The 57,671-nt window shown below is 49.7% G+C and carries 44 protein-coding genes and 1 pseudogene (2 of these 45 cut by a window edge); 16 read left to right on the forward strand and 29 right to left on the reverse strand.

The annotated features are described in order from the left end of the window. The 5 genes from AB1757_04340 to AB1757_04360 form a co-directional block, all read right to left on the reverse strand. Positions 1-3,140, reverse strand: the 5' portion of a protein-coding gene (locus tag AB1757_04340) for a carboxypeptidase regulatory-like domain-containing protein (GenBank protein ID MEW6126271.1). The gene continues 109 nt to the left of window position 1, outside the view; the window shows 3,140 of its 3,249 coding nt (coding positions 1-3,140); it begins with the start codon at positions 3,138-3,140; its stop codon lies off the left edge, out of view. 460 nt (positions 3,141-3,600) lie between these two features. Then, complete coding sequence (locus AB1757_04345) at positions 3,601-4,482, reverse strand: hypothetical protein (protein ID MEW6126272.1); 882 nt, start codon at positions 4,480-4,482, stop codon at positions 3,601-3,603. Between the two features lie 105 nt (positions 4,483-4,587). Next, positions 4,588-4,968 (reverse strand): DUF6335 family protein, encoded by a 381-nt coding sequence (locus tag AB1757_04350; protein ID MEW6126273.1) that lies wholly within the window; start codon positions 4,966-4,968, stop codon positions 4,588-4,590. Between the two features lie 205 nt (positions 4,969-5,173). After that, on the reverse strand, positions 5,174-5,377 hold the full coding sequence (locus AB1757_04355) for a cold shock domain-containing protein (GenBank protein MEW6126274.1): 204 nt from the start codon (positions 5,375-5,377) through the stop codon (positions 5,174-5,176). Positions 5,378-5,739: 362 nt separating this feature from the next. After that, on the reverse strand, positions 5,740-8,067 hold the full coding sequence (locus tag AB1757_04360) for a hypothetical protein (GenBank protein ID MEW6126275.1): 2,328 nt from the start codon (positions 8,065-8,067) through the stop codon (positions 5,740-5,742). Positions 8,068-8,246: 179 nt separating this feature from the next. Here AB1757_04360 and AB1757_04365 point away from each other — a divergent pair, with 179 nt between their 5' ends. From AB1757_04365 to AB1757_04375, 3 genes are all read left to right on the forward strand, one after another. Continuing rightward, entirely contained in the window at positions 8,247-8,831 is a 585-nt protein-coding gene (locus tag AB1757_04365; GenBank protein MEW6126276.1) for a sigma-70 family RNA polymerase sigma factor, read from the forward strand. Positions 8,832-8,833: 2 nt separating this feature from the next. Beyond that, positions 8,834-9,988, forward strand: coding sequence for a FecR domain-containing protein (locus AB1757_04370; GenBank protein MEW6126277.1), 1,155 nt, complete (start codon positions 8,834-8,836; stop codon positions 9,986-9,988). A 149-nt stretch (positions 9,989-10,137) separates the two neighbouring features. Further along, positions 10,138-10,626, forward strand: coding sequence for a heme-binding domain-containing protein (locus AB1757_04375; protein ID MEW6126278.1), 489 nt, complete (start codon positions 10,138-10,140; stop codon positions 10,624-10,626). 190 nt (positions 10,627-10,816) lie between these two features. On the opposite strand, the gene AB1757_04380 is transcribed toward AB1757_04375, so the two are convergent. Then, the gene (locus tag AB1757_04380) at positions 10,817-12,136 is read right to left on the reverse strand and encodes an alpha-L-fucosidase (GenBank protein MEW6126279.1); all 1,320 of its coding nucleotides are present in this window, start codon (positions 12,134-12,136) and stop codon (positions 10,817-10,819) included. Positions 12,137-12,226: 90 nt separating this feature from the next. On the opposite strand from AB1757_04380, the gene AB1757_04385 reads away from it, so the two are divergent. Beyond that, positions 12,227-13,429, forward strand: a complete 1,203-nt coding sequence (locus AB1757_04385; GenBank protein MEW6126280.1) for a DUF3298 and DUF4163 domain-containing protein — start codon at positions 12,227-12,229, stop codon at positions 13,427-13,429. Between the two features lie 322 nt (positions 13,430-13,751). On the opposite strand, the gene AB1757_04390 is transcribed toward AB1757_04385, so the two are convergent. The 12 genes from AB1757_04390 to AB1757_04445 form a co-directional block, all read right to left on the reverse strand. Continuing rightward, positions 13,752-17,054, reverse strand: coding sequence for a TonB-dependent receptor (locus tag AB1757_04390; GenBank protein MEW6126281.1), 3,303 nt, complete (start codon positions 17,052-17,054; stop codon positions 13,752-13,754). A 532-nt stretch (positions 17,055-17,586) separates the two neighbouring features. After that, on the reverse strand, positions 17,587-20,916 hold the full coding sequence (locus AB1757_04395; protein ID MEW6126282.1) for a TonB-dependent receptor: 3,330 nt from the start codon (positions 20,914-20,916) through the stop codon (positions 17,587-17,589). Between the two features lie 458 nt (positions 20,917-21,374). Next, positions 21,375-22,442 carry an aldolase/citrate lyase family protein gene (locus AB1757_04400; GenBank protein ID MEW6126283.1) on the reverse strand — a complete coding sequence of 356 codons (1,068 nt, stop codon included), beginning with the start codon at positions 22,440-22,442 and terminating at the stop codon, positions 21,375-21,377. A 222-nt stretch (positions 22,443-22,664) separates the two neighbouring features. Next, positions 22,665-25,943, reverse strand: coding sequence for a PDZ domain-containing protein (locus AB1757_04405; protein ID MEW6126284.1), 3,279 nt, complete (start codon positions 25,941-25,943; stop codon positions 22,665-22,667). Positions 25,944-26,167: 224 nt separating this feature from the next. Further along, positions 26,168-29,560 (reverse strand): PDZ domain-containing protein, encoded by a 3,393-nt coding sequence (locus AB1757_04410; protein ID MEW6126285.1) that lies wholly within the window; start codon positions 29,558-29,560, stop codon positions 26,168-26,170. Positions 29,561-29,970: 410 nt separating this feature from the next. Next, a complete protein-coding gene (locus AB1757_04415) occupies positions 29,971-30,732 on the reverse strand; it encodes an ABC transporter permease (GenBank protein ID MEW6126286.1) in 762 nt (253 codons plus the stop codon). Positions 30,733-30,756: 24 nt separating this feature from the next. Next, on the reverse strand, positions 30,757-31,662 hold the full coding sequence (locus AB1757_04420; GenBank protein ID MEW6126287.1) for an ATP-binding cassette domain-containing protein: 906 nt from the start codon (positions 31,660-31,662) through the stop codon (positions 30,757-30,759). 301 nt (positions 31,663-31,963) lie between these two features. Continuing rightward, positions 31,964-34,039, reverse strand: coding sequence for a S46 family peptidase (locus tag AB1757_04425; protein ID MEW6126288.1), 2,076 nt, complete (start codon positions 34,037-34,039; stop codon positions 31,964-31,966). Positions 34,040-34,055: 16 nt separating this feature from the next. Beyond that, on the reverse strand, positions 34,056-34,223 hold the full coding sequence (locus AB1757_04430) for a hypothetical protein (GenBank protein MEW6126289.1): 168 nt from the start codon (positions 34,221-34,223) through the stop codon (positions 34,056-34,058). After that, entirely contained in the window at positions 34,207-34,476 is a 270-nt protein-coding gene (locus AB1757_04435; protein ID MEW6126290.1) for a hypothetical protein, read from the reverse strand. Before AB1757_04435 ends, AB1757_04430 begins: the two co-directional genes overlap by 17 nt. 55 nt (positions 34,477-34,531) lie before the next feature. After that, a complete protein-coding gene (locus tag AB1757_04440; GenBank protein MEW6126291.1) occupies positions 34,532-35,929 on the reverse strand; it encodes a pitrilysin family protein in 1,398 nt (465 codons plus the stop codon). Between the two features lie 41 nt (positions 35,930-35,970). After that, positions 35,971-37,407 (reverse strand): pitrilysin family protein, encoded by a 1,437-nt coding sequence (locus tag AB1757_04445; protein MEW6126292.1) that lies wholly within the window; start codon positions 37,405-37,407, stop codon positions 35,971-35,973. Between the two features lie 113 nt (positions 37,408-37,520). Between AB1757_04445 and AB1757_04450 the strand changes: the two genes are divergently transcribed. Both AB1757_04450 and AB1757_04455 read left to right on the forward strand, forming a co-directional pair. Further along, positions 37,521-38,543, forward strand: coding sequence for an NAD-dependent epimerase/dehydratase family protein (locus tag AB1757_04450; GenBank protein ID MEW6126293.1), 1,023 nt, complete (start codon positions 37,521-37,523; stop codon positions 38,541-38,543). Continuing rightward, positions 38,534-39,604, forward strand: coding sequence for a phosphatase PAP2 family protein (locus AB1757_04455; protein ID MEW6126294.1), 1,071 nt, complete (start codon positions 38,534-38,536; stop codon positions 39,602-39,604). The genes AB1757_04450 and AB1757_04455 overlap by 10 nt, the downstream gene beginning before the upstream one ends. Here AB1757_04455 and AB1757_04460 read toward each other — a convergent pair. Together AB1757_04460 and AB1757_04465 are read right to left on the reverse strand one after the other, a co-directional pair. Beyond that, positions 39,601-39,990 (reverse strand): hypothetical protein, encoded by a 390-nt coding sequence (locus AB1757_04460; protein MEW6126295.1) that lies wholly within the window; start codon positions 39,988-39,990, stop codon positions 39,601-39,603. The two genes, AB1757_04455 and AB1757_04460, sit on opposite strands and share 4 nt — an antisense overlap. 36 nt (positions 39,991-40,026) lie before the next feature. Further along, positions 40,027-40,338 carry a hypothetical protein gene (locus AB1757_04465; GenBank protein MEW6126296.1) on the reverse strand — a complete coding sequence of 104 codons (312 nt, stop codon included), beginning with the start codon at positions 40,336-40,338 and terminating at the stop codon, positions 40,027-40,029. A 195-nt stretch (positions 40,339-40,533) separates the two neighbouring features. Between AB1757_04465 and AB1757_04470 the strand changes: the two genes are divergently transcribed. The 3 genes from AB1757_04470 (at position 40,534) to AB1757_04480 (ending at position 43,707) form a co-directional block, all read left to right on the forward strand. Next, the gene (locus tag AB1757_04470; protein ID MEW6126297.1) at positions 40,534-42,951 is read left to right on the forward strand and encodes a winged helix-turn-helix domain-containing protein; all 2,418 of its coding nucleotides are present in this window, start codon (positions 40,534-40,536) and stop codon (positions 42,949-42,951) included. Then, positions 42,952-43,335, forward strand: a complete 384-nt coding sequence (locus AB1757_04475) for a hypothetical protein (protein MEW6126298.1) — start codon at positions 42,952-42,954, stop codon at positions 43,333-43,335. It begins immediately after the preceding gene. 171 nt (positions 43,336-43,506) lie between these two features. Beyond that, positions 43,507-43,707, forward strand: coding sequence for a Dickkopf N-terminal cysteine-rich domain-containing protein (locus AB1757_04480; protein MEW6126299.1), 201 nt, complete (start codon positions 43,507-43,509; stop codon positions 43,705-43,707). Between the two features lie 112 nt (positions 43,708-43,819). Here AB1757_04480 and AB1757_04485 read toward each other — a convergent pair whose 3' ends face one another. The 4 genes from AB1757_04485 to AB1757_04500 form a co-directional block, all read right to left on the reverse strand. After that, positions 43,820-44,200, reverse strand: coding sequence for a YkgJ family cysteine cluster protein (locus AB1757_04485; protein MEW6126300.1), 381 nt, complete (start codon positions 44,198-44,200; stop codon positions 43,820-43,822). 175 nt (positions 44,201-44,375) lie between these two features. Then, on the reverse strand, positions 44,376-44,552 hold the full coding sequence (locus AB1757_04490; protein ID MEW6126301.1) for a lysine biosynthesis protein LysW: 177 nt from the start codon (positions 44,550-44,552) through the stop codon (positions 44,376-44,378). Positions 44,553-44,669: 117 nt separating this feature from the next. Then, on the reverse strand, positions 44,670-45,383 hold the full coding sequence (locus AB1757_04495; protein MEW6126302.1) for a hypothetical protein: 714 nt from the start codon (positions 45,381-45,383) through the stop codon (positions 44,670-44,672). Between the two features lie 321 nt (positions 45,384-45,704). Further along, positions 45,705-47,066 (reverse strand): cystathionine beta-synthase, encoded by a 1,362-nt coding sequence (locus AB1757_04500; GenBank protein MEW6126303.1) that lies wholly within the window; start codon positions 47,064-47,066, stop codon positions 45,705-45,707. A gap of 294 nt (positions 47,067-47,360) precedes the next feature. On the opposite strand from AB1757_04500, the gene AB1757_04505 reads away from it, so the two are divergent. Further along, positions 47,361-49,736, forward strand: coding sequence for a penicillin acylase family protein (locus AB1757_04505; protein MEW6126304.1), 2,376 nt, complete (start codon positions 47,361-47,363; stop codon positions 49,734-49,736). A gap of 196 nt (positions 49,737-49,932) precedes the next feature. Here the strand turns inward: AB1757_04505 and AB1757_04510 are convergent, their stop codons facing one another. The 5 genes and pseudogenes from AB1757_04510 to AB1757_04530 all read right to left on the reverse strand — a co-directional run bounded on the left by AB1757_04510 (position 49,933) and on the right by AB1757_04530 (position 52,083). Then, the gene (locus tag AB1757_04510; GenBank protein ID MEW6126305.1) at positions 49,933-50,121 is read right to left on the reverse strand and encodes a hypothetical protein; all 189 of its coding nucleotides are present in this window, start codon (positions 50,119-50,121) and stop codon (positions 49,933-49,935) included. Then, positions 50,069-50,293, reverse strand: a complete 225-nt coding sequence (locus AB1757_04515) for a hypothetical protein (protein ID MEW6126306.1) — start codon at positions 50,291-50,293, stop codon at positions 50,069-50,071. The genes AB1757_04510 and AB1757_04515 overlap by 53 nt, the downstream gene beginning before the upstream one ends. Before the next feature lie 13 nt (positions 50,294-50,306). Beyond that, the gene (locus AB1757_04520) at positions 50,307-50,921 is read right to left on the reverse strand and encodes a gluconate 2-dehydrogenase subunit 3 family protein (protein MEW6126307.1); all 615 of its coding nucleotides are present in this window, start codon (positions 50,919-50,921) and stop codon (positions 50,307-50,309) included. A gap of 28 nt (positions 50,922-50,949) precedes the next feature. Continuing rightward, complete coding sequence (locus AB1757_04525; protein ID MEW6126308.1) at positions 50,950-51,207, reverse strand: hypothetical protein; 258 nt, start codon at positions 51,205-51,207, stop codon at positions 50,950-50,952. A 387-nt stretch (positions 51,208-51,594) separates the two neighbouring features. Continuing rightward, positions 51,595-52,083, reverse strand: a pseudogene (locus AB1757_04530) (NYN domain-containing protein). Between the two features lie 196 nt (positions 52,084-52,279). Here AB1757_04530 and AB1757_04535 point away from each other — a divergent pair. The 6 genes from AB1757_04535 to gyrB form a co-directional block, all read left to right on the forward strand. Then, the gene (locus tag AB1757_04535; GenBank protein ID MEW6126309.1) at positions 52,280-52,702 is read left to right on the forward strand and encodes a hypothetical protein; all 423 of its coding nucleotides are present in this window, start codon (positions 52,280-52,282) and stop codon (positions 52,700-52,702) included. A gap of 180 nt (positions 52,703-52,882) precedes the next feature. After that, positions 52,883-53,293 (forward strand): YHS domain-containing protein, encoded by a 411-nt coding sequence (locus tag AB1757_04540; GenBank protein MEW6126310.1) that lies wholly within the window; start codon positions 52,883-52,885, stop codon positions 53,291-53,293. A gap of 128 nt (positions 53,294-53,421) precedes the next feature. After that, the gene (locus AB1757_04545; GenBank protein ID MEW6126311.1) at positions 53,422-54,063 is read left to right on the forward strand and encodes a peptidylprolyl isomerase; all 642 of its coding nucleotides are present in this window, start codon (positions 53,422-53,424) and stop codon (positions 54,061-54,063) included. A 225-nt stretch (positions 54,064-54,288) separates the two neighbouring features. Continuing rightward, on the forward strand, positions 54,289-55,674 hold the full coding sequence (locus AB1757_04550) for an MFS transporter (GenBank protein MEW6126312.1): 1,386 nt from the start codon (positions 54,289-54,291) through the stop codon (positions 55,672-55,674). An 81-nt stretch (positions 55,675-55,755) separates the two neighbouring features. Next, complete coding sequence (gene recF, locus AB1757_04555) at positions 55,756-56,976, forward strand: DNA replication and repair protein RecF (protein ID MEW6126313.1); 1,221 nt, start codon at positions 55,756-55,758, stop codon at positions 56,974-56,976. Positions 56,977-57,219: 243 nt separating this feature from the next. Continuing rightward, on the forward strand, positions 57,220-57,671 hold the beginning of the coding sequence (gene gyrB / locus AB1757_04560) for a DNA topoisomerase (ATP-hydrolyzing) subunit B (protein ID MEW6126314.1). The gene runs 3,283 nt beyond the window's last position; 452 of the gene's 3,735 nt are visible here — the first part of the coding sequence; it begins with the start codon at positions 57,220-57,222; its stop codon lies off the right edge, out of view.

Below are 57,671 nucleotides of genomic sequence, written 5' to 3' on the forward strand. Positions count from 1 at the left end.
AGGAAATTCGGATTGGATGGCGCAAGAAATCCGCAATCACGTTGCGTCGTAGTCGCGCAGTAATTGGTTACTTGAGAACCGGAAAGTTGAATATTTTCGAGGTTGAAAATATTGAAAATTTCCGCCGAAACTACCAACTTTCGGGTTTCCGCACCGAGGTTGAAGCGTTTCTGAACCCGCAGGTCAACATTATATTGTGGACGGTTGCGGAAGGAGTTGCGCAAGAACGGCACGCCGGGCGCTCTGAATGGGCGATCCGGTCCGCCACGGTCTTCGTTGGCATCGCTGCCGAATGTGGCATCAATCGGCAACCCGGAAAGCAAACGAATGGCGCTTGAAATTTCAAAATCAAACGGCGTGGTGAATACCGGATTGGCAACGAATTGATGTTTACGATCTAAACGCGAGAGGAAATATTCCGAGCTTAAATCTCGACCATTTTCATAAGAGATACCGCCCGCGTCACGCTCGTTGTCATCATCGGAAAGCGATTTTGAACGGGTGTAGAAAGCGTTGAATTGCAAGCGCGATTTCTGGAATTTGGCGCGCAAGGTCAAGGCGCGATAAAGCGCTTTGCCCGTCGATTCGCGCACTTGAACCGAACCGAGTGTCGAGATGGGGCGCGGAACCGCCGGACGCGCAGTGCCCGAACCGAGCAGTCCGTAAAAAGGTCTAAGTGAAACATCACCGGCAAGCAGACCGGGAGAGGGCAGATTTACATCACGATTGCGTTGCAGATAAGTGGTTTTGACGTGGGTGTAATCTACACCAACTGTAAAGCCTCTGCGCAATTCCCGCTCAATGCCAAGTCCGAACTGGAATGATTGAGGATTTTTGAAATCCGAAGCCATGGCAATCGGCGCAACTCCTGTGAAGGGGTCGAAACCGGAAATGCCAAGCGCCTGGGCAATCGAGCGTACCTTGTCTGCGGAAATTACCGGCAACGAACCAAGCGATGCGGTGTTGAGGTCAACGCCAATCAATTTCAACTGGCAATAAACCGTGGTACAGGTTTTCAGCGGATTGCCGGCAGCCAGTGATGAGGTTGATAACGGCAATTGAATCGACAGGTCGCCTGCCGGGTCACGGAAGTTATTAAACGGCGCAGCCAACAGCAGTAGCGGCGTGCGGGCATAGTAGAGTCCGGTGTAGCCGCGAATAACGGTTTTGCCGTCGCTTGACGGGTCATAAGCAAATCCGAAACGCGGGCCGAATTGTTCGGTCGAATCGGGAATCTGCGTCGGATCAATTACATGACCTGACGGGAAGCGGAAATCTTTAAGCTTATTAATCAACGCCGTATTGTTGGCTTCCGGGTCGGGATTGTATTGACCTTCCCAACGCAAGCCATAATTGATGGTCAGGTTCGGACGAATGCGCCAGGCATCCTGCCCGAAGAAAGCGATTTCGTTTGTCGAATAGCTGGCTTGACGATTACCGATTTGGCTGAGATAGGTAACCGATGAACTATCGAAACGGTTGACCGTGCCGGTGGTGACGCTCGGCGTATAAGACAAAATATCAAGAATTGTCGAGACCGTAGAGCCTGAAATATTGAAGGTTCCGAATTGGTTGAAACCGAACAACTGATCAACGAAGATGTGGTTGATTTCGCCGCCGAACTTCACGGTATGGTTGCCCTTGGTCCAGGTCAGGCTGTCAGCAACCTGGAATCTCCAGTCAAATTGCGTGGTCGGCAGAAAGTTCACCGCGCCGAAACGTCCGATGCTGGTGCTGACGGTCGGAAGTTCCGAGTTGGAAAGACGCGGACGCTCTTCGCGTGAGTATTGACTGCGAAGTTCATTGACTAAATTGGTGCTGAAGAAACTCGCGAACTGTCCGACAAAGGTGTTGGTATTATCTTTTTCCGTTCCGTTGTTGGTCAGCGCGCTGACCGTGGTCGGGAATAAGGCGTTACCGGTTGCGTTGGAATTCAACGCTTCGTTGCGGCTGTAGCTATAGCGCACATTGAAGCGATGGTTGGAATTGATTTCGTAGTCGAAGCGACCAAGCAAGGCATCGGCATCGTTGGTTGCGGTAAATTGGGTTTCCTGTGATTTAAAGAAATCGAAAGCTTCCTGAGTGTTGGTCGTTGGGGTAAAGCCACCAAGGTTATTAAAGAAGACTTCGCGTTCGTTACGAAATCGTTGATGTTCGTAAGAGAAAAAGAAGAACGCTTTGTCTTTTTTGATTGGCCCACCGATTGAACCGCCGAATTGATCCTGACGCGGCGCGGGTCTTACTTTGCGCTCAAACGGCGGTGGCGATGAAGTCGAGGTTTGCAAAGGTTGAACGGAAAGTTGCAAGGCATCGAAATAGTTATTGTTTCTTGCCAGCTTTTCCGGGCGCAATAAATAGAATAATGAACCGTGCCAGTTGTTGGTGCCGGATTTGGTGACGGCATTGATAACGCCGCCGGTCGAGCGCCCGAATTCGGCTGAGTAACCGCCGGCAACGACCTGAAACTCTTTGATGGATTCCTGAGGAACCGTGAATGCCGTATTCGAGCGTTCACCGCCGCGAATGCCGCCGAAAAACGGTTGGTTGTAATCGACGCCATCAACATTGACATTTGCGCCATAAACGCCGCGTTGACCGGAAAGCGAAATCTGTCCGCGTTGCGGGTCAACCTGCGCGGTCGGCGTCAAGGTAACGAAGTCCTGAAAGCGGCGACCGTTGATGGGTAAGTTTTCAATGGCGCGTTCATTAATCACGGCGTCGGCTTCCGAGCGTGTGGTCTGTACCTGAACCGCGCCTGCCGTTACGGTGATGGATTCTTCAACGCCTCCGGTTTTTAATTCGACATTTAAATCGGCGGCGCGACCGACGGTGACTTCGACATCAGCATTAATTTTGGAAAAACCTGAAGCCTCTATCGTCACTTTGTACTTGCCGGGCGGTAACAATAAAATTTGAAACGAACCGCTGTCGTTTGAAGTCGCTGAACTGGTCAAACCGGTTGCGCTGTTGACGGCTTTGATGGTCGCGCCGGCAATCGCGGCTTTCTGTGGGTCAGTCACGGTGCCGACGATTTGACCGCTGCCTGCCTGTGATTGAGCCAAGACGGGAATGGAACTCATTGCCATCACCAACATCAGCATCAATGCACAAAGGGTTTTGTATGAGGATAATTTTGACATTTTGCCTCTCCTGAAGATTAAAGTCGGGTCACAGATTGTGAGACGCATTTTGCCGTGGCGATTTTCAATCGATGACCATTGTATAAAATGAACTGAGGAGTCGGTGAATGCTTTGCTGAAAAGCAGCACAACATCTTCTCCATTTTCCTGTCGCCAGAGTGTTAGCGAAATTCTGATTTCGTCTTGCCCGGGCGCGTGTGAGCGTAAGCCAACCTACCCTTTTTCATCTTTCACAACTGAGAAACTTTGGGGTGGATTTTAAGCTGAAAGGCTACTTTAAGCAGGTGGACAAGTCAAGCAAACTGGGAGTTAATTTTTTGGTAATTTTCGGGCAACAATCCGACTTGTGAACCCTCTCAAACAGCGTTCGTAAAGGTCAAAGCGAGTTGTGCCACAGCGATAAAAATTAAGGCGCAGATTGCCTTAACCTGCGCCTTAACCAATCAAATTATTCGTTCGTTTATTGTCTTGTCGGGCGGGTCGGAGATTGAATTTCAATCACCGCTTTGTAAGCGCCGGAATTATCGGAAAGCGTGCCTTCATTGACCGACAAAAATAATAAACCGTCGCGGGTTGCAGTAAATTCGGCGGCGCGACCGATGAACAGAAAATCATCATTGTCCGCGCCAATCACGCCAATCAGTGCGCCTGTGGGTTTATCAGCCATCAACTTTCTGGTATCCGGCGTATCGAGACCTTCGGGTCCGCTGGCTTCGCCTGCCGGGTCGATGTTGATCGTGCCGGTGGCAGTGATGCGAATTTTATCGCCTTTCTTAACAATCAAACCGGTGCTCGTCCAATCGCGTTTCGCGCCCACTTCGACGGTCTGGGTTTTGACATTGGCTTTTTTCGGATCGACTTTGGGAATCTCCGGCGTGGTCACTTCAGGTTGCGGGGTTTTTTCAATAGGCGGCGTTTCGACAACCTCTTCACGTTTGGGTTCAGGTTCGCGTTTCACCTCAGGCTTTTTCGTATTTTTGGTGTTTTTCAACGAAGGGTCAACCGGCGGCTGACTCTCTTTTGCCGGTTTGGTCGAGGCTTCTTTAGGGGTCTCTTTAACAGTTGGCGGAGGATTGCTCGAAGCCATAGTCTCTTCCGGTTGCATATCGCCCGCAGTTGCGGCTTCAAAATCAATCTTGGCAATATCACCGGCATAGATCATCGCTTTGCTGCGGTTGCCGCTCGAACCGGTATTGAGCAGAATAACAAACTGGTCATCGGCAAAGCTTGAAACTTTGCCTTTAATCACACTGCCATTTTTCAAAGTAATCGTGTCGGCCTGCACGCTTGACGCCGTGAGCGCCAGAACCATCAGCATTTGTAAAGAAAATATTTTACGCATTGTACTCCTCACCATTCTGTGATCTTTAGGGTCGCAAATTATAGCAAATCACTTCTCATCGAGAAACTTGATTAAACCTTGTGAATGATCACAAGAAAAACTTGATTATTCGCCTTCGTGATTGACCCGCTGCTGGTAGTCTTCCGATGATGCCGGGTCGAGTTCCCAGCGATGGCGGTCGCGCTCTTCAATCTTTTCAGGAGTGTGCAACGGCTCATCGTCGGCATAGCTTAAACCGGCGGCTTCGCCCATCTCATCAACCAGGTCATCATCTGTTGTGGTTATAAACCCACCGATGGCTTCTTCACCGGACTCGTCCTGATGATGTTCAGCCGCATGCCCTTTGACCGATTCATCGGTGAACAACTCTTTATTCGTAGCAAAACGTTGGACTTCGGCAAACTCTTCAAGCACCTCTTCGCTGGGTTCGTAGATTTCGCTTTCGACTCTACCGACATCAATAAATTCCTGGTTCGGTTTTTTCATAGCTGACAGAGCCTCCTTAAAGTTTGCAGAGATAACCATTGCGCATTCGAGGGAGTAAAAGTCTATCACACACGTTGAAAAAATTTGAGCCGAAAAGCTGGCTTTGCAGGCAAACCTAAGAAGGAAAATCGGGATTTAAGTTAGAAACAGGGAGAAGAAAAAAGGAACTCGAAGGGATGATCGAGTTCCTTGCAATGTGTTAAAGCTAAACAGCCGTTACGTTGGAAGCTGCCAGACCTTTGGGACCTTGAATGAGCGTGAATTCAACCATTTGACCTTCATTCAAGGTCTTGTAGCCTTCCGACTCGATAGCCGAATAGTGTACAAACACATCATCACCGCTTGAGCGTGTGATAAAACCATAACCTTTTGCGTTGTTAAACCATTTAACGGTGCCTTGTTCTTTCAATGCTTTTATCTCCTTTTCATCTTGGGTGAATCTCGTAGTGATGATCAGAGCTAGGAGCAGAGAGCGTCTGCGGCTTTTTGTTTTTCTACAAACGCGCAAAACTTTAACTTCAACTTCAGTTCTCCTCACACTACTTTCAAATAACGGTTCCGCGCTTTTCGAGCGTAGCCTTTATGGACATCAGCCAACGCATTGCCGTTTCAATGCGGTTGCAAATTAATCTACTTTGGGAAGGTTAGAAGAATTTGAAACGCGCCAATCCTACACGCCGTCCGGCAGGCTGTCAAATTGATTTTGCATTTTTATAAGACAGATTTCCGACACTTTCTGAACCCATAAAAATGCAAAATCAATTCGCTAAATCAAGGCTTTGTAACGGAAAATTCATTCGATTGCACACCCCCAGGCGTGGTGACGCGAACCTTCAGTAGGCTTCCTGATGGCGGCGCAAATGCCGGTTTGATAACTGCTGAAATGAAAGTCGCGGATTCCACAGTCACAGAATTAATCGTCACCCCTTGTCCATTCACAGTTATTGACACGCCCGCGTTGGTTGGGAAATTGGTGCCGGTAATGCGTACAATGGTTTTACCCGTACCTTTCACTTTCAAGGTCACCACAGTGATTTCCGGTCCAATTAAACGCCCGGCATTCACTTCATTCGATAACGGCGAGTTCGGATTTTTAACCCGTACCAACAAACTTCCCGCACTGTTTCTAATCGCCAGATTCTCATCCAACTCAACTGTGCGTTGCGTGGCGGCGAGTTGCGCATCAGCCGGAATGTGCGCAACGACCTGTATGCCATTGATGAATACCTGTGTTGTCGATGTGAAGTTTGTGCCATTGACGATTACGCGCAAGCCACTTTGTCCGGCATTGGCTTGTTGAACGACTTGCCCGTTCAAGGTTAGAGCAGTCGAAGTAGCGAGCGTCGGCGTGGGGTCAACGGGTGGCGGCAGCAGTCCTAATTTGGCAGAGAGTTTTTTACCGCTGAAAACATAAACTTGTCCGCCATTGGCAACATTGTCGTTGATGCCATCGCCGTGCATGGCGTTGGCGATGTAATCGACATAACCGTCGCCATCAACATCGCCACCCCACAGACGATAGGAAAACTCGTCGCCGCCATCAAAGTTCTGACTGCCTGCCAGCATATAAAGTTTCGGTGAGTCCGGCGGGTCGTAAAATTTGATTTCCGAAGGCAGAAAATCGCGCTGCCCGAAAATGATTTTCGTATCCCCTGCTTCATCGCGTTCAACGCCACCAAGTTCAAAGGTATGTTCGGGGCTGCCAATAAAAAGTTCTGCCATGCTGTCTTTGTTAATATCAAAGGCGCGAACCGAATCGCCTGCACAATCGCCCGCGTCCTGTCCGTAAATTTTGACGACGCGCAATCCCGATGCTTCCGTATCGGCTAAATCGACGGTCGCGCCAACCACATTCGGCTCGCCATAAATCACATAGACCGCGCCAGTATTGCCGATGCCGGGGTCTGGGGCGACGGCTTGCAGCGCGCCACAGATTAAATCGGCGCGACCATCGCCATTGAGGTCTGCACTGTGAACCTGGGAACCGAGCAAATCACCGCCCTTTGCGCCGATGATGTGGGTTGCGGTTGCCGGCGGGGTTTGCAGATTGACCATCGCAGGCCAGTTGCGGGTTCCATAGACGACATAAATTTCACCGCATCTGGTTCGTTGTCCATTGAAACTTGCGCCGAAGGAATCGTGCCCGTTGTCTTCTGTGGGCGATACATAAGAAGCCGAGTCGCGGAATATCGAACCCCCGATAATCACATCACCAATGCCATCATTGTTGATGTCGCCGACTTGCAGAGCTGCGCCCCAATGCTCTTCGGTTCCCGCGCCTAAAATAGTTGCGGTGCGAACTCCCGCCGGAGGTGCAGCCAGGTCAATGACGTTTGGTAAATTTGCCGAGCCGAAGACAATGTATGCGCCGCCAAGATGGACACGACCGCCATCGTTGATTTGGTCTGCGCCGATGATAATATCAGCGAACCCGTCACCATCAACATCACCTTCATCAACCCAGATGCCGGCGCGGGCGCTGCTCTGTGGCGCATAAATCGCCACGATGCCTGCGGGCGGTGTTCCATTAGGCGTTTGCAAATCAGCGTTCAAATTAAAATTGGTCGCGCCGTAAACCAGATAAACCGCGCCACTATTGAAACGCGCATTACCGGGTCCATCATCGACGCCTGCGCCAATCGCCACATCGCGAATGCCGTCACCGTTGACATCGCCATTTGCGGACACGGAAGTGCCGAGCAAATCGCCGGTGTCTGCGCCGACCAGGGTAAAATTGTTTGCAGGGTTGGTGGCTAAATCGACCGAGCCGGTATCGCGTCCGTCGCTCAGATAAAAATTGACCAAGCCATTATTGAGACGTATGCCCGCGCCGGCGCTGGCGTACATGGCACACATAATTAAATCGGCGCGACCATCGCCATTGATGTCACCTGCGCCAACCGGGTAGCCGATTTCGCCGCCCAGACGCAAGCCGCCATAAATCGTCAGCAAGCCGTCTTGCGGCACCGCCGTATCCACAGCAACTTCGATGCTCGCGGGAGTTTGCGCCGAAGTGATGACGTAACTGAAGGGAAGCAGCAGCAAAAAAAGAATTGCTAAAGATAAACCAACTCGGAACAACCTGTTTTTTTTATTCATTCACACTTCACCAAAAACTGATATACGGTGATTCACGGGGACGGACATTATACAATGCAGTTTGAAAAAAACGCGACTACCCGACGCAATAAAAGAGGCGTGGATTTTTAAATGAGATAAAAAATGGAAGAAAACCCGCAACCGTTTCGTCTAACGGGCGAATAAACGGAGCGAAACTTATGGAGCGACTCGCGCTGATGAACCGATGCGATTTGGAGACCGTCATCGTCGATTGCATAGCCGGAAAACGGCAGGCTTTTCATACGCTGTTTGAAGCCTATAAAGATAAGGTCTATTCCATCGCATTGCATTTCAGCGGCGAAGAGGCAATGGCAAAAGATATAACCCAGCAGGTCTTTTTGAAATTGTTCACCACCATCAAACAATTTCGCTTTGATTCGCAATTTTCGACCTGGCTGTATCGTATCGTTGCCAATGCCTGTATTGATGAACAGCGAAAACGCCGTCGCTTCATTCCCTTTGCTCAGGGCGTAGAGGTGCGCGACATGATTGCCAGCGGTTCACAGGAAGAACGTTTGATACAAAGACAGATTTCCGATTCGGTAAGGGCAGCCATCGGCGATTTGAGTCCCAAATTGCGATTGCCGATTTTACTGAAATATGTCGAAGGATTGTCTTACGAAGAGATTGCCGAAACTCTGGGTTGTTCAATCGGCACGGTCTCTTCGCGCCTCAATCGCGGGCACAAGGCACTGGCGCGCAAACTCGGTCATCTGCGCGAGCGGGTCGCAACGGGAGAGTAGTTATGTTTAGCAAGCACGTATCGGCAAAACTTTCAGCCTATTGCAATGGCGAACTTTCAAATGATGAGACGAAAGCCATCGCCGAACATCTGCTGGTTTGCAAAGGTTGCCGCAAAGCATACGACGAAATCAATCTGGGCGTGCAGCTTGCGCAAAGTTTGCCGCAGGTCGTTGCGCCCGCGTCGCTTTGGAGTGAGATAGAAAACCTGTTGGATGCGCCACAGCCTTTACCATCAACACCGCGATTCGGATTTCCATTCACCTGGCAGAAACTCGTTTTCACGGGCGCGCTGGCGATGGCGCTCGTCGCCTGTGGCGTGAGCCTGTGGTTGTATTTTGAAATGCGCGCGGCAAGCTGGCAGGTGGTGCGACTCGATGGCGCGCCGAAAATTAATAAGAGTTTAGTCAGTGACAGCGAGCGATTTTCGGAAGGCGAATTGCTCGAAACCGATGCGAATTCGCGAGCGCGCATCAATTTGACCAAAATCGGACACGTTGACATTGATCCGAATTCCCGCGTCAAAGTAATTTCAACGAAATTCACGGAACAAAGACTGGCGCTTGAACGCGGCAAATTGTCTGCACGAATTTCTGCGCCGCCGCGAATCTTTTTTGTCGATACCCCTTCGGCAAAAGCGGTGGATTTGGGCTGCGCCTACACCTTGGAAGTTGATGACAACGGACGCGGTTTGTTGCAGGTCACCAGCGGTTGGGTGGCGCTGGAATATCAAGGGCGCGAAGCGCGTGTGCCTGCGGGGGCGGCTTGCGAAACTCGCCCGCAGGTTGGTCCTGGCACGCCGTTTTTCAGCAATTCAACCGCAGCCTTGCAAAAAGCCCTTGAACGCTTCGATTTTGAAAATGGCGGGATTGCGGCACTCGAAACCATTCTTGCGGAAGCCACCACCCGCGACACCTTGACGCTCTTTAATTTGCTCTATCGCGTCGATGGCAAAGAGCGCGCTTCGGTTTATGACAAACTCGCAAGTCTCGTCCTGCCGCCCGATGATGTGACGCGCGACGGCATCTTGACGATGAACGCCGAGATGATTGATTCCTATCGCACGGCGCTTGAACCGGTGTGGATTAGCGAAACCTTTCCGGCGCTTCGCAAAGCTTTACGCAACATTTTGGATAAACCGCCGGAAAAGAAAAAATGAAGCGTAAAGAGAGCCGCATTCATTTGCCTCCGGTTTGATTTTTTACACCTTTAATCAACCCGAATTTAACTATCACTAAAAATTGTGCTGCCGCTTTGCTGACCAGGCAGAGATGAGTAGCCGTGTGTTTAAAATTAAAGGAGAAAATTATGAAAAACATTTTGCGTTGGGCAATCATTTCACTGGCGTTGCTTTTCGTTGTTTTGCAATTCGTGCGACCGGCAAAGACCAATCCGATGATTGATGATTCGCGCGCGCTGCACAATCAGACAGAGATGAACCAGGAGGTGACAGCCGTGATAAAACGCGCCTGTTACGATTGCCATTCAAACGATACGCGCTGGCCCTGGTACAGCAATATCGCGCCGGTTTCGTGGTTCGTCATTGACCATGTCAATCACGGACGCAAACACTTGAATTTTTCCAACTGGGCGGATTATGACAAACAACAAAAAGCGACACAGCTTTTTTTGATTGGTGAAACCGTCAGGCTTGGTAAGATGCCGATGTCTTCGTACACCTTGATGCACGCGGACGCCCAACTCACGGACGATGATAAAAAATTAATTGCCGAATGGGTGAAAGCGGAAAAAGCAAAACTCTTTAATCAACCGCAGGCGCAAAGCTTTGTGCATTGAAGCTTCACTTCATCAATCAGTTTGTGCCTGGAGAGTCTTAAACTCGCGCTGAAATCTTTTTGGAGCCGCATTCAAATTTAACGGCAAAGCCGCAGATAAACTCGACGAACTTAACGGAGAGGCTCAGCCTCTCCGCACATCAAAGCGGCAAAGCCGTAAAAACACAGTTAAGAAATTGAGAAGCGTGTCATCACTTTTCCAATACGATGATGGTATCGTCCGCATCAATCATTTTTAGATTTTTCAACACGACAGCGTTTTGCGTTTGCTCGAACGCAACCTGGCTGCGGTCTTTTCGGTAACGCGCCGATTTGATTTTTTCAGTGAGTGACAACGTCAAGGTGTCGGTTTTTAAATTCAGCAGGTGAATGAAAATTTTATTGCCTTTCGTAGTTACTGCGCCCCAGTCTTGCGGTGTAATCGCGCCGCCGCGTGTGCCGTAAATGGTTTCGCCGTTGGCGCGCAGCCACGCGCCGATTTCTTTGAGCGTTGCGACAAACTCCGGTTGAATTTTGCCATTGGGCATCGGTCCCACATTCAATAAAAAATTGGCATTGAACCCGGCGGCGCGCACCAGATAATGAATCAAATCGCGTGGGCTTTTAAATTTTTTATCGTTGGCATTATAACCCCATGAGCCGTTCATGGTTTCGCAGGTTTCCAAAGGCAATGCGCCGATCTCTGCGGTGTTGAACCCGGCGGTATTTTTACCGGGCAAATCTTTTTCAAACATCTGAAAATCTTCGCCCGCAAAAGGCGCTTTGTGATGGTTGGAACCGACCAGCGCATCGGGTTGCAAATCGTGAATCAATTTATAGGTTTTTTCGAGTCGCCAATCGGCCTGCGGTTTATCCCACATGCCATCAAACCAGATGCCGCCGATTTTGCCGTAACCTGTGAGCAATTCCGCGAGCTGCGCGTCCATATAATCGAGGTATTTGTACCATTCACCTTTATCGACTCTGCCGGTATATTGTCCGGTTTGTCCGCGCGGAAAATAATCGGGGTGATGCCAGTCGAGTTGCGAATGATAAAAGAAAAGCTTGATGCCTTGTTTGTGGCATTCATCAGCTAACATTTTCAACACATCTTTTTTGTAAGGCGTGCGGTCAACGATGTCCCAATCGCTCGCTTTGGAATCGAACATCGCAAAGCCGTCGTGATGTTTGCTGGTGATGGTGATGTATTTCATGCCCGCAGCTTTCGCAATCGCCACCCATTCGGCAGCGTTAAATTCGGTTGGATTAAATCGCGCCGGTAACTTTTCATATTCGCTGATGGGAAGCTTTTTCACCTGCATCACCCACTCGCCATCTTCGAGGACACTGTAAACGCCCCAGTGAATGAAGAGTCCGAATTTCGCATCCTGAAACCAACGACGCGACGCCAAGTTGTTTTTCGTCGGCGTGTATTTCGTTTGCGCCGGAACGGTTGATGAAGCGCAGGAAAAAATCAACACGATGACCAGAAGTTTACAAAGTTTAAGTAGCAGATAGGTTTTGATGTTCATGGGTTTTGAGCGTCCTTTCGCGTTTTCTTTTTTCCAGGATTTTTACTAGATTGTCAATGCGAACGAATCTGAAAGGTAGGAATATCAAGGATGGTTAAAAGATTTCTCTCAGGCTTTATCACGATGATTTTAGCGGTGAGCATCGTCGCTTGCTCGAATAAAAAAGACACGAATGATGCGCCTTCAGTGGCAACGCAAGCTTCGCCGCAAGCGCCGGATTTGACGCCGCCCGCCGCGCCTACGCCCACCGGCAAGCTTGTCGAAGCGCCCGCGAAATTCAATAAAACATTGGTTGGCACTTTAAATGGCAACATCGAAATACAAATGAATCTCACACGCGATGGAAAAAATCTTTCGGGCAGCTATTTTTATGAAAATGTGCGTGAGCCGATTGAACTGAGCGGCACGGTTGAAAAAGACGGGAGTTGCAAAATCACCGAACTCATTGGCGACCAGGAAACCGGCGTGTTCAAAGGTCGCATCAACGGCGAAGAACTGGGCGGGGTGACCTCGCTGAGATTTGAAGGCACCTGGGCAAAACCCAACGGCGAAAAAGCCATGTCTTTTGCCTTGCAGGAGCAACGCTTTGTTTTAAACGGTGGCTTGTTGAACATCGTCAACAAAAAATTGCAGGAAGAGAACAAAAAGCAGCACTATGAATACGAAGCCAGTTACCCGCAACTCGATGGCGTAAAAGACGCAAAGACCGATGGATTTAATAAAGCCATTGCCGGGATGATCAATTCACAGGTAAGCCGCTTTAAGAAAGATGCCCCGGAAAGTTTTAATGCCGACGACCCGGAGCAGGTAAGCGGATTGTGGATTGATTACCATGTGACCTTTGCTAGTGACGAGTTAATCAGCGTCGTATTTGATATGTCGGAATACTCAGCGGGCGCTGCCCACCCGAACAGTTATTCAACGACTTTTAATTATGATTTGCGCAATGGCAAAGAGATTAAATTGCGTGAGCTATTTGCCAATGCCAATTTTTTACAGGTGATTGCCAACCACTGTACCAGAACGCTTACTGCGAGGTTAAAAAAGATTGAAGCTTACGATGAAACCATGGTGAAAGATGGCGCTAGCGCCAAAGCCGACAATTACAGCAGTTGGAATATCACCCGCAAAGGCTTGTTATTTAATTTCGACCCTTATCAGGTCGCGGCTTACGCTGTTGGCCCGCAAGAGGTGTTAATCGGTTATGAGAGTTTAAAAGAGGTATTGAAAAAAGATTCGCCGATTGCTTCATTAATCGGCGGTAACGCAAGTGGCGGCGACATATTGAAATAATCACAGGCGAAAATTTTTTGGAGTGCTGCGACCATTCGCAGCTTTTATTTTGGGAATGGATTTATAGTAAGGAGCCATATAGCCCTGGCGGCTGCCCGGATTTTGCGATGATAGCGGTTTGCAAAAGAGTTTACTCAATCTTCGTTGAGAGAGCGGTCTTTGACCGCGTCGTCAGGCAGTCGCGGTCAAAGACCGCTTATTCAACCTCAGTAAATCGTTTTGCAAACCGCTATAAACAAGTAAATGGATTCTTGGGTTCATAAACAAAAAGCGCGAGAGTTGCGTAGCTCTCGCGCTTTTCAGGTTAAACGGCAAGTTCAGATTAGAAGCTGAACCGACCGCCGATTTGCAAGGCGCGTGGCCCGCCGGTTCCGAAATTCTGACCAACGCGACCGGTCGCCTGACCGAAACTGTTATTGAGCGTACCGCTGAAGCCTGTGAGATTCGAGATGTTGAAAAGGTTAAAGGCTTCGATGAAAATCGTTGCGTTGTACCTTTCAGCAAACTTGAAATTTTTCGACAAGCGCACATCATGTGACCAGAAATCGTCGCCGAACTGGAACTGCGCCGGCAAGGTGATGGTCGGGAAGGTCGCGCCATTGGCGGCAGGTTTCCCGGCAAGGCTTGAGTTGTATTCAGCAACCAGACGTCGCAATTCATCGGCATCGGTGCCGCGTCCGAGTGAAAACGGTTTGAGACCCGGCAAGGTATCGCCGCGTGTGCCATCGCCATTGACATCAATTGAGCCTGGGATAGTTCCATTGTTAGATGGGGTGCTCTGATAAATGGCAATCAATGAACCTTGCAATCCCCAGGGCAATTCCAGCAGTCCGCTAACCGTCAGGCTGTGACGGGAACCGGCATCAATGGGATTACCAAACCAGTTGTTCAAGTCAAGCAGCGGGAATTCCGTGCGTTTTTGCAAGGCATAACTGGCGGTGAGTTGATAACGATTAGAGAATCGTTTATCGAGTTTGACAAGCATGGCGCGGTAATCGTTTCGCCCGTTGCTATTGGTCACGCTGATTGCGCCATTGGAGCAGATAGCTGTGGGATTGATGATTTGCGCGCCAACGCAAGCCGGCAATGCCCGTCCACCTTGTGCGGCGACGCGGTCAGTGCGGTTGTAATCGGAAGCCAACAGCGAATGCACCCGTTTACGCAAAACAAAATCGACGTTGAGCAACATATCTTTAGTCAGTTTACGTTGTACGCCGATAGAAAATTGTTCGGAGTAAGGGGTTTCCAAATCGGAATCAAGAATGCCGCTGCCGGTCTTAAAGAAATCCAGTCCCGAAAAACCTGCTGCGCCTGCGGCTTGCAAACCGGAAAGGATTGCCGCTTTCTGCCCAGCCAGAAGTGACATGAAATTAGCGCCCGTGAATTTGGTTGGATTGGTGACAAAGTTGATCGAAGTGCCTGCCGGAGGACTGAAACTGGCAACCGCGGCTGCGAGTTGCGCCTGCACGGCTGCCGGCAGACCTGGAATCGTCGGCAATTGCGGGAAAGCAATGTTGTTTTGGAAATAAGCTGTGGGCACTACGGAACGACCATTGCCTGCCGGGCCGTTGGTGGCGCGTTCCTGCAAACGGGTGACGAAGAGAATGGTGTCGTAGTAAAGACCGGCACCGCCGCGAATGACCGTGTCACCTTTGCTGCCGACATCCCAGGTAAAGCCGATAGAAGGAGCAAAGTTATTTTTATCCTTCTTAGCTTTATCTGTGCTGCTCAATAAAGAAGCTAAAAGTCTGGGTTTGGCAAGGTCATGATTGCCCAGATTGGTTTCATATTGATAGGAACCGCCATACAGGAAAGTGAAGTTCGGACGAATACGCCAGGCATCCTGAACATAGAAGCGATAGCGATTGCCCTGACGTGCAATATCCCCGTTGAATGGCGGGGGTTGTGACGGGTCGCCAATGCCAACTGCGCCAGCGGCGAGCGGCAGACCAAGAATGTCATTGACCGTCAACTTCGCGCCGGGCGTCGTGAAAGCGGCAGGAAGCGAAAGTTGGGCGGTGCCGATGACGATATTTTTAACCGCCTGTGGCAATCCCGGAATGCCATTAATCGCATTAGCGAAAGCCGCGTTGGCAATGCCGACGAATTCCGGGTCATAGAGCACGAGCAGTCCCGGTTCCAAAAATTCCCATTTGCCAAAACCGTAGTTGTGTTCCCATTCAGCGCCAAATTTCAGGCGATGCGAACCTTTTTCCCAACTTACATTATCAACATATTGATAACGGTTGAGCCGACGATTTTGCGGGGCATTGGTGGTATTACCGAATGCCAGGTTGCTGCTGACGAAATTGATATGCACGCCGCCAAGCCCGATGCAGCCGACTTCCGAGGACGGACATTGGTCAGCCGATGGAATCAACTCGTCGTTCGTGATGCGCTGGAAATTGAAACGAAAATCGTTGACCAGATTTCTTGAAATCAGGCTGGTGATACCGGCTTGCGCATTGTGGTCACGGCTCTTGTTATCACGCCATCGCGAGGGCAAGACGTTATTGCCGTCAGGCGCGACGGTGCTGTTGTCATCGAAGCTGTAGCGAGTGAAGATGTTGTGTTTTTCACCCCATTTATAATCGCCGCGAATGTTGAGGAGAATGCCATCATAGGCGCTTGGGAAACTAGTGTTGAACTGTTGAAATATCGGGTTGCCGGTGATGTTCGATGAAAACACCGTGTCCTGATTCAACCATTCAACGTTTCCGAAATAAAATGCTTTATCTTTTTTGATGGGACCACCAAGCGAACCGCCGTATTGATAACGACGGAAGAAGGGGTCAAATTCTTTCGACGGTTTTTTCAAGGTTGGAATAGCCGACAGATTATGGTCGCGGAAATAGAGAAAGGCGCTGCCGTGCATATCGTTGCCACCCTGACGCGAAACGATATTGATGGCACCAACCGAGGTGACCCCGGTCGAGAGGTCGAAGTTATAGGTTGAGATTTGAAACTCTTGAACGGTTTCCGTAGAGAAGTTTTGCGCCGCACCGCCGCATACCGGATCAACGATGCTGCCGCCGTCTACTGTGAGTCGCGTAGCCGATGCCGGCCCGCCACCGATAGAGACGTTAAAGAGGTTATTTTGCGCGCCGGGATTATTGGCGGATACCGAAACCCCCGGTTCAAGCAACGCGAGTTGCAGGAAGTTACGACCATTGAGCGGCAAGGCATCAATCTTTTTCTGGTTGATGACCCCGGCAATCTGGTGATTCTCTTTTTCAACTGAAGCTTGTCCGGCAGCGATGTCTACGACTTCGGTGCCGCCGCCTGCCGTCAACGTGACATCACCGGCAAACGATGAACCGACTTCGACAACGGCGTTGAATGAGGTTCTTGAAAATCCTTGCGCTTCAATAGTGACTTCATATTCGCCGGGTTGCAGGGCCGGAATGGTATAAAGCCCGTCGTCGCCCGTGTTGCCTTCGCGTTTGTCACCGGTTGCTTTATTTTTAGCCGTGATTTTGGCATTGGTAATAACTGCGCCTTGTTGATCTTTAACCGCGCCGCGAATGGAGCCGGTCGGGTTTTGCGCAAAAACCGGCAAGGCAAGATTTGCCAGCAACGCAAGCACCGTTAAGATCGGCGGCAAGGCTTTGAACTTTTTAAGCATACTAATTCTCCTTTCAACTCTTGTGAGCGGATAGTTTCTTTCAGCTTTGGATTTAAGCTGTTTAGGCCTGCTTTGCAATCATGACCTCACAGTTAAAGCAGGGACAAACTGCAAGTCTCGACAATCATAATGACCAGAGCACTGTAAAATCGCCTAATGACAAAACTGCCAACTAAACTTTCAAGACAACGATTAATATTGCTTAGATTTTGAGATTAAATGTTAGAGTGCCTACGAACGGAGCATATATTCTTTCTTTCAAGTTTGATTGTCAAGCCGTTTCTGAATGCTTTTCATTTTTTGCCGGAAAGCTGCCGGATACGCCATTTGTAGCATTCACTACCAGGATTTATAAGGCTTAGCCGGTTGGTAGAATGGTGCGGAAATTTAGCAGACACAACTATATTTTCACCATCCGACGGCTCAGTTGCATATCCTTGCCGTGACCATTTAAACAACTAAACCGCCGGATAGCTGAAACCCCTTGCTGGTTTCTCAATCGAAAAAGTGAATCCCTTAGCAAACCACCACGCTAGAACTGCAACCGCGCCGCCAGTTGAAAGGCGCGCGGCCCCCCCGAACCGAAAACCCCACCGGCGCGTGTACTCGGTTGCCCGAAATTCGCGCCATTGAGCGTACCGCTGTAACCGGAGAGATTGGAAATGTTAAATATATTGAATGCCTCACCAATAATCTGGAGTTTAACTTTCTCTCCGATGGAAATAATTCTCGTCACTCGAATATCCTGTGAGATAAAGGTATCGCCGCTATCAAAATTTTTGGGCAGGGTGATTGCCGGAATCACCTGATCTCGGGTCGTGCGTTTGCCGGTCACTGCCGTCGGTAAAGTGGTGTTATATTGATTGACCAACCGACGCACATCATCTTGATTAAATTTGCGCCCGAAACCTCTGAAAGTTGCGCCGGGCAAAATGAGAGAACTGGTGCCATCACCATCCAAATCCACCCCGGAAATCAACAACGTCAATGCCGGTTTACTGAGCATTTGATTGATGAGCGAGACTTGCCAGGTATTGGCGACCGCCTGGATGAATTTGTTATCGCCCTGATAGCTTGGCAATTCCATTGCACCGCTGAAGGTGAAGCGATGGCGACGGTCGGAATCCTGATAATCATCCGCTTCATAAAAATTATCGAGATTGTACACGCCATTGCCAACGCCGTTAAAGCCAATGAATTTTGACAAAGCGTAAGAGGCAGTAAACAGGTAGCGGTCGGAAAAGCGTTTGTCCACTTTGACGTGCAAGCCTGTATAACGATAATTAGCGCCATTTTGAGAGATGGCAATCGGCCCGGTTGAACATTGCGCCGTCGGGTTTAAAGATTGTTGTCCGGTACACACCGGAATAATCGGATTCGGGCTTGGGTCGCCGCGTCCGTTCGCGCCAACCTGTGAGAGCCGTGCCCGGTTATAACGGTTGCGGTCAATAATGAAGGTGTTATGCAAGCCGCCAAACTTGAGTGAACGCCGCAACACGAAATCCGCTTGTACGACTAACTCTTGCGCGAGTTTGCGTTGAATGCCGATGCTCGCATTGATGGCATAAGGAACGACGGTGTTTTGGTCGAACAGTCCGCCGAAACCTTGCTCGCCGGTGGTTTTTACTGCTTGAATCCCGCGCACCGCAAGGTTAGTGCCATCGCCGAGCAAGGCTTGTGCTGTAGCGCGCAAAGTCGGCAATTGCGCTGCCAGATTGGTGCCGCTATAAGCAGTAGGAAAACTCGCAAACTGGAGATTGAACAAGGTGCCCGGAATGATGTAGCGACCATTGCCGGATGGCCCGGTGTAGGCGCGCTCGTTGAGGCGCGTCCAGAACAGATTGGAATCATGATAAACGCCGCCGCCGCCGCGAATCACCATATTGCCGTTGCCATGCACATCCCAGGCAAAACCGATGCTCGGATCGAAATTGTTCTTATCGCGTTTGGGCGCGCTTAAATCGCCGCCAAGCAGTGGAGCGAGCAGAGCGGGACGGTCAAAATCATGATTGAGGACATTGTCTTCATACACCCAAGCCACCCCGTAGTTGAAGGTGAACCGCGGGTGCAACCGCCATTGATCGCCGATAAAGATGCGATAACGATTATTGTGCGAGGCAGTCTGGAAATTGAAGGGCTGTGGTTGTCCGGGATTGCCTACGCCTGTAGCAAAACCCGCGAGCGGCAGCCGCAAAATATCCGCATAAGTTGGCAACAAACCCGGAACCGCGGGACCCGTGCCGGTGGCGTTCAACTTCAAACTCAAGGGCAACGCATTATAAAGCGGGAAAAAGGGTGAAGCCGCGCCGCCGGTAGCCGCGACAAATGCCAGAATGTGCAGCGGATCCCAAAGCGTCACAAATGCCGGTTCAAGATATGCCCAGTGTCCCTGCCCATAAAAATGTTCCCACTCGCCGCCAACCCGCATCCGGTGCGTCCCTTTTTGCCAACTCAAAGTGTCGGTCAGTTGATAGGTTCTCAGCACCCGATTCTGCGGCGTATTCAAATTGTTGCCGATGCCGAAATTGCTGAGCGTCGTGCCAATGCGTGGGCCCCCAACGCCAAGGCAATAAACCGGGTCTTTGCAAGCGTCGGTGGGAATCTTGAGTCGTCCGCTGTAAAAGCTGTACGAGTAACGGAAATCGTTGACCGTGTTGCTGGTCAACAGAGTGGTCAATCCGCCCAATGCTTGAGTTGAAACATTTTTGGTAGATACCCAGTTGGAGGGCATAAAAACGCCGTTTGCCGAATTGAAGTTATCGTTATTGTCGGTGCTAAAGCGAACGAAGGCGTTATTTTTGTCATTGATTCTGAAATCAACCTTGAGATTTGCCTGATTGAAATCCAACGGTTGTGGAAAAGCGACATCATATTGCGAAAAGATGGGATGGTTGTTGGCGATGGGCACCACCCCATCCTGATTCTGATGCTCATAGTTGAAGAAATAAAATACATTATCTCTTTTGATGGGTCCGCCGATAGAACCGCCCATCTGTCGTCGCGCAAAAAACGGCTCTCTTAGAGACGGGTCAATCGCCGCGCGCGGATTGCGCTGGAGCGCCGGATAAGCCGCCATGTTGTCATCGCGGTAGTACATAAACAGCGAGCCATGCAAATCATTAGTGCCACTGCGCGAGATGACATTGATTGAACCGACGCTGGTAACCGAAGTGGAAATATCATAATTGAAGGTTGAAATCTGAAATTCCTGCACGGATTCCTGCGAAAAATTCTGCGACGTGCCCCCGGTCACTCGGTCATTAATAGTTGCCCCGTCAACGGAAATGCGGGTCAACGCCTGCGAAGCTCCGGCGACCGAAACGCGGAAGAAGTTATTCGGACTGGTGCCGGGATTGTCCACGGCTTCAACGCCAACACCGGGTTCGAGCAATGCCAGTTGCAGGAAATTGCGACCGTTGAGCGGTAAAACTTCAATCTGTCTGCGCCCAACGACGCCATCAATCTTGTGGTCGGTAACATTAATGGTCGGCGTATCGCTAACCACACTAATGGTTTCCGAAGCTTGTCCGATTTCCAGCACAAATTCAATCGTCGCATTTTCGCCGACTTGAACATGTATCATGCTGACGGCGGTTTTAAAGCCCGGCATGCTGACTTTGACCTCATATTCGCCGGGCGTCAGGTTGCTGACCTGATACTCACCATCCGAGTTGGTTTTCACCATGCGCGCGGCTCCGGTTGCTTTGCTGGTAACCGCAATCTTCGCGTCAGTGATGACGGCTTCCTTCGGGTCTTTTACCGTCCCGCGCAATCCGCCGGTAGGAATTTGAGCAAAAACCGGAGAGATGCTGGTGAAACAAAAGACCCAAAGCATAAATAAACTCAGTTTGGAATGGCGCATATTTTTCTCCTTTCAATTCCTGTGAGCAATGTCAATGAACTAAAACAGCGGTTTTGTGTTTTCCGGGTATTCAAGTCCCTCACGCTAATGAAAAAGCGAAAAGACGACTACCTGAAATAACCCGACAACGAAACTCGACAGAGGATGAAAACTTTAACCTGAGTAAAGGCGGGACAATGCGACTGTCTATCATTACATCTGCCGGCTAGTGCTTTAGCCGATAGATGCCATTTTTAACAGCTAGATGAATAATTCCGAAGTATTGATGAATATGAGAAAAATATGTGCTTTTTGAACGCGCATATCTTCTTGCTTTCCGATTTGCTTGTCAAGCCGTTTCTGATCGCTTGGCAATTTCAGACTTGCCATTGTAATTGTAGGAGTCAACGGTTGCCGGTCAATGAACCCAAATGCAAGTTGATAAACTGTGACCGAAACGTCAAGCACTGAGCGGAAGATTACCGCAAGCCGAGTTCTGCGGCTAAGACCTCATCCACCCGACCGAGCGCATAAGCAATTTTTAGGGTGCTGCGGTTGATGCGGTCAGTAGCGCGGTCTGCCATTTTGCCGCCAATCATGGTCGCGCCTAACCCTGAGGCTTCGGCTTCTAAAAATGCGCGGGCTTCGTCAATCGCTTTATTGATTTCGGCATCGGGGAGTTGAAACATTTCAACCGCTAAAGCGGTCTGTTCGGGAATGCCTGTCCATTTACCGGCAAAACCGAAATCAATCGCCAGCCGTGCGTCACGTTTAAACTCTTCAATCGCCGCTTCGCGTTCGGCTTCGCTCTTGTTTTTCGTCGGATAGTTGGTGGTCATTTCGGCAATCGCCGGAATGCCTACGGACGCAGCAGCTTTAACGATTGCCGAACGCAGATGGCTAATCAGCGGATGGTCTGGACGGTAAGTCGAAGCGCGCATGCCGAGGCTCGCCCAGTAATCGTAGGTTCCCAAGATAAGTCCAACCAGACGCTTCGATGAATGCGCTATGGCGAATAAATTTTCTTCCGCCATCTCGGATTCAATCAACACTTCAATCTTAATTTGGTTTGGAGCCATACCGAGTTTGGTTTCAAGCGCCGCAAGCGTCGCATCAATCGAGCGCACTTCATCGGCGCTCTCGATTTTCGGATAAATCAAGCCATCGAGATTCGCGCCTGCCTGTTCGATAATGACCGAGATGTCTTCGTGTGCCGGGTCGAGTTCAAGCCCGCGCGGGCGAAAGAAGCGCAGGCGTTTTCCCCAGTCGAGTTCATTGAAAGCGCGAATGATGTTGGCGCGTCCCTGTTCGAGAAGTTCCGGGTTATTGCGCGGAATCGAATCTTCCAAATCAAGCATCACGAGATTGGCTTGCGAGCGGGTCGCCGCCCCTTCCGTATATTTCCACACCGTTGCCGGACAGGTCAGATGCGCCATCTGCACATAATATTTCGGCTCCAGGTCAATGAGTCGTTCACTGACTCCGGCAAGTAGCTTTTCATTGCGCGCTTTTGCGGCAGCGGTAATCTCTGCGTCAGGGGTTTGCATAATTGAATTTCCGTCTCCTGAAAATTGCATTGTGTGGGTTGAAATTCTAGCGATGAAAAGAAAAAAGCGCGAGGCTTGAATAAACTTCAAACGCTCGCGCTTCGTGCAACGCTTTATGGAAAATGTTGCAGGTTAGAGCCGGGTGCAAATGATTTTACTTGACGCCGGTTGAGCAAGCGGTCAGTGACCGCGCCTCAACCTTCAATCGTTTTACCAGCGGCTCTAGTTGTTGCGACCACTGCTCGCGCCGCCCGCCGGGGTCATCGGCGCCGCCACAGGTTTATTGTGATAATTCGGATACGCAGGGCGTTTCGGACGAACCACCGGGTTACGTTTCAACGCTGCCATCGCAACTTCAACAGCTTTTTCAAGCTGCGGGTCTTTGCCTTCACGCCACGCTCGCGGGTCCATCTCGACTTCAATGTCGGGCGCGACCCCATGATTTTCAACTTCCCATTGGCTTTCAGGATTGTAGAAAGCAAAGTGCGGCGCGGTCACACTGCCACCATCAACCAATGCCGGATAACCGCCGATGCCGACCAGTCCCCCCCAGGTGCGTTTGCCAATGAGTGGACCAATCTTCATGCGACGGAACATCCACGGCATCAAATCGCCGCCCGACCCGGCGTATTCATTGACAATCATGACCTTCGGACCCGGAATCACACCGTGCGGGGTGGTCGCTTCGCCGCCTTCGCGCACCGCCCAGTAACTCATCACCTGTTTGCGCAGGAAATCAACGATGTAATCGGCAGCCGAACCGCCACCGTTGAAACGTTCGTCAATCACCGCGCCGTCTTTATCGAGTTGGGCAAAGTAATAGCGATTGAAATTGGAATAACCGCCGCCCGCCGTATCCGGCAACCAGACATAAGCGAGTTTGCCGCCGCTCATCTGCTCAACTTTGCGACGATTGCCCTCAATCCACGCGAGATTGCGCAAGCCGCCTTCATTAGCGACCGGCACTACGGTGACTTCCCGCGAAGCCGAACCATCGGGATTTGCGCCGATTTTAATGACCACTTGTTTATTCGCGGTGCTCTCAAAAAATTGATAAAGGTTATCGGTTGCCGTGAGATTGCGACCGTTGACCGCAAGCAGGTATTCGCCTTCTTTAACATTGACACCGGGTTGCGTCAGCGGGGCGCGGGTCTGCGGGTTCCAGTTTTCGCCGTTGTAAATTTTGGCGAAACGATAACGCCCGTTTTCGATTTTATAATCTGCGCCAAGCAAGCCGCCGGGCACGAAACCCGGACGCGGCACATCGCCGCCTTGAATGTAAAGATGACCGACCGAAAGTTCGCCGAGCATATCGCTAAACAGATAATTCAAATCGGCGCGATGAGCGAGCGCCGCAAGATATGGCTCATATTTTTTCTCTGCGGCTTTCAAATCCAAGCCGTGATAATTGGGCGCGTAAAAGAAGTCACGCTCCATGCGCCAGACCTCTTTGTACATCTGCGTCCACTCAGACTTAGGGTCAATATAGACTTCCATTTCATCTGTGCGAATGCGTCCTTCGCCGGGTTTGATGGGCGTCATCGTGGAAGCGATGAACCAATTCTGTCCCTGCACATAAAGAACCTTTTCGCCGTTTGCCGAAAGGTCAAAGGCGTTGATGCCTTCAATTACCTTATCGAGTTTGCGTTTTTCCAAATCGAATTTATGCAGAATGCCGCCTTGAGTGCCGGGCGCAGTTGCGGCTTCGATGATGAATAAATTATTCGGCTTGCCCGCAGCCATGCCGACATAGGTGCGATTCGGAATCGGCAATGCGAGAATGCGTTGACCGATGCCCTCGAAATCAATCGCGACTTTGACGGGTTCGGGTTTCGCAGGTGGTTTCGGCGCTTCAGCCGGTTTTTCTTCGCTGACTTTTTCTTCATCGCTTTCCGGTGCCAGCGGTGAAGGCAAATCTTTCTTGAGCACGCAAACATAAACACTGCGCGTCGGACGGAACGGATAGGCAGACATATCAAGACCTGCGGTAGTGTTCACGGTGTCGGTGCTTGCCGTGAAGTAAAGATATTTGCCGCTCTTATCGAATGTCGGAAAGCGCGCATCGCTCATGCCATCGGTCACTTGATAGCTCTTGCTCTCTTCAATCGAGTAAACGTGAACGGCGCGAATCCACGATTTATTGGCTTTGTTGTAAGCCAGCCAACGACTGTCAGGCGACCACGCGGGGTCAAAGGTTCCTGCGCCTGCATGGGTCGTATCAACTTTGGTCGGCGTGCCTTTGGCAAGGTCAACGTACCAGAGATTCAGACGTTTGTCATAAAAGGCAATCTTTTTGCTATCGGGCGACCACGTCGGTGAATAATAGAATGACGGGTCAAGGGCAATCTTTTTCACTTCGCCGATTCCCGATTGTTCGCGCAAATGCAAAGCGTATTCACCGGATTCATCGGAAAAATAAGCCACCCATTTGCCATCAGGTGACCACGAAGGGTCGCGTTCGGCAACCCCCGGCGTGTTGGTCAAATTGCGGGCATTTCCTTTTTCGGCAGGGACGCTCAAAATATCGCCACGCGCTTCAAAAACGGCGCGCGCCCCCGTCGGCGAAATCCCGTAGTTGAACATGCGATTACCGATTTTTTCATAGCGGGCGCGAACCGAAGGCAAATCGCCGTTCAAGGTGATGTTGACTTTCTGGGTCTTGCCCGATTTCAAATCGAAAAGATTAATTACGCCGAATTGTTCGTAAATAATCGCGTCTGCGCCAAGCGATGCCGCCTTGATGTCATAGCCGGTATTTTGCAGCACCTGATTAACGCGCCTGGTGGTCGTGTCATAAGCAAACAAAGTGACTGCGCCGTTGCGGTCTGAAAGGAAATAGACTTTGTTGCCAGTCCACATCGGATTGAAATCGTTGGAATCAACCCGCGGGATTTTTTCAATACTCGAATCTTTCAAATCAGCAATCCAGACAGGGGTAGCGCGTCCGCCGCGATAGCGTTTCCAATTTTGAAAAGCGCGCGGCAACGGCACATACGCAAGACGCTGTCCATCGGTTGAATAAGCGCCTTCGTAAGCCATCGGCAACGGCACGACAGTTGGAGAGACGCCGTCAACTGACATGGTGAAAAGTTGCCCGGTGCGACCCGATTCGCTGGTGCGCCCGGAAACGAACAGAACATTTTTGCCATCAGGCGTCCATCCGACCACGCCATCATTCCCCGGATGATAGGTCAAACGACGCGGCACACCGCCGGTGGTCGGCACGACATAAACATCTATGTTGCCGTCATATTCGCCCGTGAAAGCGACCATCGACCCATCGGGCGAAAACAGCGGCGAGCTTTCCACACCGACACCAGTTGTCAGGCGCGAAGCTTCGCCGCCTTCGCGTCCGACGATCCACAAATCACCGGCAAACACAAAAACGATATGGGTTTTGCTCAATGTCGGTTGCCTGAAGAGCATCGGCTTATCGGTTTGCGCGAGGCCGGCGATTGCCAGCGTCAGCAAAAGAAATAGACTGAGGATTGCTTTTTTCATTTCGATTTCTCCTATAAATGACCTGTCGGCGTGCCACCTTTAATCCGGTGACCTTGCCTTAAAAGAGCAACAGCGAGATTACCGAACAAACCGAAATGAATGAACAAACGGAAGCATCTGAAACCGTAGATTCAACTAACCATTGAGTAATCTTTTTCATTCATTTCGGTTTGTTCGGTAATCGTTTTACTTTTCCTTAACCACGACGATTCGTAAATTGAAAGCTAATTCGAGCGACCGCCACTTGAGGTCATCGGCATCGCGCCCGTTGGTTTATTTTGATAATTCGGGAAGGGCGGCAATTTGTATTTTTGACGCGGATTCTTTTTGAGTTCTTCCATCAAATATTCCACCGCTTTTTCAAGTTGCGGGTCGCGTCCCGCGCGCCACATCGCCGGGTCGAATTCAACTTCGATGTCCGCCGGAACGCCGACATTTTCGACTTCCCATTCGCCGCTCAGTCCATAAATCGCCGCATCGGGCGCAGTCACGCCGCCGCCATCCATCAACGTCGGCGCGGGGAATGATGCAATCAAGCCGCCCCAGGTGCGTTTGCCGATGGTCGGGCCAACTTTGGCTTTGCGAAAATACCAGGGCATGGCGTCGCCACCCGAACCCGCCATTTCATTAATCAACATGGCTTTCGGCCCGTAAATCGCGCCCGCCGGAACCGGCACGTCCTGACCGCCTTCACGATAATGAATCATACTCAGTTGCTGGCGCGTCAAATGTTGGACGATATAATCGGCAAGCAGCCCGCCCCCGTTGAAACGTTCATCCATCACCACGCCATCTTTATTGGTTTGCGCGAAGAAATAGCGGTTGAAACTGGTGTAGCCGCCGTTTGCCGTGTCCGGCATATAAACATAAGCGAGTTTGCCGCCGCTCATCTGCTCAACTTTGCGACGATTGCCCTCAATCCACGCGAGATTGCGCAAGCCGCCTTCATTAGCGACCGGCACCACGGTGACTTCCCGCGCGCCTGTGCCATCGGGATTTGCGCCGATTTTAATGACCACTTGTTTACCGGCTTTGCTCTCGAATGCCTGATAGAGGTTATCGGTCGAGCGAATCTCTTTGCCATTGATGGCAATCAAATACTCGCCCTCTTTAACATTCACACCGGGTTGCGTCAGCGGGGCGCGCAGATTGGGATTCCAGTTTTCGCCGTTGTAAATTTTGGCGAAACGATAACGCCCGTTTTCGATTTTATAATCGCAACCCAGCAGACCGCCGGGCACGAAATTCGGGCGCGGTTGGTCGCCGCCGCGAATGAACATATGACCGACGGTGAGTTGATTGAGCATCTCTGTGAAGAGGTAATTCAAATCGGCGCGATGAGCAACCGCTTCGAGATATGGCTCATACAATTTCTCGGCGACTTTCAAATCCAAGCCGTGCGCGTTCGGGTCATAGAAGAAATCGCGTTCGCCGCGCCACACCTCTTTGTACATCTGACGCCACTCGACTTTCGGGTCGGTGGCGACTTCCATTTCGGCAACCCGCAACAAATTGGGCGCACCCGGAGCGCCCGGCGGCAATGGCGCGCCAAGCGTTGCCGTCGAACCGATGAACCACGCTGTGAAGCCTTGACGATAGAGCGCCTTTTCGCCATTTGCCGAAACCGTAAAGCCGGTTACGCCATCAAGGGCTTTATCGAATTTGCGTTTCCCGAAATCGAATTTGTGAACCGTGAGTGAAGGCGGCGCGAAGACTTCGAGATTGATGGGCGGCGCTTCGACAATGTAAATGGTGTTGGCTTTACCGGCGTATAAATCAACGAAGTTTCGCGCCGGAATCGGTAAAGAAACGATGCGCTGGTCAATGGCTTCGAGGTCAACGCGAATCGGCTCGACTTCTTTCTTCGCGGGAGGCGTGCCAGCGGGAGGCGTAGCGGGTTGCGCGCCTTCCGGTTTTTTCTCTGCCGCAGCTTTATCATCAGCCGGTTTGTCAGCAGGCTTTGCATCCTCTTTCTTTTCCGGTTGCACTTTCTCTTCATCGCTTTCGGGCGCGAGCGGTGACGGAATGTCATTGCGCAACACAACGGCATAGACGCTGCGTGTCGGTTGATGCGCGATGCCGGAAAGGTCTGCGAAACTGATTGACGGGCCAATATTGGTGCTGGCGGTGAAATAGAGATATTTGCCGCTCTTGTCGAATGCAGGGTAACGCGCGTCGCTCAGACCATCGGTAATTTGATGGGTTTGATTTTTTTCGAGCGAATAGAGAAAGACCGCGCGTAAAAGATTGGGCAATTGTTTCGTATACGTCAGCCAACGACTATCGGGCGACCACACCGGACGCACCACATCATCATTGGAGCCAATCGGATTGCTATCGACTTTGATGGGCGTGGCTTTGTCAACTTCGAGATACCAGAGTTGGAGTTTCTTATCAAACAGAGCAACCTTTTTGCTGTCGGGCGACCACGTCGGCGCATAATAAAAAGTCGGCGGCAATTGAATTTTTTTCACTTCACCTTTGCCGAGCTGATCGCGCACATGCAAAGCGTATTCGCCGGATTCATCGGAAAAATAGGCAATCCATTTGCCATCGGGCGACCAAGCCGGGTCGCGTTCCATCACCCCCGGCGTGTTGGTCAAATTGCGCGGGTCGCCTTTTTCAGCCGGGACGGTGAGAATTTCGCCGCGCGCTTCAAAGACCGCGCGCGCCCCCGTCGGTGAAATCTGTGCATTGGCAATGCGATTGCCAACCCGTTCAAAATGTGGACGCACGGAAAGCAAATCATTGGCAACGCGAATATTGACTTTGTTCACTTTGCCTGATTTCAAATCGTAAAGGTGGATGGTGCCGAACTGTTCAAGCACGATTGCGCCCGCGCCCGCCGCCGCCGATTTGTAATCGAGTCCATCGTTTTTAATCAGTTGGTCAACCTTTTTGGATTTCGTATCGAATGAGAAGAGGCTGACGGCTCCGGCGCGATTCGACAAGAAATAAACTTTATCACCGACCCACATCGGGTAACGTTCATTGGAGTTTTCACGCGGCAATTTTTCGATGGATGAATCGGCAAGCCGGGCAATCCAGATGGGCTGGGTTTGCCCGCCGTTATAACGTTTCCAATCGGGCTGCCATTGGGTGAGCGGTTCATAAGCGATGTATGCGCCGTCGGGCGAATAGGAGCCGTAGCTTCCGAGTGGCAGCGGCACTTGCGTCGGCAACCCGCCATCTATGCCGATGGTATAAAGTTGCGTATAAAAAGATGTGCTGTTGCGCGGCGATGAAAAGAGAATCTGTTTGCCGTCGTTGCTCCAGCCTACGGCTTTATCGGGACCCGGATGATAGGTGATGCGTTTGGGTACGCCGCCCGCTGCCGGTACGACGTAAACATCGGTGTTGCCATCGTATTCGCCCGTAAAGGCAATCATCAAACCATCAGGCGAAAAGCTGGGGTCGGTTTCGATGCCGACGCCGTTCGTCAGGCGTCTGGCATCGCCGCCTTCACGTCCGACTATCCATAAATCGCCCGCATAAACGAAAACGATATGCGTTTTGTTAATCGTTGGCTTTTGATAAAGCGTTGCTTTGTCACTTTGCGCCAGCGCCGAAACGACGGTCGCCAGCAAGAGCATGAGAAGAAGAAATAGTCTGGTCATGAAGGTTCAAAACTCCTTAGAAGAAAATGCGTGCCATGTTGGAATTGAGAGAAAAGTATCCGCCTTGTTTCCGGTTTCGTCCAATACAAGTCATCAATTTTCAAGTTTGAAAAAGCTGTGACTATCCTCTACGACTAATGGGCGATTTGCGTTCCCGATGAATTATGAATGTTGTTTTTATTCAGGTACCCATAAACCGCTGCAACCTCTGAGGCATAATTCCGGGTAGCGTTATAAAGCAACGGTTTAAAATCGGCTGGTTTGGGTAATCGGAATGAAGATAATAAACCAATCGTTATCATTTGCAAATTTGAAATTGTCTCCGTGAATCAAGTGACAAAGGCGCTGGCCGGGATCATCTGCCGAAGACTGTTCAGGGTTCAATGAGAAAATCTGGATGCAGAAAGAACTCAGGCAACATCGCGGCGCGTGAATTCAATTGCCCCAACCGCTGAAGCGATCACACAACCTATCAGGCTGATGAGCAAGGCACGCGTGATGTTGCCGTTATTGATTAATACATTCATAGGCAATGTGTATGGATAAATCCTTCCCCATTTTTCCGAGTTAATCAAAACATAACCCATCACAGTCGCCGAAATGCCTGTGGCCAGGGCGACCGTGAAACTCTGCCAGCGCACACTCACCCAAATCTGTATGGCAATCATCAGCCAGGCACAGAGATAGGTTAAATAGTAAGGACGAAAAATCTGCGACCAGGGAATGTTTGAAAAGGCGAGTTGATAATCGGGCTTTAACAATCCAAGCACCAGGCCGGCGCTCGTCATACAAAGAAAAAGCACTACAGTGCTCAGCCCAATCAGCGCGAGAGCTGCAGTCAGTTTGGCCGCATAAATCGTGGTGCGCGGAATCGGCAACGCAAACAGATGCTTCCAATTCTTTTCGGAATTTTCCAGCCCGCCAAGCAGCGCCGTTTCGAGTGTAATGAACATCGGCAGCATCAACAGCGTCCAGAGCGCGATAACCTCCTGATTGAATCTCACCCAGAGTTCGCCGCCCGCAAGGGTGATGCCTTTACGCTGGTGGTAAACAAAAAAGATCAGCACCGCGACCACCAGGGGCGCAACGAAGGCCATTCTCAGTGCCAGTGTGCGTTTGAGTTTTAAAACCTCTGCGCTGATTGCTCGAAAAATGTATTGCAAATCATTCATCCTTTCGCGGGGGTTGCGACAAACTTACTCTTTGGTCATCTGCAAAAAGGTCTCTTCAAGCGACGGGCGTTCGATACTGAGCCGCGAGACTTCGAATCCTTGCCTGACTAAAAGGCTGTTAATGTTTGCGGCAGCCGCGCGCCCCTTGGCCTGGACATAAATTTTTTGTGTGCCGTTGCGCTGCACTGCAAAGCCATGTCCGGTTAACAATTGCGCGGCTTCTTCGGGTTGGTTCAATTCAATTTCAAGATGTTCCTGCATTCTTGCCTGAAGCTGTTCAAGCCTGCCCTCAAACAATAGCTTGCCTTTTTGAATAATGCCGATGTGAGTTGCCATCTGTTCGACTTCGCTTAAAAGATGACTTGAAAGAAAAACGGTGATTTCGTGTTCAGATGGCAGGCGACGAATCAATTCGCGCATTTCGTGAATGCCTGCGGGATCGAGGCCGTTGGTTGGTTCATCGAGGATTAACAAATCCGGGTCGCCCAGTAATGCCAACGCCAATCCCAGACGCTGGCGCATGCCGAGCGAATATTCGCGGGCTTTGCGGTCGGCATCCTTTTCGAGATTGACGATAGCCAGCACCCGGTCAATCTGTTTGCGACTAACGCCGCGCAGCCTGCGCGTTACTTCCAAATTTTCTCTGCCCGTCAGGTGCGAATAGAGCGACGGCGTTTCAACCAGCGAGCCGACGCGCGCGAGCACCAACAGGCGGTTTTTGCCGAGCGATTCATTAAGTAATCGCACATCGCCCTGGTTGGGGCGAATCAGGCCAAGAAGCATGCGAATGGTGGTGGTTTTACCGGCGCCGTTTGGGCCTAAGAAACCATAAATGCTGCCGCGCTCGACGCGCAGGTTGAGGTCTTCGACGGCAATGAGATTTCCATAGCGCCTCGCGAGGCGCGACGTTTCGATGGCGAGTCCTTGCATGACAGTCCTTAAAATTTACCGAATTCGGCTTTACGCAACGCGCAAGCCATTCGTTCCAAGAACTCTATTACGGATGCCAGGGAGTTAAAGGGTGCAGGGAATGTTGAGAAGGGATAATAAATTTAAATGAGAAAAATATTTTTGAGGTTGAACAAGCGGTCTCTGACCGTGTTTTACCAAACGGCGCGGTCAGAGACCGCTTGTTCAACGAATACTGTTTATTTTCGAGGATGTAAGTTGATTAACAAGGTGATGCGGGTAATTTTATGGACCTGTTTATCAACTTCTCACCATTAAAACCTCAGTTGCCGGTCAATTCTTTGACGAGCGCGCTGGCGTCATAGATTTTTTGCAGGGCTTCAAGAATGCCTGCGCTATGGACGCCGACCGCCCGCGAACCTTCCGACTCTTCGATGTACCAGTAGCGATTCGATAATTTCTGAATGTTGCTGTCGAAATTGAGTCCCACGAGTTCCCCGTTGCGGTTAATCACCGGCGAACCGGAATTGCCGCCAATCGTGTCGGCGGAGTAAACGAAGTTCAGCGGGGTCGCCAAATTGACTTTGTCTTTGCGCGCTTTGTAACGCTCCGGCAAATTGTAGGGCGCTTTTTCGTTGAAACTCAAAGCCCGGTCATACAAACCAAAAAACGTGGTTTTGTAAGGCACCAGCGTGGTGTCTTCTTCGTAGCCGATGACGCTGCCGTAAGCGAGGCGCAAATTGAAATTGGCATCGGGCGGAATGGTTTTGCCGTAAACCGCAAAACGCGCTTTGGCGATTTTTTCACCGGCACTGCTTTCAACGCTTAAAATATTTTCTTCGTACCAGGCGCGAAGTTCGCGAATAATCGGCTCGACATTGCGCGCCAAAATAATCATCGGGTCGTCGGATTTCGCAACCGCATCGGCTCCACCTTCAATCAAAGCTTTGCGAACCGCAACATCATCAAGCTTCGTGCCCTGCACGGCTTTACGCGCTGCTTCAGCGGGCGTCTGTCCATTGAGCGCCGCTTTAATAAACGGGTCGTTGGCGGTGAGCGTCTTTACGCCTTCTTCGAGCCACGCGGTTAAAACTGCCTCTTCCAGGTCTTTATAAATCGGCGCAGTTGAAAACAGACTGAATTTAAACGATTCGAGGCGATTGTCACGATATTCGTCATAGCGTTTGTCGTTGGGTTTTTGTACCTCGGTTGTATAACGAACAATCTTTGAAGCGATGTCACCGAGGCGCACCACATCAATCACCGAAAAGGCGCGGCGACGAGCAGGCACAGGCAAGGCGCGGTAAGCCGCAGAAACTTCAAGCCATGCAGTGCCATAAGCTTTTTGTAAATCGGCGCGTTTGGCAACTTCCGAACGCAGGGCTTTTTCTTCTTCCTCTTTTTTCGCCATCAAACGCGGATTAGCCAAGCCTTCCTGTTGACCTGCGAGTCGCTTGAGCGAATTGTTGAGTGAACGAATCGCGTCGCCCGCCTGTCGCGCCGGTTCCGCGCCGCGTTTGGCATATTCTTCAAGGGCGCGCAGTCGGGTTTCCCAAATCTGTTTTTGATAAACATTACCGGCATCGCGTTGATATTTAATCTGGTCAAGGGTCAGCAGTCGCGCCGTCGAACCCGGATAACCGGAAACGATGACGAATTCACCTTCGCTTGGACCCTTTTCCGACCATTTCAAAAAGTGCGGCGTCTTTGCCGGTTGCCCGTTTTCATAAGCGCGAAGAAAGGCAAAATCCAAATCGTGACGCGGGAAAGTGAAGTTGTCATAATCGCCGCCAAAAAAAGCAATCTGTTCTTCGGGCGCGCAAACCAATCGAATATCGTTGTAGCGTTTGAAACGATAGAGCCAGTATTCGCCGCCGTTATAAAACGAAATCACTTCGCATTTCAGACCATTGGCTTGTTGCGTGGATTCCTTTTCGATTTGCGCGGCGGCGGCTTTGCGCTGTTCATTGGCTTCTTTATCGCTTGCCCCCGATTTCACCGCCGATTGCACGCGCTTGGTTACCTCTTCATAAGAAACCAAAACATTGATTTCGAGGTCTTGACACTTGAGTTCTTCAGCTTTGGTTGCTGCATAAAAGCCATCATGTACGAGGTCGCGCTCTTTGGTTGAAAGTTTTTGAATCGAATTCAAAGCGACGTGGTGATTGGTGACAATCAAGCCGTCACCCGATACGAAAGCGCCCGAACCGATATTGCCGATGCGCGGCGATGATAATCGAAGGTGTTCGAGCCATTCGGCAGATGGCGTGAAATTGTATTTCTCTTTCCACTGTTTGAGCGGTGGATTATCAAACGTCCACATTCCTTCATCGGCGCGATGAACCGGAACACAAATTAAAAACGAGAGGATGATTAAAAGGGCTGAAAATTTTTTCATTGTAAATTTAGCTCCGTTAAAAGTCTTCAAATTCATTTTGCAACTCATCTATCACATTGCGCGGTAAAACAAGCTCGCCGCTGAAACCCGTGTCAATAATACATTCAACAAACAGGTTGTTTTCAAAATGCAGAACGACGCCAGCCTCCCGCCAATTATTGACTGTGTCATTTTCTGAAGCCATAACCGCCCAAGTTGTACACAGCGCGAAAGCCAATTCGGTTTAAATAAAATTGTTTACCGGGCATTGCAGCACGTCCGGCATGAACAGCTTCAGGTAAGGTATCGCCAGGAAAGTATCTGCCTGAATCGGGTTCGATAGCGACAAAGCGACCGTGATGTTCCGGCTCCAATTGCGATTTCAAATGTTCGTCATGAAATCGCTTTCCGCGCGCCGCCAAACTTTCGCCAACGTCAGTTTCAAAAGATGTCGTCATCGCAAAACTCCTTTGGTTCGGAACATTTTTAAACTGGTTTGCCGCTTCGAGTTTATCAGAATCCCGATTGATTGATGGATTTCTTGTCGAATTTCGGCGCGTATTTCTGCGCCACTTTTTCGATTTCGCTCGCTTTGCCGATTAATACGAAAACCAGATTGTCGAGCGGGTAATATTCTTTAATGATGCGCTGGGCGTCCTGCATAGTCATCGCATCAATCTTCGCATAGAGTCCGTTGATGTCGGCTTCCGTGAGTCCAAAAAATTCGAGTTGGGCAATCGCCGCTGCCAACTGGTCGGTGGTTTCAATGCTGGTCGGAAACAGACCTTTGATGTAGGTCTTTGCCGATTTCAACTCTTCTTCAGTAATACCTTTTTCGTGAAGCCGTTTCAAAATGTTCAAGGTGCGGTCAATCGCTTCTTCGGTTTTTTCGTTGCGCGTGTAGGTTGAAATGATGAACGCGCCTTTGGCTTTGCGTTCCTCAAAATTCGAGCGCGCGCCATAAGTGAGTCCGGTTTGGATGCGCAATTCGCTATTGAGCATCGAGGTGAACCTGCCGCCGAAAAGCGTATTCACGACGTTGATATAAACCCGGTCGGCATTGGTTCGGGCAATGCCGAGGTTGCCAATCATGTAAAAAGTTTGCGTCGCGTCGGGTTTATCAACAAGCAACAATTTTTTACCTTGCACAGCGGGCGCATCCGTGACCTTCAACGCCGTATTGCCTTTCGCATTCCACGCGCCGAATTTATCGGTGAGCATTTTCTCCATCTCACTCGAATTGAAATCACCGGCGACCGCCAGAATGGTATTTGCGGGCGTGTACCAGCTTTGATAGAACTTGGCGACATCCCCCTGGGTGATTGCGGCAAGCGATTTTTCGCTACCCTGTGTCGGGCGACCATAAAGGTGATTGCCATAAAGATAACCCGCGAAGTAAATGCCAATCACCCCTTGCGCGCGGTCTTTTGCAGCCTTGATGCCATCGACACGTTGTTTGATTAATTTAGTGACTTCGGCTTGCGGGAATGTCGGATTGAGCAAAGTATCCGCGAGTATGTCAAAGCCGGTCTTCATATCTTTTTTAATAAACTCGGCAGAACCTGTGGTTGCATCATAATTGACATTGGCTGCCAACTCGCCGCCGATGAAATCGAGTTCCGAAGAAACCTGGTCAGCGGTGCGCGTCTTCGTGCCTTTGCGCAAAAGTTCGGCGGTAACGGACGCGAGTCCTTCTTTACCGGCAGGGTCAGCCGTTGAACCGGCTTTGACGATGAAGTTAAAACTGATGACCGGGACTTCATGCTGTTCCATTAACAATAGCGTCATGCCATTTGGCAGTTTTACTTTTTTATAAGTCGGCAATTTTAAATCGCCATTCGCTGTGGGATAGGCAACCGCCGTTGTCGCGATCAACATTAAACACCATATGCAGGCAGATAATCTCTTCATAATTCCTCTATTCAAGCGTCTTTCAACTTGGCTTCGCATCATTATTTTTTGCTCGCGGTCTGTTGATTGGTTGTGGCAGTCTTCGATTTTTTCGCGGCGACCGAGGGTTTGCCGGATTCGACTTTTTTCGCATCAGCCGTGGTGTTGGCTTTTTCGGGAATCAGCGTTGCCACGGTGCGATGGTTTTCCGAAAAATATTTTTTCACCACGCGCTGCACATCTTCTTTGGTAACTTTCTTATAATCATCAGCCGCGTTGAACATCTTTTTGTAATCACCGAAAAATACTTCGTAGCTGCCAAGCGTGTTGGCTTTGCCGTTGATGGTTTTCTGTGTGCGATAAAAATCGGCAAGCAAAATATTTTTGGCTTTTTCCAGCTCTTTATCGGTAATCAATTCGGTTTTCAGTTTATCAATCTCCTGATAGATGACCTTTTCAACCGTTTCGGGCGCGACCCCATCTTTGGGTTGCGCGGTGATTTCAAAAAGCGAGGGGTCGAAACTGAAGCCGAACCCCAAACCGCCGCGCACCGAAAGCGCCAGTTGGTCTTTATCAACCAGACGTTGATACAGGCGCGAACTGTCGCCCGCGAACAACACATTTTCTAAAACGCGAAGCGGATAATAATCCGGGTGTGCCGATTCGGGTATGTGATAGCCCATCATCAAAATCGGCAACTGCGCAAATTTTTTCAGCACGATGCGGCGTTCACCAAGCTGTTCGGGTTCCGTGGTCGTAACTTTTGCCGGCAGTTCGCGGGCGCGAATCGGTGCGATATATTTTTGCGCAAACTTGATAATTTCATCGGCGCTCACATCGCCGACCACAACCATCGTGGCGTTGTTTGGCGCATAGCCCATCTCGAAATGTTTTTTGAGGTCTTCCATTTTCCAGTTTTCAATATCGACCATCCAGCCGACCACCGGCCACTGATAGGGATGCGCCGTGAACGCCGCCGCATAAAGCTGTTCGTTCAGCAGTCCGAAATTATTGGCATCAACCGAAGTGCGCCGTTCGCTTGCCACCACGCCGCGTTCGGATTCGATAATCTTGGGGTCGAAGGCGAGGTTTTGAATGCGGTCGCCTTCGAGGTCAAAAATCAATTCAAGCGCCGAGGGCGTGAACCAGTCCTGATAAACCGTCACATCGTTTGAGGTGTAAGCGTTGTTGCGCCCGCCGGCGGCTTCCATCACGCGGTCAAATTCGCCCGCGCCATATTTTTTCGCGCCGTTAAACATCATGTGCTCGAAGAAATGTGAAAGCCCCGTAGTGCCGGGTCGTTCATTGCGCGAGCCGATGCGATAAAAAATATAGAGCGCCACACTCGGAATCGAGTGGTCTTCCTGAATTAAAATCTTCATCCCGTTTGTAAGCTGATGGGTTTTGACTTCAAAACTCTGGGCTTTGGTTGGGGTTGAATTGAAGGTGACAAAGAATAGAGCCAGAAACAGGCTGACAGTTGATTGCAAAAATTTCATATAACAATTCCTCATTGATCGGGCAGTATCGCTTTACCGGTTAAGCAATCGTAACTGAATAGTCAAGCCCACAGCAAGCGGCGCTTTATTGACGAAATTAAAGCCCGGAGTTTGTGAATTACACGGGCGCTGGTATTATCACACACGAGATGAGCGAAAAAATTTTAGTCACCGGAGCCACGGGATTTGTCGGCAGCCATCTGGTTGAGCGTTTGATTGAATGCGGCAAACAGGTGCGCTGCCTGGTGCGAAAATCAAGTAACCTCAGATACCTCACCCATCCGCAAATTGAATTGGTTTACGGCGGACTTGATGGCTCGACCAACTGGGAAGAGGCGTTTGCCGATGTCGGAATGGTTTATCACGTCGCCGGGTTGACCTTTGCCAGACGCCCACAAGACTATTTCATCGTCAATCATCAGGGCACCGAAGCGATTGTCTCGGCGACGCTGTTGCATCGTGAACAGATAAAAAAATTCGTGCATGTCAGTTCGCTTGCGGCGGTCGGTCCCGGCGTCAAAGACCGTCCGGTTGACGAAGACACAACCCCCGCGCCGATTACCGCTTACGGACGCAGCAAATTGATGGGCGAAGAGGTGGTGTTGGCTGCCGCAGATTTATTACCAGTGACCATCGTGCGACCCCCTGCGGTTTATGGGCCGCGCGATTACGCGATCTATGAAATGTTCAAAGCGATTGCCAGAGGTTTTTCTCCTTCGATTGGCAAATATGATAAGCAAATCAGTCTGGTGCATGTTTTCGATTTAGCCGATGGCATCATTCTCGCAGGTGAAAGCGACAACGCTAACGGGCGAGTCTATTTCATTTCAAGCGAAGAAATTTATTCTTATGATGCGCTGGTTGAAATGATTGCAAAAATTTTTAATCGCAAAGTGCGTTCGCTCGCGATACCGAAAAGCCTGGCTTACAGCGTGGCGGCAGTTGCCGAAGTCGCTTCAGCCATCACCCGCAAAGCGCCTGTGATGAATCGCGATAAAGTGACCGATTTTTCGCAGGAAAACTGGGGTTGTTCGATTGCCCGGGCTAAAAAAGAGTTGGGTTACGAACAACAGATTCCCATCGAAGAAGGCTTGCGCCGCACCATTGACTGGTACAGGAAAGAAGGATGGTTGTAAAAGAAGAAGGGGAGACCGGGAGACCGGGAGGCGGGGAGACGGCAAACTTTCAAACTCCTTTGCAAGAGCCTGTGCAAGCTACTACGCGAGAGCCTCTTCAAACTTCCACACAAAACCGCACCCTAAGCGTAGGTCAGGACGGCGCAAGCGGCGCTAAACAAAAATTACCTGAGGGCGCAGTCTACGATGGGCGATTGACACCCGCCGATAAAGTCTTCATTGCTTATCTGCTAATCCTTGCCGGTTTAATTTTATTGGCGATTGAACGCATTGAGCATTGGGCAATGTTACTGTTGCTTCATGCGTTGAGCCTGGGCTTTATCGTCTTACTGGCAAAAGTAATTGCGCCGAAACTGGGCAATGTCGGGCGATTCATTCGCGGCTGGTATGCCGTACCGTTTATTCCTACGACGTTTAAAGAGCTTGAATATTTGATTCCGCGCCTGCACCCGCGTGATTTCGACTGGCAACTGGCGGCTATTGATTACCGCGTGTTTGGCGTGCATCCGACCATCTGGCTCGAACGTTTGCACGTTCCGTTGCTCACGGAAATTTTTCAAATCGTTTATGCGACCTACTATTTTTATCCGGTGATTTTAGGTGTGGTACTCTGGCTGAGAGGCGATTTTGAGAGATTTCACTTCTGGGTATTTATTCTGATGTGCGGATTTTATTTATCGTATCTGGGCTATATCGCTGTACCGGCAATCGGGCCGCGATTTATTCTCGCCGACCAACAGAGCTTGCCGCTTTCGGGCGTCTGGTTATTCGATACGATTCGCGGGACGCTTGATCGAGCCGAGGGCATTACGCGGGATTGTTTCCCCAGCGGGCATACGGAAATCACATTGCTGGTACTTTTTTATGCGTGGAAATTTCATCGGCGAACCTTTCAATGGATGTGGTTGCCGCTTTTCGCCATCATTGTTTCAACGGTTTATTTGCGCTATCACTACGTTGTCGATGTGGTGGCGGGTGTGGTTGCGGCGCTTTTGGTGATTGCCGCCGCCAAACCAATGTATCGCTGGCTTGGCGGTGGTGAAATTGAAACGACCGATTAAGATTGGTGATGGTTGCCATTGAGTTGATGGTTCACCACCTTAATCGAAAGGGCGATTAAATACCGATTAACCATTTCTTTATCCATTGCCTGAGCCAATTCATCTTCAAGCCTTCTGAGCGCCTGAGAGCGATTTTCAATCAATCGTTGATAAACGTGTTCTACTAAATCATCGACCATAGCGTTGGTGTTTTTATTGTGTGTTTCTGCTTCTGCCTTCAAATTGAGAGAGGTGATGACGCTGGTATGAATCGTGCGATGAAATCGCGACACAAATTCATTCCAGGCAACCGCATCGGGGGGGCGGAGTGTACATCGCTGTATCAACTCCAAAGCGGTCATCCGACCAGCGCCATTTCTTGTGTAATCGTGATTAGGGTTCTCCATTTTCTCTCCACTGTTTTGGCGGTCAATGTTTTATTTTTATGCGTGTACTAGCGTTAAGTATCTTTGGCCCAAGTTGGTGGATTTGGCTGCTGCCTTGATTTGAGCAAGCGATTCGGGGCAAACCAGAAGCACCCGTATGGCAGTTTCTGTGAAATGGATTTTCTTGTCATTCACCAGCTGGCATAGTTCCAGCGTGCTCAAGCCAAAAATGGCGGTCGCTTCATCCAGTGATAACATCGTGGTGTCTTCGCTGCAAACCGGGCAATTCGGTTTAATCGCTTTGCTGCGACGGCGTATCACCATCACCTCGTGAGTTTCTACGATGATTTCAGTTCTTGTTGTATCCACGTCCTGACCTCAGAAAAGTTTGCTTGGGTCAGCGAACTGTGATATTTTTGCACCCAAAGTTTATTAGGTTCAGGCTTCCCTGTTCACTGACCTCAAGTTTGCACTGTGACAATTTCATATTGGGTTCGCTAAAATCCTTAGCAAACTTTGAATCTTTTATGAAAAAACTCTGAATAAGACTTAACAGGTAGTGATATGAAGCATTTATACAGATTCGGCGATTTTTATTTAGACCCCCAAAACAAATCTTTATTAAAAGACCAGGCGACGATTCAGCTTGCGCCCAAGACCTTCGACACCCTTTTGGTGCTGGTTGAAAAAAACGGTAATGTCGTAACCAAAGATGAATTGTTACAGAAAGTCTGGCAGGGCGCTGCCATTGAAGAGAACAATTTAAACCAACAGATTTCCGCTCTGCGGAAAACTTTGGGTGAAGCGCCCGATGGCATGAAGTTCATCGAAACGATTCCGAAACGCGGTTACAAATTCGTCGCCCCGGTTGAAGAAGTCGATGACGCCATCATCATCGAAAAGCATAAACTCTCGCGCGTGGTCATTGAACATCGAAGCGGCGAGCAGGCGCAGGTTGCAACAGCGGAACTCACAGACCCGGCGACTAAAGTTTTACCTGAGACTCAGCAAAGCTTTTGGCAAACCCGGCAAAAGGTGATTGCGGCTTTCCTGATACTTCTGATGCTCATCGGCGGCTACACGATTTGGCGATACTTCAAACCGGTTGATAGTCCTGAAGCTCAGTGGAGCAACGGCATCATTGAAACTCAGCTTATTTCCGTAAAAGCAAATGTCGGCGGAGGTATTGGTTCATGCAAATTTTCACCTGACGGAAAGCTGGTGGCTTATACTGATGAAAGAGATAATTATCTCAACATTCGAGTCACTAAAGTTGGCAGCAACGTTTCAAGAGCGATTACCGATGAAAAATCGATAAATCAAAGCCCGGTCTGGTCGCCTGATGGTGGGCAGATTGCTTTTTTATCTGACCGGGGCAGTAAACTCGGACTGTGGGCGGTGGATTCTTTTGGCGGCGCGCCGAAACCTCTCATCACGTTTGATGACTTCGGAGAAAAGGGCAAAGAGGGTAAACCATCACTTATCAAATGGTCAAAAAACGAAAAAATTTACTATCAATGGGGCAGCAATTTATTTAGCGTCGATTTAAATTCAAAAGCCATTTCGCAAATCACGTCATTTGACCAGACAAAATTTTTTACCAGAGATTTCGACATTTCAGCCGACGAAAACTATATCGTGTATTTGGATAAACAGAACAACCAGTCCGATATTTGGCAACTGCCGATGCAGGGTGGCACTCCGGTTCAACTTACCAGTGATGCAGCAACCGAACGTAGTCCGTTGTGGTATCCTGACGGGAAACACTTGGTTTACAAATCAATCACCGATGCCACCAATCAAATCTGTTTATACAATCTCGAAAGCCGAGAGATAACCCAGATTAAACTTGAAAACGACGATGGCGCTTTGAGGGATATATCACCCGATGGTCAGCAGATACTCTATTCTCAAAGAAAAATTGAATCGGATATATGGAAACTGGATGTAGATAATCCCGAAGAAATTCCGCTGACTGCGGAATCGGATTTGGAATCCTGGGCGGACGCTTCACCCGATGGCACAACCATCGCCTATCAAGTGATTAAAGGAACCCAGGGAAGATGGGATTTTAAAGAAAGCCGGTTATTTATTAAACCGATTGCTTCGGAAAGTCCGGCAACTGAACTCGCGGCGAAAGCCTATGACCCGCAATGGTCACCCGATGGAAAAAGCATCGCATTTCTTCGGGTTGTCGAGGGGTTCCATGACCTCTGTGTGATTAGCGCGATGGGCGGGCAGGAACGAAATCTGGTAGCGGGCAATGTTCAATATGGTGGTTCAGTTCCTCCGGCAATGCTTCGCTCACTGCCCAAAGATTATTGCTGGTCGCCCGATAGCAGCAAAATTGCTTATAGCTACCGGCAAGATGAAGTGAACAATATCTGGGTAGTAGCGGCAGATGGCTCCGACAATCGGAAAATTTCAAACAATCTGGATACAAACCTCGAAGTAAAATGCCCGATGTGGTCGCCTGATGGCAAACGCCTTGCCTATATTTCCGGTTACACTCCTCCCCCAAATGAAAATCAACGTTGGAGTTTATGGGTTTCCGATTCGGATAAGCCGGTATTTCAAACGGCTTCCGTTTTACAATTACTGGGCTGGGCAGGAGAAAACGAATTCATAGTCGCAAGCGTTGAAAACGAAAGGGGCAATAAAGCCAACCTTACAAAAGTGACATTGTCAAAAATTTCCCCCGCAGGTGAACAAAAAATTGCCACTCTCGAATCGACCTACCTTGCCAATATTTATTTATCGCCGGATGGTAAGCAGGTAGCATTTGTGGCGGTGCAAAACGGCAAAGGAAATATTTATCTGATGCCAGTTGGCGGAGGCGAGGTTAAACCATTAACCAACAATCCTGACCCAAGGGTGCTCTTTTCGACACTCAACTGGTCAGCCGACAGCAAAACCCTGTTTTACGGGAAAACCGGGTTAATTAACGGATTAACTCTGATTACGAGCAAAGGAGACGAATAGATGAACTCAGAAAAAGCTTTCACCATCAATGTCCTCAGCAAAAACGCAAAAGCCCACGCCGAAATTGTCGAGCGTGATTTTTATGCGGAAGATTTCAGAACCTTTTTAGTCCTCAGAGAGGTTCTCGATATTTTTCAGCGACGAATGATTGATTATTATCTGGCGGGCGAAACCGTTGAAGAGCGCAACGCCCGCGCCGCCGAAATCGAAAAAGGCATCAGCGCCATTCCCAATGAAATTTGGATGATTGACCAACTTCAATGCCATGATGATGGGGATTGTCCCGATGGGCAAAGATGCCTTGATGGGGTTTGCCAAGCCATGATGCAAGAGCGCGCTAAGGCATTAAAAGCATTTGCACAATCCGGTTCTCTGAAACCGTAATATTGCGATTTCCTCAATCATTTGGTTAAATTTCGCGGCTCCATAAAAACATTCTTGGTTGAATCAACGCTAAATAGTTTTGGGGTAGCGTTAGCTCTCATGTAGGTTTATGACTTTGGATGCTCCATTCGTCATAAATAAATATCAACGCTCAACAATATGGAGGATTAAATGGTAAAAAAACAAACTTTAGTCGTTCTTTTGATTGTGGTAATGGTTGCTGTCGTTCTTAGCATAGGGGTTGTTACACCTACTTCAAAAGCTGTCCAAAACACATCTCAGGTTGAAAATTCTCAACGTTGCTCTGAAGACAGCCAGTGTCCAACTGGGCAAAAATGTATCAATGGAACATGTCAGGAAACCGCGAAATAGGGTGCAGAACATTAAGACGGTTGTGTAATCTACCGCTTTTGAGAATTCAAAATTCAAATCATTGTGCAGCTACTCTTTGTACAAACATACGTAAAGAATAGCTGCACATCTTTCAAGCCGAGGGGATAAACTCAGGGTCTTGCTGGCGGACGCGCTCAGCCTTTAAGAAGTCGAAATAAGCGCAACGCCTGCCGTCCGGATATTCGCGACAAACGTCGGGTCGCGCTGCATAAATTGTGCAACGGCGTTCGCTCTGGTCGAAAAACTGGCAGGTGGATTTGAAGACATGGTCTTTGCGATGACGCAAAATGCGTTCGCCCCAGGCAAACTTGGTGAATTTTTTCTCAGCCTGTTCATAAGTCAGATTGAAACGTTTGGCTAATCGGGTGATGTCTTTTTTGGTGACTTCGATGCGGTCATAACTGCAACAATAACCGGGACACTGCGCACAATCGTATAAAACCCGCAAAACCTTACCGTTGGTTTGAGACATTCGGCGTTCCTTCAGCGTAAAGAATTTCTAAAGCCAAGCATTCTATACTGCCCTCGTAGCTTTCAACAAATTGTTACTTTCATTCGCTGTAAAAATTTAAAAGCCACCCTGTAGGTGGCTTGTTGTTTTTGACAAAACTGGGGAAAACCGGTAAGCCGATGCTTGGCAAATTTGCCTATTCGTCTTCCCATTCATCCTCTTCTTCTTCTACGGCTACGTCCAGTTCGATTGGGTCAAGACCAACGACTTCTAACATGACGCCGCAATCGTCGCATTCAACCGTATCGCCCTTGTCCATATCCTCATCAACTTGAACATCAGCATCGCATTCCGGGCAAGTCCCTCTTGGCATATCTCAATCCTCCGTTGTATTTCTTTCCACCATTGGTTGTGGATTGCTAACAGCAAATATCTAAACCAAAATTTCTGATGATTGCAAGAATTTCATTGGCAAATTCTTTTACGCCTTCTATTTTTGCGCCAACCGCTGTCTCTGGCTTTCCAGTTGTTTTGCGGCAACCTTTGCCTCTTCACTTTTCGGAAAACGTCGCAGAATTTCTTTGTAAGCCTGACCGTCATAAATATACTCGCTATGCTTTTCGACAAACTCGAAATGAATTTGCAAACGGCTGTAGCGGTCAAGCCCCGTATCACTCAAATAGTAATCGCGCGCCGCAAATTTCGAGTCAGTCGTTGACAGGTTTTTCAAACGGCGGTCGGCTGAACGATTAAGCTGAGCGGCGGCGCGTTCGGCTTCTTCGGCAAAAGTGAGCAGCACGCGAGGCAAAAGCGGCGAACGATTAAATTTTTCAATGAAGAATTGACAAAGCGCCAGGCGGTCAAAGCCTTCTGCCAATTGAATGAGTGAAAGCGCGCGCGCATCTTCGCCGGCGCGTCCGGGCAGGACAATCGCGCCTTCGTGCAGCCAGCCGCGTGTTCGACGAGTGACGGCGACGCGATAAAATTTCGGCTGCTGGTTGCGGGCAGGTCTGGTTTCGACAATATAAACCGCTCTGCCGATTCGCAATCTCCTTAGCACCGTAGATTTCAAATCGGGGGCGCGACGCAATGCCGATAACCGGTCATCAATCACGAATGCTTTATTTTGCGCCAGGGTTATGGGTTCAATTGAAAGCCATATCAGAAATGTAAACAGGCATAGCAGACCTCGCATGTGCATCATCTTTTCCTCCAAATGGTTTGTGTTGTTCCATTCAGACGGAAAATAAACCAAATACAATGCAAAAAAATTAACCAAATTCGCTGGCGGCATCATTTTGTTGCAATGCCAGAACAGCTTGCCAAACAATTTACTGAAGTTGAAAAAGCGGTCTTTGACTGCGTAATTGGTGAATCGTGGTCAAAGACCGCTTCTCAGTAAATTCAAAGGAAAATCAATCGCAAACGGCTCTAAGAGTACGGCGTATTATGCTTTGCAAAAAAGACAAGCGTTGAACCTGAAAGCTCAACGCTTGTTTAAAGGAAAACAAATTTTACAGACGAATTACAACTGCGCGCCCAGCACGTCGTAGCGTGTGACGATGCCGACGATGCGTCCGTATTCTTCAACCAGAATCGCCGGAGAATCTTTCAAATGTTTGGCGGCGTGTTCGATACTCACCGCTTCATCAACCACCGGGAAACCTTTTTCCATCACTTCGGCAACGGTTGATTTCATCAGGTCACGATTTTTTAAAAGCTTTGACATCATCTTGCCTTCGCGCAATGACCCCACGGATTTGCCATCTTCAATCACCGGCAACTGCGATAGCCCGTATTGATTCATCATCTGCAAAGCATCGCCGACCAGATGCTTGGGTGAAACCGCCACCAGATGCGGCGTCTCTTCGTTCTGTTTGGTCTGATGCAACAACCCGATGGTCATTTTTTCGGGTTGCAACAGACGTTTTTCGCGCATCCATTCATCAGATAAAAACTTCGATAGATACCGCTCGCCGGTATCACAAACGATAAACACGACGACCGCATCTTTGGGCAAATCATGCGCGACCTGTAAGGCGGCAACCGCAATCGTCCCCGTCGAACCGCCGCAAAAAATCCCTTCTTCGCGTCCAAGTCGTCTTGCCATCTGAAATGAATCGCGGTCGGTGACATTGATGATTTCGTCAATATATTTCATATGGACATTTTCGGGAATGATCTCTTGCCCGATACCTTCAACTAAATAGGGCGTTGCCTGCATGAGTTTGCCGGTCTCTTTGAAGGTTTTGAACACCGAGCCATAGGGGTCTGCGCCGATGATGCGGATGTCGGGATTTTTTTCTTTCAGAAATCGCCCGGTGCCGCTGATGGTGCCGCCGGTGCCGACGCCGGCGACGAAATGAGTGATGTGCCCGTTGGTCTGTTCCCAGATTTCCGGTCCCGTCGTCAAATAATGAGCTTCGGGATTTGCGGGATTGCCATATTGAAAAACGAATAAGGAATTGGGCGTTTCCTGGGCGATGCGCCGCGCCGTGTTGACATAGTGGTCGGGCGAATCGGGTTTTGCCGAAACCGGAACCACCACGACATCTGCGCCGAGGGCTTTTAAATAGCGAATCTTTTCAACCGAGCATTTGTCGGTCATCACAAACACTGCGCGATAGCCGCGCACCGCGCAGGTGAGAGCAAGCCCGATGCCTGTGTTGCCGCTGGTGGCTTCGACGATGGTGCCGCCGGGTTTGAGTCTGCCGTCGCGTTCCGCCGCATCAATCATCGAGATGCCGATGCGGTCTTTGACCGAGCCGCCCGGATTGCGCGATTCCATTTTCGCAAGCACCAGCGCCTTGATGCCCCTGGTCAATTTATTGAGTTTTACTAAAGGGGTTTTACCGATAAGCTCCAAAATATTTTCTTCGTAGTGCATAAAGTTCGTAGTCCTTTGAGTGGTTATTCAAATGTAGTATATGAAAATTTTGCTTTCCCTCTATGTCCTCTGCGCGAACCTTAATGTTTTCTGCGTTACTTTCTTTGGTGTTTATCAAACGCAGAGAACGCAGCGTTTTTTACAGAGGGCGCAGAGCGTTATTGCTTCTTCAATCTCCAGTTAAAATTTCGCCTGGCTCTTCACAACATCCTTGAAACGAAATAGTATCACTTCACTCGGTTTCCAAAAAAGCGTTCAGTGGACAAACGAAATTTCCATCGAAAGGCTTGCGCCATGAAAAAAACATTGGCTCTCTTGGTCACGTTCCTGTTCGCCATTCAACTGGCATTTTCCAATTCATTCTTAAACCCAACTCAATCAAACGACCTCGAAGCGCGCGCCCGCGCCGCACTGGCGCAAACTTCGGGGACAATTGAACTCGCGGGGTTGATGAAACCTGTCGAAGTGTTACGCGATGAATGGGGCGTGCCGCACCTCTACGCCGAGTCGCAGGAAGATTTGTTTTTCGCGCAAGGATTCGTCGCTGCGCAAGACCGCCTGTGGCAAATGGAACTCTGGCGCAGAACCGGCGAAGGGAGACTGAGCGAAATCCTCGGCGCGGCTTACCTTGAACGCGACAAGTTCGCGCGCTTGTGTCGTTATCGCGGCGATATGCAGAGGGAATGGCAAAGCTATGCGCCCGACACCAAACGCATCATCGAATCGTTTGTCGGCGGCGTGAATGCTTTCATTGAATTGAGTCGCCATCGTCTGCCGATTGAATTTCAACTGACTGGCATTCAACCGGAACTATGGACACCGGAAGTTTGTCTCACCAGAATGGCGGGCTACATTATGACGCGCAACGCCTCGAGCGAAGTGTTGCGCGCGCAACTTGTCAAACTCGTGGGCGCGGAAAAAGCCGCTGAACTTTTAGCTACCGACCCGCAGACCCATATCACCATTCCAGATGGCTTGGATTTGAATGGCATTGATTCGCGCATCCTCGCTTTAGCCAGTGCCGCAAGCGCGCCGATTTCGTTCGGTAATATCGAAGGCAGCAACAATTGGGTGGTAAGCGGAAAGCTTTCGGCAACCGGAAAACCGATTTTAGCCAACGACCCGCATCGCCCGATTTTGACGCCGTCGCTGCGCTACATTTCGCATCTGGTTGCGCCCGGTTGGAATGTTATCGGCGCGGGCGAACCGACGATTCCAGGCATTGCCGCAGGTCATAACGAGCGCGTCGGTTTCGGCTTTACCATTGTTGGTATTGACCAGCAGGATTTGTATGTCGAAGAAGTCAATCCGCAAAACCCGAATGAATATCTCTACAAAGGCAAATGGGAAAAGATGCGCGTCGAACGCGAACGCCTCAAAGTAAAGGGCAGCGCGGACGTCGAAGCTGAATTCAAATTCACCCGTCACGGCGCAGTGTTATTTGAAGATAAAACTTTGCATCGCGCCTATGCGCTCAAGTGGGTCGGCAGCGAACCGGGTACGGCAGGTTATCTCGCATCACTATCACTGAATCGCGCCAAAAACTGGAAAGCGTTCTTGAAGGCGCTTGAACGCTGGAAAGTGCCTTCGGAAAACCTCGTCTACGCAGATGTTGATGGCAACATCGGTTGGGTGGCGGCAGGGCTTGCGCCTGTGAGAAAGAATTGGAATGGACTTTTACCGGTTCCCGGCAAAGACGGCAAATATGAATGGCAAGGTTTCTTGCCGGTTTCCGAGCTTCCGCAATCCTATAATCCCGCGAATGGGTTTATCGCCACGGCAAACCACAACATTTTGCCCGAAGGCTACAAGCACGCCTTGAACTTTGAATTCTCGCCGTCGTTTCGCGCCATTCGTATTAAAGAGGTTTTAGGCGCAGGAAAAAATTTCACCGTTGAAGATTTCAAACAACTGCAACATGACGAAACCTCATTGGTGGCGCGTGAACTGGTGCCTCTGATGAAAGGTGTAAAGATTAATGATGCGACAACAAGAGAAGCCGCCGAGATGTTATTGAATTGGAATTTTGTAATGGCAAAAGAATCGCCTGCCGCAGCGATTTTTGCAGTGTGGTTGGACAAACTGCGCCCGAATGTTTTTAAGTTTGCGGTTTCTGCCGAGACCTGGAAATTGATGGGCGGACGCTTTTCAATTCCGCAAACGATTACTGCGCTCAAAACGGTTGACTCGAAAATTTTCGGCGCGAATGCTAAAGCCGCAAGAGATGCAGCGATGATTAAAAGCCTTGAAGAAAGTGTCTCTGATTTAACCAAACGTTTCGGCGCAGACAAGAAGAGTTGGCGCTGGGGCGCGTTGCATATTGCTGAATTCAAACATCAGCTTTCGGGAAAGCTAGCCGGGCAGATTTTCGATTTACCAACGGTTACGCGCGGCGGCGATGCCAATACGGTTAATGCGACGGGCGGCGGCAATTTCAAACAAAATGCCGGTGCATCTTACCGGCAGATTTTAGATGTGAGCAATTGGGATAACTCGGTCGCGGTCAATGTTCCCGGTCAATCGGGGCAACCTTTCAGTCCGCATTACGGTGATTTGTTATCGTACTGGGCGGAAGGCAAATATTTCCCGTTGCTATTCAGCCGCGAAAAAATCGAACAGCACACCAAAGAGCGATTGAAATTGGTGCCCAAAGCCAGACTGCAAAAATAACCGAGGGTAGAGGGACGGCTGGAGGTTGCCGCTAAACAAATTGAGATAATTCTTTTACCTCTACATCATTCAATTTCAATGCTGTAACTCACAACCCAAAGATCGAGTTGCTCAAGGCGAGATTTCCATCGGCTTTTGAATTGCCTCATCCATTTGCGATTCTTAACTGAATCAGGAACATCAACTATGATACGAACTAAATTATCACGATAGAGAATACCCCATGCCGCCAATGGCCTTCGACTTTTTGAGTTTCATAACTGGCTGCGCCAAAGTGGTCAACAATTTCCAAAACCGCTTCGGCAAGCCAGTCTCCCGGAATTTCTCGCCCATCATTGAACTGAAGCGGGAGCAGTACCTCGAATCGCCGCCATTTGCTGCTCATAGGTGGTTTTTCCTTTAACCGTAAATGCAATATTTTGATCCGCGAGCGCTTCCAATGCCGCTTCGGGAACTAAATGTTCACCTGTGCGAAGTACACGTCCCGAAAAACGACCAAGCAAAAACGCCAACGCCCGTTTTTCGGTTTCGCGGTCAGGAAAAACTATGGTCACCATAAATGAACTCCTTCTAGGAACCTTGCTGATGTTCGGGATGGGTGCAGCCGGTAAATTCTTTCAGGTAAGTGTTGCCGCGATATTTCAATTCTTCGTGAATGCCAATCTTTGAGGTGTAATAGCCATCAATGGTTCGGTCTTTGATGGATTTGAAAAATCGCTCTTCGAGAGTCTGCGGCTTGAACTCGTTTTTGCTGATGGCGGTGAGCAGTTCGACCTGTTGGGCTTCGCTGGCGTCCGCGAAATCTTTGCCATATTTATCGCGACTCATTTTATTGACCGCAGCGATACCTTCGCGCCAGTGCTTTTTGGTTTCCTCGTTGGCAATGTCAATAATCGAATCGATGTAGGCGGCGACTCCTGCGGCTTTCGCGCCCGGGCTGTGGTCATCTGCGGGAATGATGCGCTCGCTCATTTCCACCACCAGACGGTTTTCATCGGCGGTGAAAAATTTTAGTGGCGCAGCTTTTTGCGGAGCCGCTTTGATTTGCGCCGAATGATTCATATGGTCGTGCGCGGTTTTGTTCTGTGCCGCCACGGTTGAACCTAAAACCGGCAGCGTCACGATTGCGCCGCCCAGGGTTTTGATTGCGTCTCTTCTGGTCACATCATTTTTTGCATCTGCCATGTTTGCCTCCAAAGGTGAATTTCAATGATTAATATTTATTGCGATTGGGAATCAACGAATTGATCCAGGCTCTGCGCCTGGGATTTTCCGGCGCGCGAATGATTTTGCAAAACGTCTGCCCGGCAACTTGCTCAAGGTCAGCGAGCCAATCTTCCTGCGCGATGAAATGACCGTCGCTGGCTTTCAGCAATTTTCTTTCGGGAAACTGGTCTTCCCATTCGACGTGAAAGGCGCGTGCCCAGAAATCGTCACGCCCCTGTATAGCAATTTTGATTTGCCGCGCCATAACCCAAAATCAATTTTCGTCGGTGACTCGACTGAGCGGCGATTCTAGGCGGTTCATACCAAAATCGGGAACCGTGTCTTCAACGAAATCAATCTCGCGCGATTGTTCGACGATGGTGATTTCGCGTCCGTCTTCAACCACCCGCACCTCCTGAGTCTCTTCGACCACGCGCATATTTTCGGTCTCTTCAACCACCCGCACGGAACGCGCCTCGGCATTCAATCGCAGGAACGGTTCCGACGAGAGCGGCTGGGTAATCGGCGGTTGCGGATGCCCGTTGCCGAGTGGACTTGGATACAGTTGCCCACTGTTGCCGGTCGGCGGATACAGTTGCCCGCTTTGTCCGGGTTGCTGCAATGGCTGACTGTGTTGACCGTGATAATAATGACGCTCGGTTTTGGTTATCTGGTCAACATGAGCATCGAGTTCAATGAACTGATCGGCAACGTCAATAAGTCGCGGACTGGTGTTGGTGCGAAACCCCGCAAGTTCTACGCGCACGCCTTTGTAAGCAACAGCATTGATGGCATAGGCAAAATCTTCATCGCCGGAAACCAACACGGCAGTGTCGTATTTATCGGCAAGCGAGAGCATATCGACGGCGATTTCAACATCGAGGTTGGCTTTTTTGGTGCCATCAGCATATGTCTTGAGTTCTTTTTCAACGACGCGATAACCGTTGCGGCGCATCCATAACAAAAAACCTTGTTGGCGTTCTGCTCGTTCATCTACGCCCGTATAAAAGAATGCTCGGAGAAGGTCTGAACCACCTCTTAAAAAATTTAAAAGCTTCGCGTAATCGATTTCGACTCCCACGGCTCTGGCGGCGTGAAATAGATTATTCCCATCAATAAAGATAGCGATTTTACCGCGCATATTATCCTCTCAGTTTTCATATCAGGCTAAATAAATTAAAGAAATTTTATACACTCAATGTCTAACACACTGACGAAATCAGTTGCAAGCTAGCAGTAATATTGCTTGAAGCCCGATGTTGACAAGAGTAGCATAGCAAAGAGCTTCTTTCTCTCCCACAGTTTTGGAAATCACTAAAGCGAGTTGTTTAACTCTTATGCGGATTTTTGCAATACAGGCAAACTGTTTACTGGCAATCCTGTTGGCTTTTCTGCCTGCGCAAGCCATTCATCGACAAGCGACAACCCCGACAACACCAACCGCGACTTCGCCGTCAGCGAAACAATTGTATGCAGTGCGCGGGGAAGTGGTGAAAAAAACTATCGCTACCAAAGGTTGGTTACAAATCACCATTCGCCCGTTGAAAGAGACCTCGACGGTGGTGATTTTTGCCCGCGAAAACGATCTCGTAGGCAATGGTGTGCGGCGTTCAAGTGATACCAACTTCTTAGGTCTGCTCTCGGAAGATGAAGACCCAGGCGAACCTTTAACGGCTGCCGAGTTGGATGAAGGCGATTTTGTTTCGGTCATTTATGACCCGCAACAACAAAATCGCGCGATTGAAATTTATATTCATTGAGCCACACAACCTGAATGTCGCCTTGCGGCATCAACTCAACTCAGCTAACGAAAACAGGGCGTCATCGCTGATGATTTATTGATAATTTCCGATTGGGCAAATGCCCAAGGCTCAGGTAGAATCTTTGCGGCTGACACGAAAGCCCACAATGAATTTCAGTACAAGGAGAAGAATTCAAACATGCGTAAAAGTATCGTAGCTCTATTTCTTATAAGCGTATTTTCACTCGCCGCCTTTGCGGCGTTGACGGATGATAAAAAAGAAGAAACGATGGCTGTTACCAACAAGGAATGTCCGGTAAGCGGCGGTAAAGTCAACCCGCAATATCGCACCGAATACAACGGGCAATATGTTTATGTTTGCTGTCAGGGTTGTTTGGATGAATTCAAAAAAGACCCGGAAAAATTTGTCGCCAAGATGTCCAAAGAAGACAAGGAAGCGATAAAGACCAACGCCCTTTGTCCGATTTCCAAAGAAGCAATTACCAGTAAAGAATTCTGGGTCGAAGACCACGGCAGAAAAGTGTACCTCTGCTGCGCCGGTTGCAAAGCCACTTATGAAAAGAAAATGGCTACCAAGAAGAGCGATTAATTCAATTTAAATTCGGAACACGGTCAATGCCGCAAGGCACATGGTTTGACGATTGAAAATTCAATGAGCGGCTAAGTGAGGCGCGAGCGTTTCATTTAGCCGCTCGTTCATTTGGAGGAATCAGAAAATTGCTTAACAGAAAATCCATCGCACTTATTTTTTTGCTCGCCGGTCTGTTGTTGCTTGGCGCTTGCACTCAGCCGCAAAACACCAATCAACCAAGTAGTAATCAAGCCAACAGCAATCAGGCGCAACCTGCGCCCGCGCCGAAAGGTAAAAACCACATTGCGGTTTTGGAAACCGATGCTGGAATCATTAAATTCGAGTTGTTTGAATCGGACGCGCCGAAAACCACAGAGAATTTCATCAAGCTTGCCGAAAAGAATTTTTATAATGGTTTGATTTTCCATCGCGTCATTAAAGGCTTCATGATTCAGGGCGGCGACCCGCAAGGCAATGGCACCGGTGGTCAAACCTGGAACGGTAAAGATTTGCCCAATGAAATCAAATTGAATTCGCCGCTCTATCAAAAAGGCGGTTATTCGCGAGGCGTGGTGGCAATGGCTAACAAAGGTTTGCCACAAACCGCAACCAGCCAGTTTTTCATCATGCATCAATCGCGCCCATTTCAATCCTTACCACCCAACTACACGATTTTCGGGCAGGTGGTTTCCGGTATGGATGTGGTAGATAAAATCGTTTCGGCTCCCGTGAATGGTGACCGCCCCATCGCGCCTGTGAAGATGAAGAAAGTGTATATCGAAAATTAAAAGTCTGGAGTCGCGAGTCGCGAGTCTGGAGTCAGAAGAAGAACGCTGAATGCTGAACTTGGCAAATAGCTACTCAATTCATCCTTCATCGTTTAGCGTTCATACTTTCTTGCTTAGACTTTAGACTCCAGACTCGCGACTCCAGACTGCTTATTTCTGGACACCCCGCCAGTCGGTTTGTTAGTTTTGAAATAGCTCACTACGTTCTGCCGAGAATCAAGGTTGATGGATACGCCGTTGCACACCTCCCGAAAAAATTCCCGCGAAATGGTTGCTTATGCGCCGGAGGTTCACGACACTACGGATTTCAGCAAACTGCCGCGTTATCTGGTGCGTTCGTTGATTGCCGTGGTACTCGGCACACTGGTTTTACGTCTGTCATCGCAAACTATGGGGCAGATGCTGCAATATTACTTAGCGGAAATCGACCGCAATTATTTTCCCATTTCTTACACGGCGAGGGGATTTATTATTGCGGCATTTTTTATTCCCGAACTTCTCGGTTCACCTTTGCTGGGCGCGATGAGTGACCGTCACGGGCGCAAACTCTTCATTATGCTTGGACCCATTCTCGGAGCCATCGCTGTACAAATTACCTCACTGACCACAGCCATCTGGTTACTGGTATTCACGCGACTCCTTGAAGGGTTATCGACGGCGAGTTCAGTGCCGTCAACCCTCGGCTACATTTCCGAAGCGACAGTTGGCAGACCGAAACTTCGCGCCCGGGTGATGGGGCTTTTTGAAATCACTTTAGTTGGCGGGATTGCCATTGGCGCAGTCGCTGCCGGGTATCTCTGGAAGTTTTTCGGTTCCCCACAAATCATTTTCGGCATTCATCTCATCAGTCCGGCGTTTGCCCTCAATGCGGTGATTTATCTGATTAGTCTGCTTATCTTCTGGCGCGGCGTTGGCGAAGTACAAACCACCGCCAAACACTCGACTGTCGATGACCACAGTTGGCATCGCCTGGTGGATGCGGTGCGCGCGCCGCAGGTCTGGAAATTCGTTCCGGCGTGGCTTGGCATCAATTCCATCATCGGCGCGTGGCTCAATACGGCGAACGGACTGATGACCGGCAAAGACCATTTCGCGGGGCAATTACTGACCGGCAATGTCTCCCCCGAACGATTCGGCAACGGCTTTGCAATTCTCGCTGTAGTGTTTTCGGCGGGCGTTCTCGGCTGGAGTTTTTACATGGGCAGTCGCCGGCGCACCAGCATCATGTTGCTGGCGACCGGCGGCCTGTTCGCTACGGTGCTTTCGGTCTATGCCTTGAATCACCTCGGCTCATTCGATAGCCCATTTCATTATCCGCTGCTTGGCAGTTTGCTGGTGAGCGTCGTTGTGCTGAGCGCCTTCACGCCCGCCGCATTGATTTATCTTGCCGACGTAACGGAATCCAAAACCGAGGATCGCGGTTCAATTATGGGATTGTATTCGGTCTTTCTCGGTGTCGGGCAATTAATCGGCACGCTTGCGGGCGGCAAATTTGCCAGTTGGGCAGGCATTGATGGACTGGTGTTACTAAGCATCCTTCTCGGTTTGATCACCTTGTGGACGTTAATCATTTTGCGTCGTCAGGAACCGCGCAATCCGCCAGGCAGTTAAAATTCGCACGAAAAATATCATAAAAACTACTCTGCAAGCGGTAACCGGTAACTGCTCCTGTGCTAACATGCAAAAATGCAAGTGACGCGCATAGAAGCCAATGGATTTCGTAACCTCAGCGGCTTCGTCGAACCCGGTGCGGGACTGAACATTTTTTATGGCGACAATGCTCAGGGAAAGACCAATTGGCTGGAAGCGATTTATGTTTTAGGCATGACCAAATCGTTTCGCACCTCGCAGGTGCGCGACGCCATTAATTTCAATGCCGCGCAAGCGGTTTTGCGCGGCGAAGTCAGGCACGGCTCGCTTACCAAACAGATTCAACTGCTGCTCGCGCCATCAGCGAAAGAACTTTACGTAAACGGCAAACGCGAAGCCGTGATGCGTTATCTCGGCAATCTTGATGTATTCGTTTTTTCACTGGAAGAACTCGATGTCATCCGACGCGACCCGACCGAACGCCGGCGCTATATTGACCGAGGCATTGCCACCCTGACGCCCGCTTATCTGAATACCCTGGCGCGTTACAATCACATCCTCAAACAGAAAAATCGTCTGCTTGCCGATGCCAGTGAAAGCCGTCATCACGAATCGTTCCATTCGCAAATCGAAGCCTGGAATGATCAACTGATTGAAGTCGGCACAGAGGTTCATCAGGCGCGGGTCAAATACATCGAGCAGTTGAATCAAGTCTTAGCCGAAAATGATTATGGTCGAGATATTTTTGGCGCTGAACGAGTGAGTGTGCGCTACAAATCCCAACTTGAAGACAAGGGTGATTTAAGCAATTTCGCGCACCTGTTTGCCGAGCGATTGGCAATTCGCTTGCCTGCCGAAATCGCTTCCGGGCACGCCTTGATTGGTCCCCATCGTGACGATTTGGAAATTCTTGCAGATGGTCGTGAAGTGGCGCGTTTCGGCAGCGCCGGACAGCAGCGAAGTGCCTTACTTTTGCTTGATTTAGCGCAAGTTTCCATCTACAATTTTGCTTACGAAGAAAGCCCCGTTTTACTCATTGATGACGTTGATGCAGAACTCGACAGAACGCGGATTGAGGCGCTACTTTCAACGCTCGAAGGACGCTCACAAACCTTCATCAGCACCTCGCGAAGAGCCATTGCCAATCGTTACCGCGACCGCGCCGCTGTCTTCTATGTCCAACAAGGTCAGGCAATGAGTGAACGACCCAGCGTCTCTCGCTCCCAGTCCCATCAAAGCGCCACCCAACCCGATGATGAGCTAGAGCGAGCAGTACGTGAAATGTTCGTTGATGAAGAAAACGAACCCTTGAATGTCGAATGACTACAGGAGTTCGCCAACCTCAAAAACACATAACGGACAGGAACGGGCTTCATGAAATTAAAAACTCGATTGAAGAAGAAGCGGTCTGCCGCGGTGCAGACGGTCGCTAAAAAAGTTGTAAAAAAGGTCGTTGAAAAAAAGAAACCTTCAAAGAAACAAAAAGTCGCATATTTGCAAACACGAGCAAAAAATGCGCGTGGTAAAAAACATTTACCAAAACCGTTAGTTAAAAAGAGGAGATCAGTGAGTACAAATACGCAAGCATACGGTGCCGAATCCATTACCGTTTTAGAGGGCAGAGATGCCGTTCGCAAACGTCCAGCCATGTACATTGGCTCGACCGGTGATATGGGTCTTCACCACCTCGTCTACGAAGTGGTGGACAACTCGGTTGACGAAGCCCTCGCGGGTTATTGCGACCGCGTCGATGTCACGATTCACATAGACAATTCCATCACCGTCGTTGACAACGGGCGTGGCATCCCGGTTGATATTCACCCGAAAGAAAAAGTTTCCGCTGCACAAGTGGTCTTAACCATATTGCACGCCGGCGGCAAGTTCGATTCAAATGCTTATAAGGTGTCCGGTGGATTGCACGGCGTCGGTGTCTCTGTAGTGAACTTTTTGTCTGAATGGCTGCGCGTGGAAATCTGGCGCGAAGGCAATACCTATGAACAGGAATATGTGCGCGGCAT

It is taken from the genome of Acidobacteriota bacterium (assembly GCA_040754075.1).
GTDB lineage: Bacteria > Acidobacteriota > Blastocatellia > UBA7656 > UBA7656 > JBFMDH01.

What these genes read in the sequence shown, in the direction of transcription:
- AB1757_04390 (MEW6126281.1), bottom strand. Translation starts at nt 17,054, where the DNA reads ATGCTTAAAAAGTTCAAAGCCTTGCCGCCGATCTTAACGGTGCTTGCG.
- AB1757_04480 (MEW6126299.1), top strand. Translation starts at nt 43,507, where the DNA reads ATGGTAAAAAAACAAACTTTAGTCGTTCTTTTGATTGTGGTAATGGTT.
- AB1757_04485 (MEW6126300.1), bottom strand. Translation starts at nt 44,200, where the DNA reads ATGTCTCAAACCAACGGTAAGGTTTTGCGGGTTTTATACGATTGTGCG.
- AB1757_04370 (MEW6126277.1), top strand. Translation starts at nt 8,834, where the DNA reads ATGTTTAGCAAGCACGTATCGGCAAAACTTTCAGCCTATTGCAATGGC.
- AB1757_04455 (MEW6126294.1), top strand. Translation starts at nt 38,534, where the DNA reads ATGGTTGTAAAAGAAGAAGGGGAGACCGGGAGACCGGGAGGCGGGGAG.
- AB1757_04410 (MEW6126285.1), bottom strand. Translation starts at nt 29,560, where the DNA reads ATGACCAGACTATTTCTTCTTCTCATGCTCTTGCTGGCGACCGTCGTT.
- AB1757_04520 (MEW6126307.1), bottom strand. Translation starts at nt 50,921, where the DNA reads ATGGCAGATGCAAAAAATGATGTGACCAGAAGAGACGCAATCAAAACC.
- AB1757_04380 (MEW6126279.1), bottom strand. Translation starts at nt 12,136, where the DNA reads ATGAACATCAAAACCTATCTGCTACTTAAACTTTGTAAACTTCTGGTC.
- AB1757_04515 (MEW6126306.1), bottom strand. Translation starts at nt 50,293, where the DNA reads ATGGTGACCATAGTTTTTCCTGACCGCGAAACCGAAAAACGGGCGTTG.
- AB1757_04400 (MEW6126283.1), bottom strand. Translation starts at nt 22,442, where the DNA reads ATGCAAACCCCTGACGCAGAGATTACCGCTGCCGCAAAAGCGCGCAAT.
- AB1757_04415 (MEW6126286.1), bottom strand. Translation starts at nt 30,732, where the DNA reads ATGAATGATTTGCAATACATTTTTCGAGCAATCAGCGCAGAGGTTTTA.
- AB1757_04440 (MEW6126291.1), bottom strand. Translation starts at nt 35,929, where the DNA reads ATGAAGAGATTATCTGCCTGCATATGGTGTTTAATGTTGATCGCGACA.
- AB1757_04535 (MEW6126309.1), top strand. Translation starts at nt 52,280, where the DNA reads ATGCGGATTTTTGCAATACAGGCAAACTGTTTACTGGCAATCCTGTTG.
- AB1757_04350 (MEW6126273.1), bottom strand. Translation starts at nt 4,968, where the DNA reads ATGAAAAAACCGAACCAGGAATTTATTGATGTCGGTAGAGTCGAAAGC.
- AB1757_04475 (MEW6126298.1), top strand. Translation starts at nt 42,952, where the DNA reads ATGAACTCAGAAAAAGCTTTCACCATCAATGTCCTCAGCAAAAACGCA.
- AB1757_04460 (MEW6126295.1), bottom strand. Translation starts at nt 39,990, where the DNA reads ATGGAGAACCCTAATCACGATTACACAAGAAATGGCGCTGGTCGGATG.
- AB1757_04525 (MEW6126308.1), bottom strand. Translation starts at nt 51,207, where the DNA reads ATGGCGCGGCAAATCAAAATTGCTATACAGGGGCGTGACGATTTCTGG.
- AB1757_04360 (MEW6126275.1), bottom strand. Translation starts at nt 8,067, where the DNA reads ATGAATAAAAAAAACAGGTTGTTCCGAGTTGGTTTATCTTTAGCAATT.
- AB1757_04550 (MEW6126312.1), top strand. Translation starts at nt 54,289, where the DNA reads ATGGATACGCCGTTGCACACCTCCCGAAAAAATTCCCGCGAAATGGTT.
- AB1757_04470 (MEW6126297.1), top strand. Translation starts at nt 40,534, where the DNA reads ATGAAGCATTTATACAGATTCGGCGATTTTTATTTAGACCCCCAAAAC.
- AB1757_04385 (MEW6126280.1), top strand. Translation starts at nt 12,227, where the DNA reads ATGGTTAAAAGATTTCTCTCAGGCTTTATCACGATGATTTTAGCGGTG.
- AB1757_04375 (MEW6126278.1), top strand. Translation starts at nt 10,138, where the DNA reads ATGAAAAACATTTTGCGTTGGGCAATCATTTCACTGGCGTTGCTTTTC.
- AB1757_04500 (MEW6126303.1), bottom strand. Translation starts at nt 47,066, where the DNA reads ATGCACTACGAAGAAAATATTTTGGAGCTTATCGGTAAAACCCCTTTA.
- AB1757_04345 (MEW6126272.1), bottom strand. Translation starts at nt 4,482, where the DNA reads ATGCGTAAAATATTTTCTTTACAAATGCTGATGGTTCTGGCGCTCACG.
- AB1757_04445 (MEW6126292.1), bottom strand. Translation starts at nt 37,407, where the DNA reads ATGAAATTTTTGCAATCAACTGTCAGCCTGTTTCTGGCTCTATTCTTT.
- AB1757_04430 (MEW6126289.1), bottom strand. Translation starts at nt 34,223, where the DNA reads ATGGCTTCAGAAAATGACACAGTCAATAATTGGCGGGAGGCTGGCGTC.
- AB1757_04540 (MEW6126310.1), top strand. Translation starts at nt 52,883, where the DNA reads ATGCGTAAAAGTATCGTAGCTCTATTTCTTATAAGCGTATTTTCACTC.
- AB1757_04395 (MEW6126282.1), bottom strand. Translation starts at nt 20,916, where the DNA reads ATGCGCCATTCCAAACTGAGTTTATTTATGCTTTGGGTCTTTTGTTTC.
- AB1757_04425 (MEW6126288.1), bottom strand. Translation starts at nt 34,039, where the DNA reads ATGAAAAAATTTTCAGCCCTTTTAATCATCCTCTCGTTTTTAATTTGT.
- AB1757_04365 (MEW6126276.1), top strand. Translation starts at nt 8,247, where the DNA reads ATGGAGCGACTCGCGCTGATGAACCGATGCGATTTGGAGACCGTCATC.
- AB1757_04435 (MEW6126290.1), bottom strand. Translation starts at nt 34,476, where the DNA reads ATGACGACATCTTTTGAAACTGACGTTGGCGAAAGTTTGGCGGCGCGC.
- AB1757_04405 (MEW6126284.1), bottom strand. Translation starts at nt 25,943, where the DNA reads ATGAAAAAAGCAATCCTCAGTCTATTTCTTTTGCTGACGCTGGCAATC.
- AB1757_04490 (MEW6126301.1), bottom strand. Translation starts at nt 44,552, where the DNA reads ATGCCAAGAGGGACTTGCCCGGAATGCGATGCTGATGTTCAAGTTGAT.
- AB1757_04505 (MEW6126304.1), top strand. Translation starts at nt 47,361, where the DNA reads ATGAAAAAAACATTGGCTCTCTTGGTCACGTTCCTGTTCGCCATTCAA.
- AB1757_04495 (MEW6126302.1), bottom strand. Translation starts at nt 45,383, where the DNA reads ATGATGCACATGCGAGGTCTGCTATGCCTGTTTACATTTCTGATATGG.
- AB1757_04510 (MEW6126305.1), bottom strand. Translation starts at nt 50,121, where the DNA reads ATGAGCAGCAAATGGCGGCGATTCGAGGTACTGCTCCCGCTTCAGTTC.
- AB1757_04420 (MEW6126287.1), bottom strand. Translation starts at nt 31,662, where the DNA reads ATGCAAGGACTCGCCATCGAAACGTCGCGCCTCGCGAGGCGCTATGGA.